The following is a 55,085-nucleotide window of genomic DNA, read 5'->3' as shown; positions in this document are numbered from 1 at the left end:
AACAGGACCGTGAAACGACTCCACGCCGATGATAGTGCGGATTGCCCGTGTGAAAGTAGGTAATCGTCAGGCTCCCCCTTGCTCAAACAAAAACCCCACCCCGAAAAGGTGGGGTTTTTGCGTTGGACTCACGAAAAGCCCCTCCTCACCCGCTCCCCGTCCCACCTCTTCGGATCTTTCCACCCATTCCCCAGCGCACTCCGAAATACTGTATAAATGTACAGTATCAACCGGAGCCGCTTCGTGTTCACGCATGAGCGGACTCTGCATCCGGCAGACGGGAATCCATGGGTGCCGCACTTTCATTACTGGACATCGGACTGACTTCGCGCCTACAGCAGCAGCTATGGCAAGGCGAGCAGTTCACCACCTCGCATTCAGGCGTCGTTCCGAGCGGCTATCGAATGCTTGATCTGGCGTTGCCAGGCGCAGGCTGGCAGCCGGGCACCGTGACCGAAGTGCTGATCGAAGAAAGCGGCGTCGGTGAAATCCGGCTGCTCGCGCGCACGTTGCGGGACTTGACGACGGTTCAAAGCCGCTCCGTTGTCTTCATCGCGCCCCCCTGGATGCCCAATCACGCCGCGTTTCGGGCAATGAACATCGCGCCGAATAAGCTCGTCTGGGTCAAGGCGCCCGACGATCAGGTGCTGTGGGCCGCGGAGCAGTCGCTCAAGCAGGAGGGCATCGGCGCTGTGTTGATCTGGCTCCCCAAGGCGCGCCCCGAAGCCTTGCGGCGATTGCAAGTTGCTGCACAAGAGTCGCAATCGCTGGCGTTCCTGTTTCGTCCATTGAATGCCGCGAAGCAATCATCGGCGGCGCCGCTGCGAATGGTCTGCAAGCCGATGCTGCCCGCAGCCGCACCGACGATGAATCGTCGCGAATGGATGCAAGTCGTCATGCTGGAGATCAGCATCATCAAGCGACGCGGTCCGTTGCTCGAAAAGCCGTTGCATTTGCGCTTGCCGCTGCAGTTGCCCGCGTTGCCCGAGCATTTGCGCCGCGCCAGCCAGCAAAGGAAAGCACGAGAGGTCAAACATGTTGTGGATAGCGGTGACATTGCCGCTTTTATCGCTCGAAGCAGTCAAGCCGCCATCGATGCCATGCGCATCGGCCGGCTCGATTTCGCCTGGAGCGAGGCCGACGCCGAGTGACCGCGCCGACACGCCAGTCGCGCAGGACATCGATCAGCCCTGTTTCGCGCTCGCCGATCATGCGCGCATTCTGCTGCCCGACCTCATCGCGTTCCGGCTGGGGGTGAGGCCCGGCAGCACGCGCTCTCACGCGTTCGCGCTGGCGCCGCGGCTGACGCTGCTCGCGGTCGATGTCAACGCGGAGCAGCGCGCGCTCGAAGCAGTCGCGCTGGCGTTGCTCGCGTTCACGCCGAAGGTCGTGCTCGCGCATGCGAATACGGTGCTGCTGGAAGTCGGTGCGAGCACGCGGCTTTTCGGCGGGCTGCGGCCACTGATCGCCAAAGTGTCGTCGACGGTGAAAGGATGCGGCTTCACGTCGCGAATGGGCTGTGCGCCGACCGCGTGGGGCGCCTGGCTGCTCGCGCATGCGCGCACTCGCCGCGTGACGCGTCGCGTGCGCATCGTGAAGGAGACGACGCTCGTGCGCGTGCTTGACGCGTTGCCGGTGTCCCTCGTTCCGTCGGCGGAATCGCATGGGAACGTGTTCGAACAGATCGGCTGTTCGACGCTCGCCGATTTGCGCCGCCTGCCGCGCAAGGGCGTCGCGCGGCGGTTCGGGCAGGGCATTCTGCAATGGCTCGCGCAGGCTTACGGCCAGGCGCCCGATCCGCGGGAGGCGTTCTGTGCGCCGGCATCGTTCGAGGCGCGGCTGGAATTACAGGCACGCGTGGAAAGCGCCGAAGCGCTGCTTTTCGCAGCGCGCCGGCTCGTGCTGCAACTGGCCGGCTGGCTGAGCGCGCATCACGCCGCGGTGAGCGAGTTCTCGCTGCTGCTGGAGCACGAACTGGCCGCGCGCCACGCGCCGAAAACATCGACGCTCAAGGTCGCCTGGGCCGTGCCGACGCGCGACGCCGATCATGTCCTCTGGCTGCTGCGCGAAAAGCTGAATCAGACGACGCTCGCAGCTCCGGTCATCGAGATGAAGTTATTTGCCGACAAAGTCTGCGAGCACGCGCCGCCGTCCGACACGCTGTTTCCGATGCCCACTTCCGATAACGAATCGATGGCGCAACTGCTCGAACGTCTGAGCGCGCGCCTGGGCGCGGAGAACGTCGTGCAACTGGTTGCGCGCGAGGATCATCGGCCGGAAGCGGCGATGACGGTCGAGCCTTATCAGGCAGTGCGCGAGAGCAAGCCCAAGCGCGCAAAGAAACCGAAGCATGCCGAGAGCGCATCCGACGAAACATCCGAAGAAACCCCCGATGAAGCGCAGGAAGACCAGCCAGAGACCGAAACCGACGAGCCGCTGCAACTTCCCGATCGGGCCGTGCCTTCGCAGCCGCGCCCGTCGTGGATCCTCGAAACGCCGCAAAAGCTGCAGTTGCGCAACGAGCGGCCGTTCTATCGCCGTCCGCTGAAGCTCATCAGCCGGACGGAGCGCATCGAAGCGGGCTGGTGGGACGGCAATGGCGTCCAGCGCGATTACTACGTCGCCTCCGACGATCGCGGCCGCATGTTCTGGCTGTACCGCGAGCGTCTGAGCGGCGCGTGGTTCCTGCACGGATTCTTTGGATGACGCCGATGGACGATCTCAACGACATCATCGGTCTGGCCGACGAGGGCGGAGACTTTTCCGGCGCCGTGTCCGCGTCCACGCTTCTGCCCGGATACGCGGAGCTGCATTGCATCAGCAATTTCTCGTTTCTGCGCGGCGCGTCGCATCCGCAGGAACTGGCCGCTGCGGCGCTCGAGCACGGCTATACCGCGCTCGCGATCACGGACGAATGCTCGCTCGCGGGCGTCGTGCGCGCGCACGCCGCGATCAAGGACATCGAGGCCAAGGTCAAAGCCGCAGTCGAAGCGGCGCGGCTCGCCGGGCAGCCGTTGCCCGACCAATCGACACTCAAGCTAATCATCGGCAGCGAATTGAATCTGACCGATGCCGACGGCCAACCGTTCTGCACGCTCATCGCGCTGGCGACGAACCGCGAAGGCTACGGCAATCTGTCCGAGCTGATCTCGCTCGCGCGCTCGCGTTCGCCGAAGGGCCAGTATCGGCTTGGGCCCGAAGATTTCACCGATCCGGCCGCGTCGTCCAATGTCACGGATGCCGCCGATCTGCGCGGCGACATCGCGCATCTGAAGCATTTGCCCGACTGCCTGCTGATTCTCGTGCCGCAACGCGCGGCCACGCTCGCCGACACGCTCGAACGCGCGCACTGGCTCGCCAGCTTCGCGGCGGGCCGCGCGTGGCTTGCGCTGGAACTCTGGCAGGACGGCAGCGACGACGAGCGCCTCGCTTCGTGCCGCGTCATTTCGGAGGCGAGCGGCCTGCCGCTCGTCGCGGCAAGCGGCGCGCTGATGCACGCGCGCTCGCGCAAACCCTTGCAGGACACGCTGACTGCCGTTCGCCTCGGCCGTCCGCTTGCCGAATGCGGCTATGCGCTCGAAGCAAACGCGGAGCGGCATTTGCGCACGCGCCTGCGTATCGGCGCGCTGTATCCGAAGGCGGCGATCGCGGAAACGCTGAAAGTGGCCGCCCGCTGCACGTTCCGTCTCGACGAGCTTCAGTACGAATATCCCGAAGAGCTCGTGCCGCCGGGCGAAACGCCCGCGAGCTATCTGCGCAAACGCGTGATGGCGGGCGCGAAGGTGCGCTGGCCGAACGGGTTCGATGCCGACACCATCGGTCTCATCGACAAGGAACTCGCGCTCGTCGCCACCCTGGGCTACGAGAAATACTTCCTGACGGTCTACGACATCGTCGCCTTTGCCCGCAGCAAGGGCATTCTGTGCCAGGGGCGCGGCTCGGCGGCGAATTCGATCATCTGCTTCTGTCTTTTCATCACCGAACTCGATCCGGTCAGAATGGGCCTGCTGGTCGAGCGATTCATCTCCCAGGCGCGCAACGAGCCGCCCGATATCGACGTCGATTTCGAGCACCAGCGGCGCGAGGAAGTCATTCAGTACATTTACCGGAAATACGGGCGGCATCGCGCGTCGCTGGCGGCGTCGGTCACGACGTATCACACGCGCAGTGCGCTGAAGGACGTGGGCCGCGCGCTCGGACTGGATGCCTCGCTGATCGAGCGAATCGGCAAGGCGCAGCAGTGGTGGGACGGGCCGTCGGCGGTGGCCGGCTATCTGCGGGAAGCGGGCTTCAGCGAGGACTCGCACATCACGCGGCATCTGATTCGCCTGACGCGCGAACTACGCGGTTTTCCGCGCCACTTGTCGCAGCACGTCGGCGGCTTCGTGATCGCGCGGGAACGGCTGTCGCGGCTCGTGCCGATCGAAAACGCCGCGATGAAAGACCGCTGCGTGATCCAGTGGGACAAGGACGACATCGATCAGCTCAAGCTCCTGAAAGTGGACGTTCTCGCGCTCGGCATGTTGTCGGCGATCCGCCGCGCGCTCGAATTCGTCGCGCTGCGGCGGGGCATCCCGCAATTCGGCCTGTCGCACATTCGCCGCGAGGACAAAGCCGTCTACGAAATGTGTTGCCGCGCGGACACCATCGGCGTCTTTCAGATCGAGTCGCGGGCGCAGCAGAGCATGTTGCCGCGCTTGCGGCCGCAAAAGTATTACGACCTCGTGATCGAAGTGGCGATCGTGCGGCCCGGCCCGATTCAGGGCGGCATGGTGCATCCGTATCTGCGGCGCAAGCAGGGTCTGGAGGAAGAGGATTATCCGAAGGAAGAACTGCGGCCTGTGCTCGGCCGTACGCTCGGCGTGCCGATTTTTCAGGAACAGGTGATGAAGCTCGCGATGGTCGCGGCAGGCTATACGGCTGAGCAGGCCGACCAGCTGCGCCGCGCGATGGCCGCCTGGCGACGCGGCAGCCATCTGGAAGAGTATCAGGCCGATCTCATGAAGAAGATGCTTGCGCGCGGCTACGAGCACGAGTTCGCGGCGCGCGTCTGCAAGCAGATCGAGGGTTTCGGCGAATATGGCTTCCCGGAAAGCCATTCGGCGAGTTTCGCGCTGCTCGTCTATTTCAGCGCGTGGATCAAGCGTTACGAGCCCGCCGCGTTTCTGGCCGGCCTCCTGAATAGTCAGCCGCTCGGCTTTTATTCGCCGTCGCAACTCGTGCAGGACGCGCGGCGGCACGGCGTGGACGTGTTCGCGCCGGATGTTTCGCTGAGCGACTGGGAATCGGTGCTCGAATTGCCGCCGGGCAAGGGCGAGCGCGTCGTTTTCGATGCCGGCAAGGAGCAGCGGCGTCAGCAGTTTTACGGCGCGCCGTTGCCGCATCAGATGTTTCGCAAGACCATGCGGCGCGGCGCGCGCAAGCTCGCCGCGCGTGTCCAGCTGCCGGCGCAGCAATACGGTGCGGGCGGGCCGGGCGTGCGCATCGGCCTGCAACTGATCAAAGGTCTGCCGCAAGCCGCGGCCGAGCGGATCATGATCGCGCGGGCCGAGGCGCCTTTCCTCGATGTCGACGATCTCACGCGCCGCGCCGCCTTGTCGCGCCGGGAACTCGAGGCGCTCGCAGCGGGCAACGCGCTCGCGAGCATCGCGGGGCACAGGCGTCAGGCGTGGTGGGCGGTGACCGCGCAGCAGCGCGCGCCGGAATTGCTGCGCGATGCGCCGATGCCCGAGGCGCCGCTCGCGTTGCCGCAGGCATCGGAGGGCCGCGAAATCGTCGATGACTACGCGAGTCTCGGGCTCACGCTCAATCGTCATCCGCTCGCGCTGTTGCGCGCGCGGCTGGCGCGCCTGCGCTTCCGGACGGCCGCTGATCTGGCGGAACTCAAGACCGGGCGCGTCGTGCGGGCGTGCGGCATCGTGACGGTGCGGCAACGGCCGGGCACGGCGAACGGCACGATCTTCGTCTCGATCGAGGACGAAACCGGCGCGATCAACGTGATCGTCTGGCCGGGGCTCGTCGAGAAGCAGCGCAAGGTGTTGCTCGGCGCGTCGCTCCTCGGCGTGCATGGCGTGTGGCAGAACGAGGGCGACGTGCGGCATCTGGTCGCGCAACGGCTCGAAGATCACACGGCGCTGCTTGGGCGCCTTGCCGCGTCGAGCCGCGACTTTCACTGAATCACAACGACGGCAGCGCCGGATAATTCGCGAGCAGCCGTTCGATCGCCGTATCGAACGGTGTGCGCCGCCCGATGCCGAGCGACTCCAGGCGGCCCGAATCCAGATGGCAATCGCGCGGGCGCGGCGTCGCGTCGGTCGGCTCCCGTTGCGCGACGAGCTTCGCGTCAACCTTCAGCACGCGCGCGATGCGCTCGGCGATATCAAACTTCGTCATCGGTTCGTCGCCGGACCATTGCGTGATGCCGGAAATCGTCGCGCCGCGAGCGTGATGTTCGAGCATGCCGCGGATCACCGCCGCGACGTCCGGTGTGTAGGTCGGGTAACGCGTCGCCCACGCATCCATCGAAGCCGGCGCTTTTGCCGGATCGGCGGAGGCGACGATGGCGGGCGTCAGGCTCGTCACCGCCGATTCGCTCCAGTCGACGACCGGTCCGTAAAGCAGCGGCAGACGCAGCACGCACGATCGCGGATCGGCTTCCAGCAACGCGCGCTCGCCGTCGAGCTTGCTGCGCCCGTAGGCGTTCAGCGGCGCGGGCGTGTCGTCGGGGAAGTAGGGCGCAGACGTGCCGTCGAAAACATAGTCCGTCGAAATCGACAGGACCCACGCGCCGAGCGTGCTCGCTTCGGTAGCGATAACGCGCACGGCGTCCACGTTGAGCGCGCGGGCGAGCGGCGGGTCGTTTTCGCACACATCCGGCCGACGCTCCGCTGCCGCGATCACGACGGCATCTGGCCTTTCTCGGCGCAGAAAGGCGCGCACGGCGTCGTGATCGCGGATATCGAGCGGCACGCTGTTCGCACTCGCGCGCCGGTGCGCGGTACGCACGACGCGCCACGGCGCCACGCTGGCGAGTTCGGCCGATACTGCGCGCCCCAGAAGACCGGACGCGCCGATCAGCGCGACAGTGAACCCCCGACCGCCTGTCATGCGGAAGCCGCGCCTACGACGGTATAGCCGGCATCGTCGATGGCGTCCTTCAGCGCCTGCTCCGTCTGCGTCGATTCGACCGCGACCGTACCGCGCTCCAGATCGACGCGAACCTGCGCCTCTGGGTCGATCTCCTGAATCGACCGCGTGACGGCAGCGACGCAATGCTGGCAACTCATGCCTTGGACTTCGAATTCGGTCATGTCCTTTTCCTCTTGAAATGGGTGGAAGTATCGACATCGTATACCTTGCCATCATGGGAAGGTGTAGAGTCGGCGGAAAGTCGAAGGAGAACAGGATGAACATTGGCGAAGCGGCCCGCGCGTCGGGCGTCACCGCGAAGATGATCCGCTATTACGAGAGCGTCGGCTTGCTCACGCCGGTCGGCCGGACGTCATCGGGATACCGCGTGTATGGCGAACAGGAAGTCCATGCGCTGCGGTTCGTGCGGCAGGCGCGGCGTCTGGGCTTTCTCGTCGAGGATATTCGCAAGCTGCTGGCGCTGTGGCATGACCGGACGCGAGCGAGCGCCGAGGTGAAGGCAATCGCGCTGGAACATGTCGCGGAGCTCGATCGCCGGATCGCGGAGCTGACGGACATGCGCGACACGCTGTCACACCTCGCAAGGCATTGCCAAGGCGACGAGCGCCCGGACTGCCCGATTTTGGACAAATTGGCGCAGTGAGCGCACTAAGACAGTGCATATTTCTCCAGTGTCCTAGACGTATTCCGTGGAATCAGTAACTTACGGAACTGCGCGTCCAGCACCATTCCGAAAATGAATGCACCCCATGCGGGCATTTCACTCACATGACTCAGACGAGTCAGCTATAATCCGGGTTATCCCTAATGCGGGTTATCCCTGACCCGAACCGCCAGGGACCAGCACTAATCCTTGGAGAACACCATGTTTGCAATCCTGCTCGAAAAACTCAGCATCTGGTTTGAAGCCGCCGAACAGCGCCGCCGCGAAGAATACCTGGCTCAATCGTCGGACGTCGTCCAGCTCGAAAAGCGTATCCGTTCGCTCGAAAACAACGGCTATAACATCTGAAGCCCGAGCCCGCGCGCCGCGAAGCGCGCCAGGTGTGAATGAAAAGCCCCGCCATGCGGGGCTTTGTCGTTTCTGCGGCTTTCATTCGAAGCGGCGTCACTTCTGCGCCGGATGCGTCGCAAGCCACTGTTTCATGAATGCGATTTCCTTCTCCTGCGCGGCGACGATGTCCTTCGCCAGCTTGCGCAGCTTCGCGTCCTTGCCGTACTTCAACTCCACCTTCGCCATTTCGACCGCGCCCTCATGGTGCGGAATCATGTGCGCGACGAAATCGCGGTCGGCGTCTCCGGTGTACTGAACGTCTGACATTCTCGACATCATGGATTCATCGGCGGCCTGGAAAGCTGCGTTCGAGGGCGCATCCTCGTTGGCGGGCATGCCATGCTTCATGCCCGACATGCTGTCGTGCGAAGACGCCGCCGTCTGGGCGAAGCCGCTTACGCTGAAGGAAACGGTGATGACGGCGAGTACAGCGCGCAGCAGATTCCGTGTCGACTTCATGATTCTCCCGAAAGAACGGTCAATGTGGATGTGAGCGCCTAGCCTAAAGCTTGCCACCGGGGTAAGGTAAAGCCGTTTCGTCTACCGAATAGAGCGATCGATGACACGCCACCTCTCCAAGACGACGCAGACGCGCCTCGTTGCGGCCTGCGCAGCGTATGCCGTGGCACTTTGCCACGGCGACCTGGCATTCGCCAAACCCGGCGGCGAACCGCTCGTGCTGGATACTCAAACCGGCATTCACAGCGGCGTGAGCGGGACGATCCTGCAAAGCGCGCCCCTCGGCGCGCCGGGCATGGTCCCGATGGCGACGTTACCCGGACTGCCGCCACAGGAGCAGCAGCCGATCGTGGTTTCGCCGTATATTGAATATGGCGGGCAGACGGCAACGCCCGCGACGACCAACCCGAGCCACTCGCGCCGGCGACGGGAAGCCTACCCCTGATGCGACGCGATCAGTCCGCGCGCTGCTCCAGTTTGAATGAAGCGCCCGCATCCTGGCCGAGCGCATCGACCAGATACGGCAACGCCTGCTTCAACTCGCTCGCGAGTTTATAGGGCGGATTCAGGACGAACATGCCACTGCCGAACAAGCCGAGGCCGTCCGCCGGCGGGGCCTTGACGGTGAGGGTCGCATGCAGCCAGCCCGTCGGCTGGATGGCCTTCAGCTGATCGGCGAAACGCTGGGACTCCATGCGAGAGACTTGCGGATACCACACCGCATAGGTCCCGGTGGCAAAGCGCCTGAGCGATTCTTCAAGGCATTCGACCGTCCGCGCATAGTCGCGCTTGTCTTCGTAGGACGGGTCGATCAGCACCAGCGCGCGGCGCGGCGGCGGAGGAAGAATCGCCTTGATGCCTTCGAATCCGTCGCCGTCGTAGATCATCGCGCGGCGGCCGGCGTCGCGGAAGTTGTGACGCAGCACGTCGATCTCCGTGCTGTGCAACTCGAAAAGCCGCATGCGGTCCTGCTCGCGCATCGCGCGCCAAGCCAGATACGGCGAGCCCGGATAAAAGCGCAATGCGCCGTCCGGATTCAACGCCTTCACTTCGTCGACGTAATCGGCGAGCAGCGGCGGCAAGTCGGTGCGATCCCACAATCGCGCAATGCCCGATTCGTACTCCGCGTTTTTCGCCGCGAAGCCTTCCGCTAACGAGTACACGCCTGCGCCGGCATGCGTGTCGATGTACCAGTACGATTTGTCTTTCAGCCCGAGATATCGAAGCATCTGAACGACGATGGCGTGCTTCAGCACATCGGCGTGGTTGCCCGCGTGAAAGGCGTGACGGTAACTGAGCATGACGAGTGGCCCGCAAGAAGCGATGAAAAGCGAAAGCGATCAATTGTAGCGGAGCACGTGCGCGCGGCTATTCGGCTCGGCCGGCCGCTGCCGGCGCGCCGCTACGTTCGTGCACAATAGCCGTTCGCGGTTTCGCGCAATAGCTGGCCAAACGGCCTAGGCGATCCATGCGAGCAAGCGCGAATCCTCCTATGCCGAACGGCCAGCTTGATGGTCGCATGGCTCGCATGTTGTCATTCAGTCTTCCGACAGGAGGTTAGACGGCGGTGGTCATAGGCGCGGCAAGCGGCATCGGCCGCGCCATGGCGTGTCGACAAGGTCGGAGACGTGGCGCAGACCACGTTCGAATGGGCGCCGCTCACCGGGCAATCGTTTGTGGTGAGCCGCGGCCGGAACATGCAATAAGGAACGAGGCCTCATGTCAGAAAGCGACGACAACCCAGCCCTCGGACGGCAACGCAGCCACGAACAAGCGCCGCGCATGAGCTTGCCGCCCTACGAGACCATCGCGCTCGTGCTTCAGGGCGGCGGCGCGCTCGGCGCATATCAGGCCGGCGTCTACCAGGGCTTGCACGAAGCGGATATTCACCCGAACTGGATCGCCGGCATCTCGATCGGCGCGATCAACACCGCGATCATCGCGGGGAATGCGCCGGAGCATCGCGTCGAGCGGTTGCGGGAATTCTGGGAAACCATCTGTCAGCCGGCGTTCGGCTTTCCGCTGCCCGCGTTCGTCGAGCGCGCGTTCTTCAATTCGAGCGACCAGATCCGAAAGGCCTTTACCGCGTTGCAGGCGGTCGATGCGCTCGTCGAAGGGCAGAAGGGGTTCTTCGTGCCCCGCCTTCCGCCGCCGTCGCCGGTGGCATCGAGTTCGCCTGAGACCGCGAGCTATTACGATACGACTCCGCTCAAGGCTACGCTCGAACGCCTTTGCGACTTCGACCGCATCAATTCCCGAGAGACGCGCGTGTCCGTCGGCGCGGTGAACGTGGCAACCGGCAATTTCGCGTACTTCGACAACACGCGGACGAAGTTGCGCGCCGAGCATTTTCTGGCCTCGGGCGCACTGCCGCCGGGCTTTGCCGCCGTCGAGATCGACGGACAGTTCTACTGGGACGGCGGCCTCATGTCGAACACGCCGCTCTACGAGGTCGCGCAGGCCACGCCGCGCCGCGATACGCTAGCGTTCCAAGTCGATCTCTGGAGCGCGCGCGGGCCGGTGCCGGACAATATCGTCGATGTCACGGGCCGCATCAAGGACATACAGTATTCGAGCCGCACGCGGCTCGTCACGGACGAAATGCAGCGCGCCCAGCGGTACCGCAACGTGCTTAAGCACGTCCTCGACCTCGTACCCGAGGCGCTTCGCGACACCGACGAGTGGTGCCGACGCGCCGCCGAACTGGCCTGCGGCAAGCGCTACAACATCATCCACCTGATCTATCGGCAGAAGGAGTACGAGGGCCAGTACAAGGACTATCAGTTCGGCTTCTCGACAATGCGCGAGCACTGGGAGACAGGGCTCGCCGACATCCGCCGCACGCTGGCGCATCGCGACTGGCTCGACATGCCGAACGGCGAGAGCGGCTTCGTCACGCACGACATTCATCGCGAGAAGCGTTGATCCTGCGCGGGAGAGAGCGCCGGTCGCCGCCCGTCCGGGCGCGTTCAGACGAGCCTTTGTATAATCCGAGCGCATTCGAACGCGCGGCTGTCTGCGCGGCGTCCAACACCCATTTTCCCGTTCTGCCCGATGAACTCGATCGCGATCTGCTTCGTCTGTCTCGGCAACATCTGCCGGTCGCCCAGCGCGGAAGCGGTCATGCGCGAACTGGTCGAGCGGGCGAGACTGGCTGACCGGATCGTCATCGATTCCGCGGGCACGGGCGACTGGCACATCGGCCAGCCGCCGGACGAGCGAGCGCAGCGCGCCGCGAAAAAGCGCGGCTACGACCTGTCGACGCTGCGTGGCCGTCAGGTGGCGGCAGAAGATTTCGCCCGCTTCGACCTGTTCATCGTCATGGACGACGCCAACGCTGCCGCGCTCGCCTCGGTCTGTCCGCCGGAGTACCGGGACAAGATCCGGCTGCTGATGGAGTTCGCCACCCGCGACGACACCCGCGTGGTCGTCGATCCGTATTTCGGCGGCGACGAAGGCTTCGAGCGCGTGCTGGACCAGTGCGAGGACGCCTGCGAGGGCTTGTTGAACGCGTTGCGGGCGCAACTGCGGCCGTAGCTCGCGGGCGCTGCCGGCGGCGAAAAGATCGACTAAATCGTTACTTATTCCGCCCGGATACTTGACTAAAACTGTGGGATATTTATACTTGACGAAAATCATCGAGTATTAGCGTTAGCCCCCAATTATGAGACTCACCACGAAAGGCCGTTTCGCCGTCACGGCGATGATCGACCTGGCGCTGCGCCAGGAGCAGGGCCCGGTGACGCTGGCAGGCATCAGTCAGCGCCAGCGCATCTCGCTTTCCTATCTCGAACAGTTGTTCGGCAAGCTGCGCCGGCACGAGATCGTCGAATCGGTGCGCGGTCCGGGCGGCGGGTACAACCTCGCGCGCCGGGCGGAGAACGTCACGGTGGCGGACATCATCATCGCGGTGGACGAGCCGATCGACGCCACCCAGTGCGGCGGCAAGGGCACGTGCGAAGGCACGAAGCAGCACGACGGCCACTGCATGACCCACGAACTCTGGGCGACGCTCAATCAGAAGATGGTCGAGTATCTCGATTCCGTCTCGCTGAAAGATCTGGTCGACCAGCAGCGCGCCCGCGAAGGCTCCGCGGCGGTGCTGCGCGACCGGCGCGCGGAACCGGCGGGCGTCGAGGCGGCGCGCGTCGTGCCCAAGGGTCCGAATTCCATTTTCAATCTGGCTGGCTGAGCCCGCCCGGCCGCCGCGAACCGCAGAACGTACTGCAACGCGGCGCCAGCGACCCAGCCATGCGATTTGACCGATTTTCCCGGAGCGACTGATGAACAACGATATCCCCCACCTGCCCATTTACATGGACTACAGCGCGACGACGCCGATCGATCCGCGCGTGGTGGACAAGATGATTCCGTATCTTCGCGAGCAGTTCGGCAATCCGGCCTCGCGCAGCCACCAGTACGGCTGGGACGCGGAGCGCGCGGTCGAGGAAGCGCGCGAGCAGGTCGCGGCGCTGGTGAACGCTGATCCGCGCGAGATCATCTGGACGTCGGGCGCGACCGAATCGGACAATCTCGCCATCAAGGGCGCGGCGCACTTCTATAAGAGCAAAGGCAAGCACATCATCACGGTGAAGACCGAGCACAAGGCCGTGCTCGACACCTGCCGCGAGCTCGAGCGCGAAGGCTACGAAGTCACGTATCTGGACGTGAAGGAAGATGGTCTGATCGACCTCGACACGTTCAAGGCGGCAATCCGCCCGGACACCATTCTCGTTTCCGTGATGAGCGTGAACAACGAGATCGGCGTGATTCAGGACATCGAGGCGATCGGCGAGATCACGCGTGAGAAGGGCATCATTTTCCACGTCGATGCGGCGCAGGCCACCGGCAAGATTCAGATCGATCTGCAAAAGCTGAAGGTCGACCTCATGTCGTTCTCGGCGCACAAGACGTATGGCCCGAAGGGCATCGGCGCGCTGTATGTGCGTCGCAAGCCGCGCGTGCGCATCGAAGCGCAGATGCACGGCGGCGGCCACGAGCGCGGCATGCGCTCCGGCACGCTCGCGACGCATCAGATCGTCGGCATGGGCGAGGCGTTCCGCATCGCGCGCGAAGAAATGGCGACGGAAAACGAGCGCATTCGCATGCTGCGCGACCGCCTCCTGCACGGCCTGCAGGAAATCGAAGAGGTGTACGTCAACGGCGACATGGAACGCCGCGTGCCGCACAACCTCAATATCAGCTTCAATTTCGTCGAAGGCGAGTCGCTGATCATGGCGGTGAAGGACGTGGCGGTGTCGTCGGGTTCGGCGTGCACGTCGGCCTCGCTCGAGCCGTCGTACGTGCTGCGCGCCCTCGGCCGCAACGACGAACTCGCGCACAGCTCCATCCGCTTCACGGTCGGCCGCTTCACGACCGAGCAGGACGTCGATTACGTCGTCAACCTGCTCAAGAGCAAGATTGCGAAACTGCGCGACCTGTCGCCGCTCTGGGAAATGCACAAGGACGGCATCGACATTTCGAGCATCCAGTGGGCTGCGCACTGAACGAAGCGCACTGCGTCCACGCGAAACGAACATACGGAGAGTTGAATCATGGCTTATAGCGACAAGGTTCTGGACCACTACGAAAACCCGCGCAACGTCGGCTCGTTCGCGAAGGACGACGACGCTGTCGGCACCGGCATGGTCGGCGCGCCGGCATGCGGCGACGTGATGAAGCTGCAGATTCGCGTGGGCGCGGACGGCGTCATCGAGGACGCGAAGTTCAAGACGTACGGCTGCGGTTCGGCCATCGCGTCGAGCTCGCTCGTGACCGAATGGGTGAAGGGCCGCACGCTCGACGAGGCGCTGTCGATCAAGAACACGCAGATCGCCGAAGAACTGGCGCTGCCGCCGGTGAAGATCCACTGCTCGATTCTCGCGGAAGACGCGATCAAGGCAGCGGTCGCCGACTACAAGCAGCGTCACGGCGCGGCGGACCGCCAAGCCGAAGACGCGCAGGCGAAGCAGCACGCAGCGTAAGCCGGCATCACGCAGGTGGCAGGGAAAGGCCGCAGCGCCGCCGCCCCAACGCGGCGGCGCTGCGGGAAGCACGATTTGAGCGCGAGAGACGCGACGACTATGGCAATCACGTTGACGGAGAAGGCGGCACAACACGTGCAGAAGTATTTGACGCGGCGCGGCAAGGGCGTGGGCCTGCGCCTGGGCGTGCGCACGACCGGCTGCTCGGGTCTGGCTTACAAGCTCGAATATGTCGACGAACTGGCGCCCGAAGACATGGTGTTCGAATCGGCGGGCGTGAAAATCGTGATCGATCCAAAGAGTCTCGCGTACCTCGACGGCACCGAGCTCGATTTCGCGCGCGAAGGGCTGAACGAAGGTTTCCGCTTCAACAATCCGAACGCGAAAGACGAATGCGGCTGCGGCGAATCGTTCCGCGTTTGACGCGCGTGACGCCGGCGGTTTCGGCACAAGAGGCGGCGCGGGCCGCCTTTTTCATTCGCGCATCCCGAACTCACTGATAACGCCATGGCAACGCTCACCGACAGCCACTTCGATCTCTTCGGCCTGCCGCCGACTTTCGCCGTTGACCGCGACCGGCTCGACGACGCCTACCGCACCGTGCAGGCGCAAGTGCATCCCGACCGCTTCGCCGCCGCCGGCGACGCGCAGCGCCGGCTCGCGATGCAGTGGGCCACGCGCGCCAACGAGGCGTATCAGACGCTGCGCGATCCGTTAAAGCGCGCGCGCTATATGCTGTCGCTGCGCGGCATCGACGTCGGGGCGGAGAACAACACGGCGATGGAGCCTGCGTTCCTGATGCAGCAGATGGAATGGCGCGAGAATATCGAAGATGCCGCCGCGGCGAAGAACGTCGGTGCGCTCGAATCGCTGCTGACCGAATTGCGCGATGAGGAGCGCGTGCGCTTCGCCAAACTGGAAGCGCTCATCGACAGCAATGCGGATCAGGCGGCGAGCGAAGCGGTGCGTCAGCTGATGTTTATCGAACGCGTCGCGCATGAGATCGGCGCTCAGATCGAGCGGCTGGAAAACGCCTGAAGGCGAGCGCACTCGCACTCGAGCACGACAAGAAAACACAGGCCCAGCGCGCCACACAACCCCACAAGACCAACGATGGCTTTACTGCAAATCTCAGAACCCGGCATGGCGCCCGCGCCGCACCAGCGGCGCGTGGCGGTCGGCATCGATCTCGGCACCACGAACTCGCTCGTGGCCGCCGTGCGCAACAGCGTGCCCGAAGCGTTGCCCGACGAGGACGGCCATGTGCTGCTGCCGTCGGTGGTGCGCTATCTGGAGAAGGGCGGCCGGCGCATCGGCCGTATCGCGAAGGAAGAAGCCGCGACGGATCCGCGCAACACGATCGTGTCGGTGAAGCGCTTCATGGGCCGCGGCAAGAGCGAAGTGGAAGGCGCGGAAAACGCGCCGTACGATTTCGTGGACGCGCCCGGCATGGTGCAGATTCGCACGGTCGACGGCGTGAAGAGCCCGGTCGAAGTGTCGGCGGAAATTCTCGCGACGCTGCGCTACCGCGCGGAAGACACGCTCGGCGAGGATCTCGTCGGCGCGGTCATCACGGTGCCCGCCTATTTCGACGAAGCGCAGCGCCAGGCCACCAAGGACGCGGCGAAGCTCGCGGGCCTCAACGTGCTGCGCCTGCTCAACGAGCCGACGGCCGCGGCCATCGCGTACGGCCTCGACAACGCTTCCGAAGGACTGTACGCCGTCTACGATCTCGGCGGCGGCACCTTCGATCTGTCCATCCTCAAGCTCACGAAGGGCGTCTTCGAAGTGCTCGCGGCGGGCGGCGATTCCGCGCTCGGCGGCGACGACTTCGACCACGCGCTGTATCGCCATGTGCTGACGCAAGCCGGCATTCAGCCGAAGACGCCGGAAGACGTGCGCCTGCTGCTCGATCGCGTGCGCACGGCGAAAGAGGCGCTCTCGTCGGCCAGCGAAACGCGCGTGCAGGCGAGCCTGTCCTCGGGCGACACCATCGACGTGGCCGTGACCGAAGCGCAGTTCGCCGCGCTCACCGAATCGCTCGTCGCGCGCACGCTCGGGCCGACGAAAAAGGCGCTGCGCGACGCGAAGGTGACGCCCGCCGATATCAAGGGCGTCGTGCTGGTCGGCGGCGCGACGCGCATGCCGGTGATCCGCCGCGCGGTGGAAGCGTTCTTCGGCCAGCCGCCGCTCGTCAATCTCGATCCGGATCAGGTCGTCGCGCTGGGCGCGGCGATTCAGGCGGACCTGCTCGCGGGCAATCGGCGCGGCGAGGGCGACGACTGGCTTCTGCTCGACGTGATTCCGCTGTCGCTCGGCGTCGAAACGATGGGCGGTCTCACCGAGAAGATCATCCCGCGCAATTCGACCATTCCGACGGCGCGCGCGCAGGACTTCACGACCTTCAAGGACGGCCAGACGGCGATGGCGATTCACGTCGTCCAAGGCGAGCGCGAGCTCGTCTCCGACTGCCGCTCGCTCGCGCGTTTCGAGTTGCGCGGCATTCCGCCGATGGCGGCGGGCGCGGCGCGCATCCGCGTCACGTATCAGGTGGACGCGGACGGGCTGCTGTCGGTGTTTGCCCGCGAGCAGACGTCGGGCGTGGAGGCGTCGGTGGTGGTGAAGCCGTCGTACGGTCTCGCCGATGACGACGTCGCCCGCATGCTCGAAGAGAGCTTCAAGACGGCCGAGACCGACATGCGCGCCCGTGCGCTGCGCGAGGCGCTCGTCGAAGCGCAGCGCCTGATCGAAGCGACGCAGGCCGCGCTCGCCGCCGACGGCGAATTGCTCGACGAGGCCGAACGCGCGCAGATCGAAACGCTCATCGGCGAACTGGCGGCGCTCTCGCAAGGCGAGTCCGTCGAGCAGATCGACGAGGCGACGAAGGCGCTCGCCGCCGCCACCGACGAATTCGCCGCGCGCCGCATGAACAAGAGCATTCGCCGCGCGCTCGCGGGCCGCAAGCTCGACGACGTCTGATCCACTCAAGCATTCACGGAAAACCATGCCTCAAATCGTTGTGCTGCCTCATGTCGAACTTTGCCCGGACGGCGCGGTGATCGACGCCGACGTCGGCAAGAGCATCTGCGACAATCTGCTGGAACACGGAATCGAGATCGAGCACGCGTGCGAGAAGTCGTGCGCGTGCACGACCTGTCACGTCATCATCCGCGAGGGCTTCAACGCGCTCGAACCGTCCAGCGAGGACGAAGACGATCTGCTCGACAAAGCCTGGGGTCTCGAGCCGACATCGCGGTTATCATGTCAGGCGATGATGCCCGCCGAGGACGATCTGGTGGTCGAGATTCCCCGGTACTCCATCAATCACGCCAAAGAAAATCACTGACAGGAGGCTCGCCCATGAAGTGGACAGATACTCAGGAGATCGCGATGGCCCTGACCGACGCGCACCAGGATGTCGATCCGCAATATGTGCGTTTCACGGACCTGCATCGCTGGGTGACCGAGCTGGAAGGTTTCGACGACGACCCGCAGAAATCGAACGAAAAAATCCTCGAAGCCATTCAGGCGGCGTGGATCGAAGACGCAGACTACTGAGTCCGCCTCTTCACTGATTGCCAAACGACGGCGGCGCTCGCAAGAGCGCCGCCGTTTTTCGTTTGTGCGAAGCGCCGGCCAATCTTGACAGAACTTGACGCTGCGCGCGTTGTTGCGCGCCTATCCGCCCCTTAAAATCCCGCCCTCTGCGTGCTGGCAAACGATGCTGGCCGTCACCATAACGTCCGGACGCCGTCGCTGCTCGCGGGTAAATCCTTTGCATTGCAAACGAATATCACGATGACCGCGCCGCGGCGGCGCGTTCGTCAGCGCCTGCGCGCGTTCAGAAGGCGTTCATTCGAGGAGAAGTACATGGGGAAACTCGGCCTGTCGCGTCGCGGTTTTCTGAAGGCGGGGGCGCTCGCGGGCGTGTCCGTGTTCATCGCGCCATTGGGCAGCCGCGCGTTCGCCGCGCTGTTCGAAGAGCGCATTCTGACGCCCGTTCAATGGCATGCGACGAAGTTCCGCATCGACGGCATCGCGAAAGTGACGGGCGACAAAGTCTTCGCACGCGATATCCGCGCGAAGGACATGCCGCATTGGCCGCAAGAACAGTCGCATGCGCTGATCCTGCGCACGACGCTCGCGGATCGTCTCTACGAAGGCATCGACCTTTCGATTCTCGACGGCGGTCTCGCGCCCGATCGCGTCGTGACGGCGGATGACCTCGCGCGCGACAAGCTCGCGTTTCCCGCCTTCTACGGCGACGACATGCTGCTGCCCGCTGGCAAGACGCCCGCGTATCTTGGTCAGGCGGTCGCCATCCTGATCTATCACGACTTCGCGCGCTTCCGTCTTGCGAAGGACAAGCTCCAGTTCCGCGAAGGCGTCGTCCGCTATGGCGCGACGACCGGTTTCATCGAGCGCGATCCGTGGGCGTCGTTTCGCTTCGTGCGCGTGGGCGGCAAGACGCCGTTCGACGACGACGCGTTCTCCAGCCTGAAAGACTCGCCGCTTTTCCCGCACATGATGAAAAAGCGCGAGCCCGTGTGGGCCGACGCGAACGAGCACGGCAAGCTCGACGAGCAGGGCATGTTTCACGCGCAGGCCATTGCTAACGCGCTGGATCATCCGCCGGGAGAATGGCTTGTCGTGGATCGCGAATACAAGACGCAGTCCGTCGATACCGCCGCGCTCGAACCCGACAACGCGAACTGCTGGTACGACGCGGCAACGCAGTCGCTGCACATGGTCGTGCCGACGCAAGGGCCATACGAAGTCGCGCAGAGCGCACTCGAAATGGCGGCGAAATCGCGCTTCACGGTGAAGAACTTGTTCCTGCATCCGTGCTACACGGTCGGCTACGGCTCGAAGGATCACTTCAACGTGCCGTTCTACGGGCTCGTCGCGGCGATGTACGGCGACGGGCGCCCGGTGCGTCTCGCGTTCGACCGCTTCGAGCAGTTCCAAAGCTCGCTCAAGCGCCACGCGTTCGACATGCGCTATCGCATGGCAGTGGACAGGAAGACCGGCAAGATTCAGGCATTCAAGGGCGAGTTCATCGCGAACGGCGGTGGACGCTGCAATTTCTCACCCTCGGTGGCGATGGTCGGCGCGACCGCCGCGCAATCCATCTACTACATTCCGCAGAGCGACCTGACGGCGGTGGCGATCGCTTCGCGCGCGGTCGATGCCGGCTCGGCGCGCGGCTACGGCACGCTGCAAAGCATGGCGGCGACCGAAATGATGATCGACGACATCGCCGCGCAACTCGGCACCGACCCGATCGACCTGCGTCTTGCGAACGTCATGCGCACCGGCATGAAGAACACGCAGGGCGCGATCCCGGCAGGCGCCGTGCGCGCGGAAGACGTGCTGCGTCAGGCGAAGGCGCATCCGCTGTGGACCGGGCGCGCGCAACGCAAGGCGGAGTACGAAGCCGCGCATCCGGGCATACGCTACGGCGTTGGCTTCGCGTGCGTGCAGAAAGACTTCGGCACCGGCGCGGAGAGCGCGTTCGCCAAGGTCGAGTTCAGCGCGGACGGACGCATCGCGCTGTCGCACTCGGGCGCGGAGATCGGCACGGGATCGTCGACGGCGCAGGCGCTCGTCGTCGCCAAGTGGCTCGGCAAGCCCGCCGCCGAGGTCCACATGGCCGTCACCGACTGGGCGGATCTGCCGGTCGTCACGAGCGGCGATCCGTACCTCATGTCGCAGGCCGAGCAGGACAGACTGAGCGCGAATCCGCGCTGGTCGCCCGCGTACATGTCGCCGGCGAGCGCGACGAATTCTGCGTACTACTTCTCGCACGCGACGCGCGAGGCGGCGCGCGTGCTGTTCCGCCACGGCCTCTGGCCCGCCGCGATGGCAATTTGGGGGCAAGGCATCGGCGGCGGTCAGGCGGCATCGTTCGTCGTGCGAATCGAAGACGCGCGCTGGAGGGACGGCAAACTGTCCGCCGACGGTCTGGAGCCGATTCCGTTCGACGTCCTCGCGAAGAAGGCGCACGAACTCGGGCTCGCGACCGGCGCGGTCGTGCACACGTTCAACCGCTGGCAGTGGAGCGAAGCGCAGTTCGATATCGCAGGCACGGCCGATCAGTTTCCGCTCGACGGCTTGTCGGTTCGCTTCGGCAGCGGTGGGGCCGATAAAGGCAAGACGACCGCCAACGGGTATCACGTGCTCGACCGCAAGCGCGTGACGATTCCGCCCGTGCAGCGCAATAACGCGATGGTCACGTACTACAGCGCGGTAGGCACGCTCGTCGAGCTGGCCGTGAACGAGGCGAGCGGCAAGGTGGAGCTGCTGTCGCATCACTCGATTCTCGAATGCGGCAATCCGATCGCGCCGCAGCTCGTCTCGGGGCAATTGCAGGGCGGCCTCGCGATGGGCATCGGGCACGCGCTGCACGAGTATCTGCCGCTTTACGAAGACGGCCCCGGCAACGGCACGTGGAACTTCAACCGCTACCGGCTGCCGCTCGCGAGCGATGTCGCCGTGTGGAATCAGACCGGCGACGTGCTGCCGCCGCTCAGTGAGACCGATCCGCCGAAGGGCATCGCCGAAGTGGTGATGATTCCGGTGGTCGGGGCCATCGTCAACGCGATCGCGCACGCGATCGGCCATCGCTTCACCGATCTGCCGGTGACGCCGCAGAACATTCAGGAGGTGCTCGCATGACGGCCATCCCATCCGCCGCGGGCGTCGACATGCGCTCGCTTTCGATGACGATCAACGGCAACAAGATCGGCCCAATGCCGGTGCCGTCCGGTTTGCCGATGATCGATTTTCTGCACGAATACGCCGGTCTCACGGGCTCGCGGCTCGGCTGCGGACAGGGCGTGTGCCACGCGTGCGTGGTGATCGTCGATCACGCGGACGGCAGGAGCGAGGAAGTGCGCACGTGCATCAGCGGCGCGCACTTCTTCGACGGCAAGACGGTGCGGACCATCGAAGGGCACGCGAAGCGCAACGAACACGGCGAGGTGGTCGAGCTTTCGCCGGTGCAGCAGAAGTTTCTCGATCATTTCAGCTTCCAGTGCGGCTATTGCACGCCCGGTTTCGTCAACGCGACGACGGTGCTGATCGAGCGGCTCAAGCGCGAGCCGATCGCAAAGGATCAGATCGAAGCGACGATCATGGCCGCGCTCAACGACCACATCTGCCGCTGCACGGGCTATGTGCGCTACTACCAAGCCGTGAAGGACCTCGTGCTTGCCACGCCCGGACTCGTGAAGGACGCCGCATGATGACATCGATCATGACGCGCACCGTGCGCCGCTCGTTCATGCGCGTGCTTCCCGTTGCACTTGCCGCGCTCACGCTGTCCGCATGCCATGGCGAACGCGATGTCGCGCAGAAGACTGCCGCTTCGCCGGAAGTCGTCGCTCGCGGACGCTACCTCGCGCAAGCGGCCGACTGCGCTGCCTGCCACACGGCCGAAGGCGGCGCGCCGTTCGCGGGCGGCGTAAAGCTGGAGTCGCAATTCGGCACGTTCTATGGCAGCAACATCACGCCCGATGCGAAGTACGGCATCGGCAAATGGACGTCCGCCGCGTTCTACGCGGCGCTGCACGACGGCAAGACGCCGAACGGCAAGCTCTATCCCGCGATGCCGTACACGTCGTACCGGCAGATGTCGCGCGAGGACAGCGACGCCATCTACGCTTACCTGATGGCGCAGAAGCCCGCGGCGGTGCCGAACGTGGAAGCAAGTCTGCGCTTCCCGTACAACGTGCGCTTCGCGGTGCGGTTCTGGGACATGCTGTTCCTGAACGACGCGCTGCCCGACGCATCCACGGGACAATCAGCCGACTGGACGCGCGGCCGCTACGTTGCCAACGCGCTCGGGCACTGCGCGGAATGCCACACGCCGCGCGGCGCGTTCGGCCAGCTCGCGGACGCGAAGACGCTCCAGGGCGGCGCGCTCGGACGCATCGCCGCGCCGGATATCACGCCGGCAGCATTGGCGGCGCGCGGCTGGACCGGCGCGGACTTGCAGGCGTACTTCTCGACGGGCGTCGCGCGGCAGGGATCGGCCTTCGGGGAAATGCATCGGGTCGTCTATCTGAGCACGCAGCATCTGACTCGCGACGACGCGCGCGCGCTCGCGACGTATCTGCTCGGCGACGCGCCGCCCCCGCCAGCGCCGGTAAAGCCGCAATCGGCCGGCGCGGCGCAACTCGCAGCCGGCCGCAATCTGTACCTCGATTCGTGCGCCGGCTGTCACGGACGCGAAGGCGAGGGCAAGCCGCACGTCGCCGTCGCGATGAAGGACAACTCGACGCTGCGCCAAGGCGACGCGCGTAATCTGATCGTGTCGATGCTCGACGGCATCGAAGGGCAGCCGTTCGCCGGCGTCGAACGCATGCAGCCGATGCCAGGCTTTGCCGCAACCTACAGCGACGAGCAGATTGCGCAGTTGGCCAACTATCTGCGGGCGACATGGGGCGGCCAGCCCGGCGATGTCACCGCCGACAAGGTGAAGTCGCTGCGCTGATGTGCGAAGGCCACGCATTGCGTGGCCTTCTTCTTTTTGATGCTGTCAAACGCGCATGCCGCGCTCGGCCAGTTGCCGCTGCAACGTCGGCCACATCTTCGACACCGCCTCTTCGCCTGCAAGTATCGCGGCGTTGCGCTGGCTGAAGTCGCTGCTGCTCATCGCGTTCAGATTCGGGCGGATGACCGCGTTCGCGTATTTGTCCAGCTCGTAAGCCTTGATCGACTGGCCCATGATGGTGAACGTCTGCATCAGCACGTCGAACGAACTCTGCGTGAGCGCCGTTTCCGGCCGCGCGGAGATATCGACCGCGATCACGAAATCCGCGCCCATCTTGTGCGCGAACGCGGCGGGCACCGGGCTCACGAGTCCGCCATCGACATATTCGTGGTCGCCGATCTTCACCGGCTCGAAAATGGACGGCACGCTGCACGACGCCCGCACGGCCACGCCGGTATTGCCGCGCTGAAAGAGAATCGGCTGGCCGGTTTTCAGGTCGGTGGCGACGATGCCGAGCGGCTTCGCCATCTTCTCGATCGGCCGGTTGTCGAGCGTCTTGTTCAGGAAGTTCTGCAACGCCACGCCTTGCAGAATGCCGCGCGCGCGAAAGGGCATCGCCCAGTCGCTGATGGAGGCTTCGTCCATGGTCAGCGCGAGCTTGTTCATCGCGATGCCGGTCATGCCGGACGCGTACAGCGCGGCGATCACCGAACCCGCGCTCGTGCCCGCCACCAGATCGACGCGCACGTTCCGCGCTTCCAGCGCCTTGATGACGCCGATATGCGCGAACCCGCGCGCCGCGCCGCCGCCGAGCGCGAGGCCGATTCGCGCGGCGCGTTGCGGCTCCGGCGCCGGCGTAGTTGCGACCGGCGCGCTCTTGCCGCCGAGGCCGCCGCCGCCCGTGCTCGTGCACGCTGCGAGAATGGACGACGCCGCCGCGAGCGAGAATGCGCGGCGGGAAATGAGACGTGACGATGAATTCAAGTGAGACTCCAGCGATGCGGCGAGTGTGCGATTGCATGCGCGTTTCCGGGTGCTTAAGAAACGGCGCGCACATCATAAAACAAAAGGCGCGGGCTCAGGCGCGAGGCGGGCGGCGGGTATAATTTCGGGTCATCGAGCCGGTGCCCGACGCGTGTCCGACGTGCGTGCATCCCGGCCGGCAACCGCTTTCGTGCAAGAGCCAACGGCGCTTTCACGCGCCGCCCATTCGCCTCTTCGCTCTCTCGCTCGGCCGCTTCTTTCGCCGGGCGAGCGCAAACATTCGAGTACATCGAGAAAACAGCAATGACCCAAGTCCGTACCCGCTTTGCCCCGAGCCCGACCGGCTTCATCCATCTCGGCAACATCCGCTCCGCGCTCTATCCGTGGGCGTTCGCGCGCAAGATGAAAGGGACGTTCGTGCTGCGTATCGAGGATACGGACGTCGAGCGTTCGACAGAGGCGTCGGTCGACGCGATTCTCGAAGGCATGGCGTGGCTCGGCCTCGATTTCGACGAAGGCCCGTTCTATCAGATGCAGCGGATGGACCGGTATCGCGAGGTCGTCGGCCAGATGCTGGAGAAGGGCCTGGCGTACCACTGCTACATGTCGACGGAAGAGCTCGACGCGCTGCGCGAGCGTCAGCGCGCCGCCGGCGAAAAGCCGCGCTATGACGGCACGTGGCGTCCGGAACCGGGCAAGACGCTGCCGACGATTCCGGAAGGTGTGAAGCCGGTGGTGCGCTTCCGCAATCCGCTGACGGGCGTGGTCGCATGGGACGACGCGGTAAAGGGGCGAATCGAGATATCGAACGAAGAACTCGACGACCTCGTGATCGCGCGCCCCGACGGCACGCCGACGTACAACTTCTGCGTGGTGGTCGACGATCTCGACATGAAGATCACGCATGTGATCCGGGGCGACGACCACGTGAACAACACGCCGCGCCAGATCAACATCCTGCGCGCGCTCGGCGGCGAAACGCCGGTCTATGCGCATCTGCCGACCGTGCTGAACGAGCAGGGCGAAAAGATGAGCAAGCGTCACGGCGCGATGGCGGTGATGGGTTACCGCGATGCCGGGTACTTGCCGGAGGCGGTGGTCAACTATCTGGCCCGACTCGGCTGGTCGCACGGCGATGCGGAGATTTTCTCGCGCGAGCAGTTCATCGAATGGTTCGACCTGGAGCATCTTGGCAAGTCGCCCGCGCAATACGACCACGACAAGCTCAACTGGTTGAACGCGCACTACATCAAGGAGGCGGACAACGCGCGCCTCGCCGGGCTGACGCGGCCGTTCCTGCTGCAAGCCGGTATCGACGCCGCGGCCATCGACAACGGCGCGCCGCTCGATCAGGTCGTCGGGCTGCTGAAGGATCGCGCGTCGACGGTGAAGGACATCGCCGATAATGCCGCGATGTTTTATCGCGAGCCCACGATCGAAGCCGACGCGTTCGCGCAGCATGTGACCGACGCGGTGCGCCCGGCGATCGCGGACCTGCGCGCGGCGCTCGAGCAAGCCGAGTGGAGCAAGGAGGGCATCTCGGCGGCATTGAAGGCGACGCTCGGCGCGCACAAGCTCAAGATGCCGCAACTCGCGATGCCGGTGCGCCTGCTCGTCGCGGGCACGACGCATACGCCGTCCATCGACATCGTGCTGATGCTGTTCGGCCGGGATGTGGTGCTGCGTCGTCTGGAGCGCGCGGCCGCTTGAGCGCAGACGCGCGCAAGGACGCTGAAGAAGCCCTTGCGCGCGTTCGCGAAGTGATAAGTGAAAAAATTGTCGGTTCTATCACCAGAAGGTATTTACAACTTCAAAAACGGCCTATAGAATCTCGTTTCTGTTCTGCAAGGGGGTATAGCTCAGCTGGGAGAGCGCTTGCATGGCATGCAAGAGGTCAGCGGTTCGATCCCGCTTACCTCCACCAAGAACAGATGAAGTGATTGCGAGTTGTTCTCCGGGTTTCGGAAGTCGCAAAAAATACTTCACAAGTAACGCGAAGTTGTTTAGAATCTCGGTCTTCGCTGATTTGCAGCAGTTAATTAGCGAAGCAAGCGGTAAAGACAGAATCACAAGTTTCTGTCCCCTTCGTCTAGAGGCCTAGGACATCACCCTTTCACGGTGAGTACAGGGGTTCGAATCCCCTAGGGGACGCCAGATTTCAGGCGGCTGCTAGAAAATGCGCTGTCGGTTTCATGAGGTGACTAGAGCCTCGTGGAGCAAGGAAAGAGCTGGAGCGGTAGTTCAGTTGGTTAGAATACCGGCCTGTCACGCCGGGGGTCGCGGGTTCGAGCCCCGTCCGCTCCGCCAACGTTTTGCGAGCAGGAAATACTCCGGCTGATCAGCCGGTTTTTTTTCGCCGCAGGATTGCAGGAAGTTTGCTGTCCCCTTCGTCTAGAGGCCTAGGACATCACCCTTTCACGGTGAGTACAGGGGTTCGAATCCCCTAGGGGACGCCAGAACATCGGCGGCTGCTAGTACCAAGCGCTGCATATTTTTCGAAGACTGGTCTTCGAAAAACGATGAAAAAAAGTTGGAGCGGTAGTTCAGTTGGTTAGAATACCGGCCTGTCACGCCGGGGGTCGCGGGTTCGAGTCCCGTCCGCTCCGCCAGCTTGTTGTGAAAAAATCCAGCCTTCGGGCTGGATTTTTTTTGCCCGTTTTTCGCTTCGCCCGATTCGGTCTTCTCGCCGGAATCGCATTTTCCATTGCCAGCAGGCGCGCGCTGTCTTAGTGTGGAGGCACTGTCCCGTGCCTGCATGCGTGCGATGCTCGACCCGACCGAAGACCTCTCGCTCTACCAACTCCGCCAGGCGACGATGGCCGACTTCGCCTTCGCCGAGGCCCTCACGCACGACAACATGGTCGGTTATTACCGGCGTCACAATCTTGTCTGGCGCGGCGACCTGTTTCTTTCCAGCTGGCGCGAGTCGGAGAACTTCATCCTGCAGGCGGACGGCGTCCCGGTCGGCGTCATGCGCGTGACCGAAGAAAACAACTCCCTGCATATTCGCGACGTGCAGATTGCGCCGGGCTACCGGGGACGCGGCGCGGGCACGTTTCTGCTGAACACGGCGCATCGCTGGGCGCGGGCCCGCGGGCTGGCGGAATGCCAGCTGCGCGTTTTCGTCGACAACCCGGCGGCGCGCCTTTATATGCGGCTCGGATATCGTCCGGCCGGACCCAGGCTGGCCCAACTCGGCGCCATTCGACATATGGTCCGGCGAGTCTGAGCCGACGCAGGGGCGGCATCAGACGTCGTGCGTGTCGTTCTGATCGCGCTCGTCGCTGGCGTCGCGGGCGAAGAACGCGCGCGGACTCTCGCCGAAGGCACGGCGAAACATCGCCGAAAATGCGCTCTGGCTCTGATACCCCAACTCACGCGCGACCTGTGAAAGCGGCCGGCCCTGGCTCAGCAAAGGAATGGCGCGTGCCAGCACCGCCTGCTGCCGCCACTGCGAAAAGCTGACGCCGAGTTCGCGTCTGAACAGGCGTGCGATGGTGCGCGTGCTCGCGCCGGCTTCCGACGACCAGCGTTCGAGATCGGAGTGCGAAGGGTCCGCGAGCACGGCGTCGCAGAGCGCCCGAAGGCGCTTCTCGTTCGGCATCGGCACGGAGAGCGGAAGCGGCTGCGAGCGGATGATCTCGTCCAGTGCGAGCGTGCCGAGCAGGCGCTCGCGCTCACGCGTGATGGACGCCTCATCCAGCGCCGCGATCACCTCGCGCAACAAGGGCGACACTTCCACCACGCGGCACGCGCCGAGCCCGGCCGGCACGACGCTCGCGTCGACGTACAGCGTGCGCAAAAACGCATCTTCCACGATCAGCACTTCGTGCGTGACGTTCGGCGGCACCCAGATGGCGCGAGAGGGCGGCACCATCCACGTCGAATCGGCGGTTGCCACGCGCAGCACGCCCCGCGACGTGTAGGCCACTTGCGCCCACGGATGCGTATGCAGCGCGATCCGCACGCCATAAGGCACCGGGCGCGAGCGCACGCGGATCGGATGGTCGAGCGTCGGCGAGTGCTCGACGGGAATGTCGAGGTGCTCGACCTGCTCGAAAGGCGGGCGTGGATCGGCGAACGTGGGCATGGCGGCTCGTCGGGCGGCCTGATTGGCCGGGATTCGCCGATCTTACAGTCCGTCCGCGCTTTTTTGGGCGGCGATAATGCGCGTCTCGGCGACTAGCGAGGGGAGCGGTTCCTTCGATGCAATATGTTTTCGTGTACGGCACGCTGCGCGCGGGCGAAATCAACGACATCAATCGCGCGGCTGAGCGCAGCGGAATTGCGGCGCCGCATTGGATAGGCACGGCGCATGTGCGTGGACGACTTTTCGATTTCGGCTCGTATCCCGGCCTCGTCCTTGACGAGGAGAGCGGCACACCGGTCAAAGGGGATATTTATCGCATCGACGATGCGCTCGTCGCCGTGCTGGACGAGATCGAGGAAGTGTATCCGGGCGTCGAGGGACTCTTTCGTGCGCACCGGCTGCATGTGGACGTCGAACTGGACGGCGAGGCTACGCATGTCGATTGCCTCGTCTATCCGGTAGCGGCGAGTGCGGTGCAGGGCTTGCCGCGCATCGAGGGCGGCGATTGGGTGGCGCATCGCGCAGCGCGCGGTTGAGCCCATGACGCATTTCGCCGTCATCGCGATCATGAACTGCGATGACGGCGCGGCGCGACCCGCCGAAAAGCAGGCCGGCGACCGAGTGCCTTACTCGGCCGAATGGTGCATCGACTTGCCGTGCGACTTCTTGTGATGCCCCGACTTGTGCGTCGAGCTCGATTGATCCATCTGCATGTTTTGCATGCTGGATTGCTGCGATTGCAGATTCTGAGCGCGCGATTCGATGTCCGCGATCCGTGCGGGATCGGTGCTCATCGTCACGCCTTGTTCGCTCTGCGCGTAGGCCGATGCGACCGCGCTCAGGGACAACAGAACAGCCAGGGACACTTTCTTCATTGTTACCTCCTAGTAGCAGTTGAACCCGGGAATCGCCTGTCCGATCCGGTTGGAAAGACAGATACATCAGAGCAAAATTCGCTCCACGCCTGGCGTTGGCGCGCATCCGTGACGGGATGCCTACGGGATCGAGCCCACGCCTGACTGCGTCCATCATAGGCCGAGATCAGGTCAGCGGTGTGTCGGACGACGATACCGGCCCGGCCATGCCAGCCGGAGCGGAATGATACCGGCGCGCACACTTACTTTCTAGTCCTGATTATTTTGATATACGCCGATTCGGTGCCTCAGTACAGATGCAGCCAGCGCCAGACGTGAAAACGCGCGAGTCCGACTAGTTCATGCAGCGCGAGTTCGCTGTTCTCCAGGCTTCTGTATCGCGGCAACACCGTCAGCCGATTCTCACGCACGTCCGAAACATAGGGCTGCGGCTCGTAGCCGAACGCTTTGAACGCCAGGACTGAACGTCGCATGTGATACGCGGATGTGATGACGATCAAGGCAGTGTCATGAGCGTTGCCTAAGATAGCGGCTACGTTCTGCGCGTTCTGGTACGTGTTAAGGCTTTTGTTCTCGCGCGTCAGGTCGGCCGGTGCGACGCCCTGCGCCACGACATACGGCGCGTAGTTGTCGGCTTCGGCCTGTCCGTGATGCTGGGGATCGCCGCCGCTCAAAATCACGCGGCATGAAGCGCCGGTGGCCCGGCATTGCCGATACACCCGCGCGGCCGCGGCGATGCGCGGCATCGAATCGCTTTTCGGGACCAGTTGGCCGTGACGCCGGTCCGTGCCCCCGCCCATCAGGACGATGGTGGTTCTCGGCGCGAACGAGGGCGGTAGGGTCTCTGCGTAGCCGTGCTGCGCGATCCGCAGGAGCGGCCTTGTCAGCCAACCGCTGCCGAGGCCCCAGGCCAGGAGAAGGGCGAGGATGACAATCGCCGCACGAAGGCGCTTGCAAAACGCAAACAGTGCAAAAAAAAGCAGCAATAAAGTAAATAGAACCAATTTAATTGGAGTAACGTATTGGTTTCAGGGCAATTTGCTCCGTCATCGCGTGGTCAGAGCGCATCGGCGGTTGTCGCAGGAAAGCGCGTGATCAGCGCGCTCTCAACGGGGGCTTTTAATAGAAAGCAGCACCTAGCGCAAGCGGCGGCCAAACATTCAGGCAGCGAACGCTTAAATCGTTCGCTCGCGTGAGATTCGGCGCGCCGCGTTTAGTCGACGTCGCGGACCGTCTTGCGACCGTCACGAGCGTCGTCATGGCTGCACAGGAAGAAAAAACGAGATGACCACGTATTCCAACGAAGCGGTACTCGAAGCACTTCGCCGGGCGCAGTATCGTCAAGTTCCGTGGGCGAAACGCCCCAAGGGTTTCGACCACCTTCGCGCCCTCGGGCTGCTCGAGCTCGCGCGGCAACGCACCGTCGCGCCGGCGCCGGGATTTCATGCGCCCGTGGACATCGCCGTCGTCACCGAGCGCGGGAAACAGGAATTCACGCGGCTCTCGCGCGATGAGCGTTCAATCGACTGGGATTTGCGGCGCACCGAACCGTACATTTTCGGTGGCCACGAAGCGGTGCTCGAAGTCAGATTTTGAGGCGACGCGCCTAGCGCGAGAGCGTGCGAAGTCCGGTCGAAAAAAAGCCCGTGTCCGAGGACACGGGCAGACCGGATTCCACTGTTGCCATGCTGTGCTCATGGCATTGGGTGTGACTGCGGCAGACTCGCCGGGTTCCGCGCGAATCGAGACTCGTCGCCCGAAGGTTCAGTGATGCGGCGAGCGCTCGTCGCGGTCGTTGTCCGGCCGAGCGCGTACGTTGCTCGCAATGTCCCCCCGTAAATCGCCGCGCGGCGCAGGCGGCGTGGCGGCGCGAGCGCGCGCGGCGTCAGGCGACGCGGGCGCCGCCGTTTTCGCCGAAAGGTGCAGATCGGATGCAGGCGGCTGCGCGTGAGCAACGAACGCCACGTCGGCGAGCCCCGCCAAGACGCCACGCACGAGCAGTGTCGAAACCTTCATGAGAGTGTCCTGAAGCCCTGATCGGACCTGTTGGGTCACTCGTCACGCTAAGCCTCGATTCGTCGCGGCGCTGTAAGCAATCGTAAAGAGTTGTATCGCGCAACAAACGGCGCGAGATCGGCAAAGCAACGCCCGAAAACGATCGAAGCCGGCAGAACCGGCTTCGACGTGTAGTGCAGAGCGCTTAGGCCATCTTGGCCGGCGCGCGCCACGATTCGGGATTGGTCCAGAACGCGCCGCGCAGACGATCGCGGCTCGGAGGAGCGGGCGGCTTCACCGCGCTCGAACCGATACGCCCGCGCAGCGACACCTCGCGGCCGTTGCTCGACAGACGCTTCACGATTTCGGCAAGCGTTCCGTCGGCTTGCCATTCGTCGAAGCGCCGGCGGCAGGTCGGAGGCGAGGGATAACGGCCCGGCAGCTTCGACCAGCCTTCGCCCGTCGACAACACCCACAACACGGCGTTGACAACCGATCGCGCTTCGACGCGCGGCCGGCCGCGCCGCTCGCTGCGCGCGGGCTCGGAACAGAACAACGCCTCAACCAGCGCCCACTCGTTATCTCTCAAATCGTCGAACAGCACCATATCTCACCTCAGCGAAGCTAACCCCGGTGCGCTGCCCCGCGCCGCGCACTCTGGTCGAATCCGATGAACGAATCCAGGGAAGGCCGAAGCGGCTGCGGCAAACCAGTTTCCGATACGTCCGCTGTGCTTCGACCTCTGTGCGCAATGAAATGCGAGAACCATGCCATGCACGTCGCGAAATCCGGGAAACCCGCATGGCAGTAGGCTGACGCGATGCCAGCATGGCCCGTATCAGACCCGAATCCGATTGATTAAGAAATCGGGACAATCACCAATCCTGTGCAGGAAGCCCTTCGGGCGTGCGTTTCGGGCGGTTTGCTGCACCGCAGCGAAACGGTCGCGAGCGACTATAATTCCGCATGAGACCATGCTTTTCATGAATCGCCGGAATGAACGCCTCCCTGAACGTCACGTTGCGCCAACTGCGCGTCTTTATCGAAGTGTCGCGGCTGCGTAGCTTCAGCCGCGCCGGCGCCGAGATCGGCCTCACGCAGTCAGCGGTGAGCCGCTCCGTGCGCGAGCTGGAAAGCGAAATCGGACTGAAGCTGATCGACCGGACGACGCGCGAAGTGCAGCTGACCGATGTCGGCGTGGATCTCGTCGGCACCGTGTCGCGCCTGCTCGCCGATCTGGACGAAGCCCTGCGTGAAGCGCGCGATCTGGGGCAGCAGCGTCGCGGCCGGGTGATCGTCGCGGCGAGCCCGACGATCGCGTGCCGCTTGATGCCGCGCGTGATCGCATCCTGCTCGCGGCAGTTTCCGCTCGTCACGCTCAGCCTGCGGGACGACGTTCAGTCGGACGTGCTGCGCAAGGTGAAGTCGGGCGAAGTGGATTTCGGCGTCGTGATCGGCCCATTCTCCGCCGACGATCTGCACGGCGAGGCCGTGATGACCGATTCGTTCTGCCTCGTCGCGCGGCGCGATCATCCTCTCGCGCACGAACGCGCCGCGCCCTGGGAGGCGCTCGCGGGCGAGCGGCTCGTCATGCTGGACTACGCATCGGGCAGCCGGCCGATCATCGATGCCGTCATGCAGCAGCATGGTGTCGAAGCGCAGGTGGTGCAGGAGCTCGGTCATTCGGCGACCGTGTTCGGGCTGGTGGAAGCGGGCGTCGGCGTGAGCGTGCTGCCGTGGCTCGCGCTGCCGTTGCCGGCGGATTCGTCGCTCGTCGCGCTGCCGCTGGAACCGCGCGCCGAACGCACGGTGGAACTGGTGCGGCGGCGCGATCGCTCGCTGTCGCCGGCGGCGCAGTCGGTGTGGTCGCTGATCGCGGGGCTACCGCGACGCGCCGAAGAACTCTGAAGGCCGCGCGCTTTTCAACGCCCTCGCGTTAGACTTCTTCCTTTTCGACGGAGCGGGCGATGAGTGAATCGGAAGGCGCGGTAATCGCTGAACTGAGCGGCTTGACGGCGCAGACGCACACGGGCGGCGCGCCGAACGCGCGCGACGCCGTGCGGGCGTTGCGTCCCTCGCAGATTCGCGAAGTCGCGAACGCCGGATTCGGCGTGCCGGACGTACTGCCGTTCTGGTTCGGCGAATCGGACCGGGTCACGCCCGAATTCATCCGCGATGCGGCGAGCCGCGCGCTCGCCGACGGCGCGACGTTCTACACGCACAATCTCGGCATCGCGCCGCTACGCGAGGCGCTCGGCCGCTACGTCAGCGCGCTGCACGGCGCGACGCCCGCCGATCACATCGCGGTGACGAGCGCGGGCGTGAACGCGCTGATGCTCGCCGCGCAACTCGTCGCGGGCGCGGGCGACCGGGTGGTCGCGGTGACGCCGCTCTGGCCGAATCTCGTCGAGATTCCGAAGATTCTCGGCGCGACGGTCGAAACGGTCTCGCTGACCTACGGCGAGCGGGGATGGACGCTCGACCTCGACCGGCTGCTCGCCGCGCTCACGCCGTCCACGCGCATGCTGATGATCAACTCGCCGAACAATCCAACCGGCTGGACGATGACGCGCGACGAGCAGCGCATCGTGCTCGACCATTGCCGACGCCACGGCATCTGGATCGTGGCGGACGAGGTCTACGAGCGCCTGTATTACGGTCCGGGCGCGAACGTCGCGCCGTCTTTCCTCGATCTCGCGGATCGCGACGAGCGCGTGATCGCGGTCAATTCGTTCTCGAAGGCGTGGCTCATGACCGGCTGGCGGCTCGGCTGGCTGGTCGCGCCCGCGCGCCTGATGGACGATCTCGGCAAGCTCGTCGAATACAACACGTCGTGCGCGCCGTCGTTCGTGCAGCAGGCGGGCATCGTCGCCGTGGAACAGGGCGAGTCGTTCGCGCAGTCGCTCGTCGCGGACCTGCGCGCGAGCCGCGATCATCTGGTGACCGCGCTGCAGAGTATTGAAGGCGTCGACGTGCGCGCCCCCGACGGCGCGATGTACCTGTTCTTCTCGTTGCCGGGTGCGGAGCGCAGCCTCGAACTGTGCAAGGCGCTGGTGAAAGAGGCGGGGCTGGGGCTCGCGCCGGGCAGCGCATTCGGCGCGGAAGGCGAAGGCTTCGTGCGCTGGTGCTACGCCTGCGACCCGGCGCGGCTCGACGTGGGCGTCGAACGCCTGCGGCGCTTCTTGTCGGACCGAGGCGCGAAGTAAAGGCTGAGTGAGTGCGAAGTGAGTCGAGCCGGGCGTAATCGATCACCTTTACGCCCCGGTTCTTTTTGCGTAATATGGCGCTCAGTCACGCGCTTTTGCCTAGGAAAGCGCCACCTCGTCCGGCTGGGATGGCCCGGCGATTCGCTCACCGATCGCCCATTGTCGCCTCTCCCCGGTGCGTGCTCCCAATCAATATGACCGATTACAATCGGGCGAGCGCGTCTTGAAACTCCGCGTCCAGCTTTATCGCGCGCACCGCTTCGGTGACGTTCGAACTCGCTCAGGCTCGTTTTGAACCGGATCATTGACCATTAAGGGTTGACCGAAGCTGCATGAATACCCAAGAGGCGAAAATCGTCCTCGAGACTGCTTTGATCTGCGCGCAGGAACCGCTGCGGGTGAGTGAATTGCGCAAGCTCTTCGCCGAGGACATTTCGGCCGATACGGTGCGCACGCTGCTCGAAGGACTACAGGCTGATTGGTCGGGGCGCGGCGTCGAGCTGGTGGCGCTTGCGTCGGGATGGCGCTTTCAGAGCAAGCCCGCCATGCGGACTTATCTCGACCGGCTCAATCCCGAGAAGCCACCGAAATATTCGCGGGCGGTGCTCGAAACGCTCGCCATTATTGCTTATCGGCAGCCGGTCACGCGCGGCGATATCGAAGAGATTCGCGGCGTGACGGTGAACACGCAGGTGGTGAAGCAACTGGAAGATCGCGGGTGGATCGAGGTCATCGGACATCGCGACGTGCCCGGCCGGCCCGCGCTGTACGCCACGACCAAGCAGTTCCTCGACGACCTCGGCCTGACCGCGCTCGACGAACTGCCGGCGCTGGACAATCCGTCGGCGCAGTTGGAGGCGTCGCTGCTCGCGCAGCATTCGATCGATTTTCCGGACGGCGCGGCGGCGCAGGCGTCTGCTGGCGAAAACGCGGTGGACGACACGACGGCTGTCGCGCATCCGGAGCGTGTGCCCCAGGCCGCGATGCCTGACGTCACCGACACGCCGGACGCTTCGCCGAACGAAGCATCCGAGGCCGGAACGCTTCGTGCGGGCGAAGAGACGGACGGGCCCGTGTTGACCGAGGTCCACCTGATGCCCGCGACCGATGCGTCCGATTCAGAAGAAGCGCCTGCGTTGGCCGACGCAGGCGACGCTGGCACACATCGAGAACACGATGCGACCGACGCCCGCCCATCGAGCGGCGTCGAGCGGAACGACGCCGACCTGAACGACGGCGACTCCGACGAAGAACCGAAGGCGCGCCGCGCCTGACGCAATTGCATGGCCCCTGACTCAACCGGCTCTCGATAAAACATCACGTCGAAGACGACGAGCCGGACCGGTCAGCGGAAATTTTTGACGCGCCCGCCAGGGTGCGCAATTCGACATTTGAGGTTGTTTTGACACACTCCCACGACAGCGATTCGCCCGAATCCGCGCGCCCCGTGCATGGCGCGGACGCCCATGAGTCGGCCGATGCCGGCGAACGCACGCGCACCGACGAAAGCGCAGAAGGCGACGATCGTCCGCGCCGCGGCCTGCGCCGCGGTCCGCGCAGTCTGATCGCACGCCGCCGGGCTGTCGCCAAAACGAAGGGCGCGGATGGCGCGCCGGACGCAGCGACGGAAGCGTCGCCGTCGGAGGGCGCCCCTGCCGAGCAGGCGCGTGCGCCGCGCAAGGAAGCGGGCGCGAAGGCGCCGCGAAAACCGGCGGTTAAGCGCGACTCTAAGCGAGACCCGAAGCGCGACACCGCGGAAGGCCAGCCGAACGCCGCGCGGCAAGGCGGCCGCAAGCGTGGGCGTCGCGACGACGGAGAAGTCGCCGTGGAAGCGTCGGGCGAAGTCCCAGCGGCCGCGCCGCGCGAGGGCGGGCAGCGCAAGAACCCGCCGCAGAAGCGCGAGCGGCAGCCGCGCAACGGCAAGCGCAACGATGCAGGCCCGGCGACGGTCGAGAGCGCGGCTGCCGCCGCCGTCGACGACGTCTTCGCGTACGTCACGTCCCCGGCATTCGACGCGGACAACGGCTCGGGGGGCGTGCGCGCGCCGATGCTGCGCCGTGGCCGCAACGCGCCCCAGCAAAAGCGCGTGCTGGAACCGGACGACGACGCCCCCAAGCTGCACAAGGTGCTGGCCGACGCCGGCATGGGCTCGCGGCGCGACATGGAGGAATTGATCATCGCGGGGCGCGTGTCGGTAAACGGCGAGCCGGCGCACATCGGGCAGCGCATCATGCCGACCGACCAGGTGCGCATCAACGGCAAGCCGCTCAAGCGCAAGCTCGCGAGCAAGCCGCCGCGCATCCTGCTGTATCACAAGCCGACGGGCGAGATCGTCAGTCACGCAGACCCTGAAGGCCGTCCGTCGGTGTTCGACAAGCTCCCGTCGATGAAGACGGCGAAGTGGCTCGCGGTCGGCCGGCTCGACTTCAACACGGAAGGGCTCCTGCTGCTCACGACGTCCGGCGATCTGGCGAACCGGTTCATGCACCCGCGCTATAGCGTCGAGCGTGAATATGCGGTGCGCGTCGTCGGTCAGTTGTCCGAGGCGATGAAGCAGAAGCTGCTCAAGGGCGTCGAGCTCGACGACGGCCCTGCCAACTTCCTGCGCATCCAGGACGGCGGCGGCGAAGGCACGAACCATTGGTATCACGTCGCGCTGGCCGAGGGCCGCAATCGCGAAGTGCGCCGCATGTTCGAGGCGGCGGGGCTCATGGTCAGCCGCCTGATCCGCACGCGCCACGGTCCGATCGCGTTGCCGCGCGGCCTGAAGCGCGGTCGCTGGGAAGAGCTGGAAGACAACCAGGTGCGCAGCCTGATGGCGGCAGTCGGCCTCAAGGCGCCGACGGCCGAGAAGGGCGGACGCAGCGCCGCGCCGCGCGTTCAGCCCGATCCGATGCAAACGTCGATGGGCTTCATCACGCGCGAGCCGGTCTTGAGCTCGCACTTGCGCGCGGCGCAGACGCCGGCGCGCGGCGGCCGCCGCGGCGGCGCGGGCGGGCTTCCCGGCGCGTTCGGCGCGAGCGGGCTGGGCAGCATGGGCGGCTTCGGCGGCAACACGGGCAATACCGGCAACGCCGGCGGCCCGGGTCGACGAGGTGGCCGCGAGCCGAACGGCAACCGCATCGGCAACGAGCCGAACGGCAATCGTGCGAACGGCGGCCGCTCGGGGCAGCGCAATGCGCGCGGACAGGGTCCGCAAGGCATGAGCGGGCCGGCCAAGCGTCCGGCGGGCGGCAATGGCCCGCGCGGCAATCGTCAGGGCGGCGGGCAGCAAGGCGCGGGACAAGGCGCGGGGCAAGGCAAGCCCGGCGCCGGACGCGGCCCACGCAACCGCACGCGCGGACGTTGAACGCGCGTTGACGAGCCGTTTCGGTCGGCCGCGGGTGCGCCTGCGGCCGAACCGCCGAATCGCCTCGCCGAGCCATCGGCATAAAGCAAAAAAGCATGCGAACTGGCACGAAACGGGCCCGATCGCGCGCTTTACGTTTGCGTTTATCCCGAAAAATGGCTAAAATCACAAAGTCGCTGGGCACATAGTTTTTTGCGCTGCCCGGGTGCGACCTCGGTTGAAAAAGATGGGCGTTGCGCCCATTTTTTTTTGGCTTTTTGGTTCGGCATCTCGGGAGCAGGGGTGCGCCCAGTCAAGGCGCTCGCCCGCAGGTGTTTCGCGGCGCGGGCGCGAAACACCTTGGAGTTACTGTGCAACTGACGGAACTGATTGAAACCACGGTCTCGAGCCTGGGCTACGAGCTTGTCGATCTCGAACGTTCGGGAGGCGGCATGCTGCGTATTTATATCGACCAGCCGGCCGGTATCGCCATCGAAGACTGCGAGAAAGTCACGCGTCAGCTTCAGTATGTGCTCGAAGTCGAAAACGTCGATTACGACCGCCTCGAAGTCTCGTCGCCGGGGCTCGACCGCCCGCTCAAGAAGCTGGCCGACTTCGAGCGCTTCGCCGGCAACGAAGCCGTCATCACATTGAAAAAGCCGCTGGACGGGCGCAAGTCGTTCCGCGGCGTTCTGCACGCCCCCGAGGGCGACAAGATCGGTTTGGAATTCGAAGGGAAGGACGGCGCCGCGATGCTCGATTTCACGCTCGCGGACCTCGATAAAGCACGTCTCGTCCCCAAAGTTGACTTTAGGAGCCGCAAACAATGAGTCGCGAAGTTTTGATGCTGGCGGATGCGCTGGCGCGCGAAAAGAACGTCAACAAGGACGTGGTGTACGCAGCTCTGGAGGCTGCGCTTGCTTCGGCAACGAAGAAGCTGTTCGAGGAAGATGTCGATATCCGCGTCGCGATCGACCGTGAAAGCGGCGAGCACGAGACGTTCCGCCGCTGGCGCGTAGTGCCGGACGAGGCCGGCCTTCAGGAGCCCGACCAGGAAATTCTGCTGTTCGAAGCGAAGGAGCAAAAGCCCGACGCGCAAGTGGACGACTACATCGAGGAGCCGATTCCGTCGATCGAATTCGGCCGCATCGGCGCGCAGGCCGCCAAGCAGGTCATTCTGCAGAAGGTGCGCGACGCCGAGCGCGAGCAGATCCTGAACGACTTTCTCGAGCGCGGCGAAAAGATCATGACCGGCTCGGTCAAGCGTCTGGACAAGGGCAATTTCATCGTCGAATCCGGTCGCGTGGAAGCGCTGCTGCGCCGCGACCAGCTGATTCCGAAGGAAAACCTGCGCGTGGGCGACCGCGTGCGCGCGTACATCGCGAAGGTGGACCGCACGGCGCGCGGTCCGCAGATCGAACTGTCGCGCACCGCGCCCGAGTTCCTGATGAAGCTGTTCGAACTCGAAGTGCCGGAAATCGAGCAAGGGCTGCTGGAAATCAAGGCGGCCGCGCGCGATCCCGGCGTGCGTGCGAAAATCGGGGTGATCGCCTACGACAAGCGCATCGATCCGATCGGAACGTGCGTAGGCATCCGCGGTTCGCGTGTGCAGGCCGTGCGCAACGAGCTCGGTGGCGAGAACGTCGACATCGTGCTATGGTCGGAAGACCCCGCGCAGTTCGTGATCGGCGCCCTCGCGCCGGCAGCCGTTCAGTCGATCGTCGTCGATGAAGAAAAGCATTCGATGGACGTCGTCGTGGACGAGAGCGAGCTCGCGGTCGCCATCGGCCGCAGCGGCCAGAACGTTCGACTCGCCAGCGAGCTCACCGGCTGGCAGATCAATATCATGACGCCGGACGAATCGGCGCTGAAGCAGAACGAAGAGCGCGGCAAGTTGCGCAATCTGTTCATGGCGCGTCTGGATGTGGACGAGGAAGTCGCCGACATCCTGATCGACGAAGGCTTCACGAGCCTGGAAGAAATCGCCTATGTGCCGCTCAACGAGATGCTCGAAATCGAAGCGTTCGACGAAGACACCGTGCACGAGCTGCGCAACCGGTCGCGTGACGCGCTGCTCACGATGGCGATTGCCAACGAGGAGAAGGTCGAAGGCGTGGCGCTCGATCTGAAGAGCCTCGAAGGCATGGACAACGAGCTTCTCGCGAAGCTCGCGGAGCATCAGATTCAGACCCGCGACGACCTCGCGGAGCTGGCAGTAGATGAACTGGTCGAGATGACCGGGATGGAAGAGGATAACGCTCGCGCGTTGATCATGAAAGCACGTGAACACTGGTTCCAGTGAGAAATGACCATGGCGCACTGAAATATCGCGGCCAGTTCGGCCGCATGACCCGATCTAACCGCAAGGACTGATCCTTGCATCAAGAGGAATGAATGGCGAGTAACAACGTAGCCCAATTTGCCGCGGAACTCAAAATGCCTGCGGGCGTGCTGCTCGAGCAGTTGCAGGCGGCTGGCGTCCAGAAAGCGAGCGCGAACGACGACCTGTCCGAAACGGACAAGGCGCGTCTGCTCGATCATTTGCGCAAGTCGCACGGGTCCGCCGATGCCGACAAGCGCAAGATCACTCTGACCCGCCGGCATACGTCGGAAATCAAGCAATCCGACGCAACGGGTAAGGCTCGCACCATTCAGGTCGAGGTGCGCAAGAAGCGTGTGTTCGTGAAGCGCGACGAGGCCGGCATCGAGCAGCCGGCAGAGACGCCGAATCATGTCGAAGACGAAGTCGACGAGGCCGAACTCCAGCGCCGCGAGGAAGAAGCGCGCCGCGCCGCGGAGCAACTCGAGCGCGAAGAGCGCGAGTTGAAGGAGCGTCAGGCGCGTCTCGAACAGGAAGAAGCGGAGCGTCGCGCCCGCGAGGAAGCGGCTGAAGCCGAGCGTCGCCGCCAGGAAGCGGAAGCCGAGCGCCGCGCGCAGGCCGCCGCGCAGGCCGCGGAAATTTCGCGCGCCGCACAGGCAGCGCGTCAGGAAGCCCGCGCGCCGGTCGCGGCCGAGGTGAAGGCCGAGGCCAAGCCGCCGAAGCAGGACGATACGGCCCAGCGCGAAGCCGCCGAAAAGGCAGCCGAAGAAAAGGCGGCGAGCGAACGCGCCGCCCAGCGCGAAGCCGCGAAGAAGGCGGAAGACGCCGCGCGCGAAGCTGCCGAGAAGGCGCGTCTCGAACAGGAAGCCATCGCGAAGCGCCGTGCAGCGGCGGAAGCCGAAGCGCGCGCCATTCGCGAGATGATGAACACGCCGCGCAAGGCGCAAGTCAAGGCGCCGGAACCGGCGCCTGCGGCGAAGCCCGCCGAAGCGGCCAAGGCTGCCGAAGCGAAGGGCACGCTGCACAAGCCGGCGAAACCCGAAGGCGCGCAAGCCGCGCGTCCGGCCGCCGCGAAGAAGCCGGCGCCCGGCGCGGCAGCGCCCGCCACGACGGCGCCGACCGGCGACAAGAAGAAAGCCGGCGGCAAGGGCGGCTGGCAGCAGGACGACGCATCGAAGCGCCGCAGCATCAAGACGCGCGGCGACACGAGCGGCGGCGTCGATCGCGGCTGGCGCGGCGGTCCGAAGGGCCGCGGCAAGCATCAGGAACAGACGTCGTTCCAGGCGCCGACCGAGCCGATCGTCCGTGAAGTGCACGTGCCGGAAACCATCTCGGTGGCCGACCTCGCGCACAAGATGTCGGTGAAGGCTTCGGAAGTCATCAAGGTGATGATGAAGCTCGGCCAGATGGTCACGATCAACCAGGTGCTGGACCAGGAAACGGCGATGATCGTCGTCGAGGAACTGGGCCACCGCGCGGTCGCGGCGAAGCTGGACGATCCCGAGGCGCTCCTCATCGAAGGCGAAGCCGCCGAGGAAACGGCAGAGCGTCTGCCGCGTCCGCCGGTCGTTACCGTCATGGGTCACGTCGACCACGGCAAGACCTCGCTCTTGGACTACATCCGTCGCGCGAAAGTGGCGGCGGGCGAAGCGGGCGGCATCACGCAGCATATCGGCGCGTATCACGTCGAGACGCCGCGCGGCGTCATCACCTTCCTGGATACGCCGGGTCACGAGGCCTTCACGGCCATGCGTGCGCGCGGCGCGAAGGCAACGGACATCGTCATTCTGGTGGTGGCGGCCGATGACGGCGTGATGCCGCAGACGAAGGAAGCGATCGCCCACGCGAAGGCGGGCGGCGTGCCTATCGTCGTAGCGATCAACAAGATCGACAAGCCGGAGGCGAACCCGGACCGCGTGAAGCAGGAGCTGGTCGCGGAAGGCGTGGTGCCGGAAGAGTACGGCGGCGATTCGCCGTTCATCGAAGTGTCGGCGAAGACCGGCAAGGGCATCGACGATCTGCTGGAAAACGTGTCGCTGCAGGCCGAAGTGCTGGAATTGACCGCTCCGGTCGACGCCGGCGCGAAGGGTCTCGTGATCGAAGCGAAGCTCGACAAGGGCAAGGGCCCGGTCGCGACCATTCTGGTGCAATCGGGCACGCTGAACCGCGGCGACGTGGTTCTCGCGGGCAGCGCCTACGGCCGCGTGCGCGCCATGCTGGACGAAACCGGCAAGCCGACGAAGTCCGCAGGTCCGTCGATTCCGGTAGAGATTCAAGGTCTGTCGGAAGTGCCGGCGGCGGGCGAAGAAGTCATCGTGTTGCCGGACGAGCGCAAGGCGCGCGAAATCGCGCTGTTCCGTCAAGGCAAGTTCCGCGACGTCAAGCTCGCCAAGCAGCAGGCCGCGAAGCTCGAGAACATGCTGGAGCAGATGGGCGAAGGCGAAGTGCAGAACCTGCCGCTCATCGTGAAGGCGGACGTGCAGGGTTCGCAGGAAGCGCTCGTGCAATCGCTGCAGAAGCTCTCGACCGGCGAAGTGCGCGTGCAGATCGTGCACAGCGCGGTCGGCGCGATCAGCGAGTCGGACGTCAACCTGGCGACGGCGTCGAAGGCGGTCATCATCGGCTTCAACACGCGTGCGGATGCGCAAGCCCGCAAGCTGGCCGAATCGAACGGCATCGACATTCGCTACTACAACATCATCTACGACGCAGTGGATGAAGTGAAGGCGGCGATGTCCGGCATGCTCGCGCCGGAGAAGCGCGAGACGGTGACGGGCACGGTCGAGGTGCGTCAGGTCATTCGCGTGCCGAAGGTCGGTCTGATCGCGGGTTGTATGGTCACGGACGGTTTCGTGAAGCGCACGTCGTCGGTTCGCGTGATCCGCAACAACGTCGTGATCCACACCGGCGAGCTGGATTCGCTGAAGCGCTTCAAGGACGACGTCAAGGAAGTGCGTCAGGGCTTCGAGTGCGGTATCTCGATCAAGAACTTCAACGACATCGTCGAAGGCGATCAGCTGGAAGTCTTCGAAGTGACGGAAGTGGCTCGCACGCTGTAATGCATTAGTACGCCGAGCTCGAGGCGGAGCGGGCCTGACGGCTCGCTCCGCCTTTTTCTTTGGCGCGGCGATAGAGAAGGGAAGGAACCAAGATCATGGCTAAAAGACGTACGTCCACGAATCGCAACGTGCAGATTGCGGACCAGATTCAGCGCGATCTCTCGGAACTGATGCGCGAAGTGAAGGACCCGCGTATCGGCCTCGTGACGATGCAGAGCGTCGAACTGACGCCCGACTACGCGCACGCGAAGGTCTACTTCACGACGCTCACGGGCGATCCCAAGCAGACCGAAGAGGCGCTCAACCACGCAGCCGGTCATCTGCATAACCTGCTGTTCAAGCGCCTGCACATCCATACGGTGCCGACGCTGCATTTCCACTACGACAAGACGATCGAGAAGGCCGTCGAGATGTCGCGCCTGATCGACGAAGCAAATGCGACGCGCGCCAAAGACGACGAAGAAGGTGCGTGAGTGAAAGGCGGTCCGAAGATCCCGCGCCGCGCGCTCGACGGCGTGTTGCTGCTGGACAAGCCGCTCGGTTTGTCGAGCAACGACGCGCTGATCAAGGCCAAGCGCCTTTATCTGGCGAAGAAGGCGGGTCACACGGGCACGCTCGATCCGCTTGCCACGGGCCTTTTGCCGCTGTGCTTCGGCGAGGCGACGAAGTTCTCGCAAGACTTGCTCGAAGCGGACAAGACGTACGAAGCGACGATGCGCCTCGGCATTCGCACGACGACGGGCGATGCCGAAGGCGAGGCCGTAGAAACGCGCGACGTCCTGTGCGACGAAGCGGCCGTCGAAACGGCGATGCAGCGGTTTCTCGGCGAGATCGTTCAGGTGCCGCCGATGTACTCGGCGCTCAAGCGCGACGGCAAACCGCTCTACGAATACGCCCGCGCTGGGCAGACGGTCGAGCGCGAAGGCCGTCACGTGACGATTCACGCGTTGAAAATGATTGCCTGCGCGCTGCCGCTCGTGACGTTTCGCGTGACCTGCAGCAAGGGCACGTACGTGCGGACGCTGGCGGAAGATATCGGCGAGGCGTTGGGCTGCGGCGCGCATCTTACGGCGCTGCGTCGCACCGGAGTCGGCGCGTTGACGCTGGAAGGCGCGGTCACGCTGGATGCGTTGGCCGCTGCGGCCGAGCCGGAGCGCGACGCCTGGCTGCGCCCGGTCGATGCGCTGTTGTCGACGTTCCCGGCCGTCCATCTGCACGACGATGCGACGCGGCGCTTCAGGCACGGTCAGCGGCTGCGGCTGGACGAACTGGGCGAACCGGCATCCGTTTGGCAGGCTGAAGACACGCGAGTGCGCGTCTATGACGATGCGGGAAAGCTGCTCGGCGTCGCGCGAGCAGCGGAGGGCGTGCTGGCCCCTGAGCGGTTGGTGATGAGCGGTCTTGACTGACCGCGCAAGTGCATCCACAAACAAAAAGGAGAGGCCAGCGCCTCTCCTTTTTCATTTCCGCCGATGCATCCAGTTCAATGCGCCGCCGATGCCGCCGCTGCCGAATCGCCGCCGCCCGAGCGCTCGGGACGCGTGATCCAGATCAGCGCGATCAGCGCCACGAAGATGCCCGCCGAGATATAGAACATGTCGTTCACGCCGAGCTGCGCGGCCTGCTGCGTCGCCATGCTGTTGAAGAGCCCGTAAGTCTGCTCCTTCGACATGCCGAGCGCGCTCATCTGCTGCATCGAATTGGCGAAGGTCGGGTTGTACGCGTTCGCCTGTTCGACGAGTTGCGCGTGATGCACGATCGACCGATGCTCCCACGCCGTCGAGAAGATCGACGTGCCGATGCCGCCGCACATGATCCGCACGAAGTTCGACAAGCCGGAAGCCGCCGGAATGCGATGCCCGGGCAAGCCCGACAGCGTGATCGACACGAGCGGAATGAAGAAGCCCGCCATGCCGATGCCCTGAATGAGCGTCGGCAGCGTCAGCGTCCACGTATCGACGCCGGTCGTGTAGCGCGAACGCATCCAGAAGCACAGCGCGAACACGAGGAACGCGGCCGTCGCGATGCGCCGCGGGTCCGTGCGCGGCAGGAACTTGCCCGTGATCGGCGATAGCAGAATGGCGAACACGCCGACCGGCGCCATCACGAGCCCGGCGTTCGTCGCGGTGTAGCCGATGTCCGTTTGCAGCCACAGCGGCAGCAGCACGAGATTGCCGAAGTACAGCCCGTAGCCGATCGACAACGCAATGGTGCCGCCCGTGAAGTTGCGCAGTTGGAAGAGCGACAGGTCGACGACCGGATGCTCCGCCGTCAACTCCCACACGATGAAGAACGCGAACGAAATGACCGCGATCAGCGCCAGCACGACGATGGTGGTCGAGTTGAACCAGTCGAGGTCCTTGCCCTTGTCGAGCATGATCTGCAACGAGCCGACCCAGATCACGAGCAGGCCGAGGCCGACCGTGTCGATGGGCGCCTTGCGAATCGCGGAATCGCGGTCGCGGAAGATGGCGAACGTGGCGAGCGCGGCCGCGATGCCGACCGGGATGTTCACGTAGAAGATCCACGGCCACGAGATGTTGTCCGAGATCCACCCGCCGAGCACCGGCCCCGCGACCGGCGCGATGAGCGTGGTCATCGACCACATCGAGAGCGCCATCGGCGCTTTCTCGCGCGGATAGCTCGCAAGCAGCAGCGTCTGCGACAGCGGGATCATCGGCCCGGCGACCGCGCCTTGAAGCACGCGCGCGGCCAAGAGGAACGGTAGCGTCGGCGCGAGACCGCACAACCACGACGCGAGCACGAACAGGATGATCGAGCCGAGGAACAGGCGCACTTGTCCGAACCGCTGCGTGAGCCAGCCGGTGAGCGGCACCGAGATCGCGTTGGCGACCGCGAACGACGTGATCACCCACGTGCCCTGATCCGACGAGACGCCGAGATCGCCCGAAATCGACGGAATCGAGACGTTCGCGATCGACGTGTCGAGCACGTTCATGAACACCGCGAGCGACACGGCGATCGTCCCGATGACGAGCTTGCCGCCCGAAAGCGGCGGATGGACGACGTTAGCTTGAGACATGTGTTGGTTCCGCGAAGCGGCCGCTTACATCAGCTTGGCGGCCGACGCGGACTTCGTCGCGTTGCCGCGCGAAGCCGCGGGCGAGCCCGTGCCTTGCGTACCCGCGCCGCTGCCGGCGTTCTGCTGGATGATGCGCGCGATTTCCGCGTCCGCCTGAGCGCCGTACTTGTCGAACACGTTCGTCTGATAGACGGTGTTCGGCACGTTGCCCAGCTGGCCGCCTTGCTCGTCCTTGATGGTGACGTCGACGTTCATCGACAGGCCGATACGCAGCGGATGCTGTTCCAGTTCCTTCGGGTCGAGCTCGATACGCACCGGCAGGCGCTGCACGACCTTGATCCAGTTGCCGGTCGCGTTCTGCGCGGGCAGCAGCGAGAACGCCGAACCCGTGCCGGCCGAGAAACCGATCACCTTGCCGTGGAACACGACGCCTGAGCCATAAAGGTCGGCTGTGAGTTCGACCGGCTGGCCGATGCGCATGTGCTTCAGCTGCACTTCCTTGAAGTTCGCGTCGACCCACACGCCGTTGAGCGGCACGATCGCCATCAGCGGATTGCCCGGCGCGACGCGCTGGCCGACCTGCACCGAACGCTTCGCGACATAGCCCGTGACCGGCGCGGGCAGCGTGTTGCGCGCGTAGTTGATGTACGAGTCGCGCACCTTCGCGGCGGCCGCCAGAACGTTCGGATGGTCTGCGATAGTCGTGTTCGCCGTCAGCGACCGGTTCGAGGCCAGTTCCTGCTGCGCAGCGTCGAGCGCGGCCTGCGCGCTGCGCACGGCGTCGCGTGCGTGCGAGATTTCTTCCTGCGACACCGCGCCCGTTTGCGCCACCGTCAGGCGGCGGCGCAGGTCGTCCTGCGCACGCGACAAGTCCGACTTGCGCAGCGCGACTTGCGCTTCGTACTGGTTGTTATTGACGAAGAACGTGCGAACCTGCCGCACCGTCTGCGCGAGATTCGCTTCCGCCTGATCGAGCGCGACTTTCGAATCCGCCGGATCGAGCGCGACGAGCGGATCGCCGACCTTCACGGTCTGCGTGTCGTCGGCGTTCACGGACACTACGGTGCCCACCACTTGCGGCGTGATCTGCACGACGTTGCCGTTGACGTACGCGTCGTCCGTCGACTCGTGGAAGCGGGCGACGAGGAAGTAGTACAGGCCGTATGCGATGGCGGCGATGAGAATGACGAGGACGATCAGCGTCATCAGCATGCGGCGCTTGCCACTGCTCTGCTTCGGCGCAGGCGCGTTGGCCGCGGTTTGTTGAGGGTCGCTCATGAAGGGCTCCGAAAAATCCGTGTTGGTCTTGATGCGTGTTCTTTTGAGTCGCTCAGTTCGACGGCGTGGCTTGAACTGCGGCCTGCCGTTGCCCGCTGCCGTCGATGGCGAGATTCGTGCTCGTGGCGTCGAAACCGCCGCCGAGCGAACGAATCAGCGCGATTTGCAGATCCGAGCGCTTCAGGCGCAAGTTCGTCACCGTCTGCTCGTTCGCGAGGCGGTTTTCGTCCGCCGTGAGCACTTGCAGTTGCGGCGAGAGGCCGGCCTTGTAGCGGATCACCGCCAGCTGATAGGCGCTCGTCGCTGCGGCGAGCGCGCGTTGCGCGTCGGCCATCTGCCTGTCGAGCGAGCGGATCGCGGCGATGTTGGTCGCCACGTCGTTCAGCGCGTTCACGAGCGTCTGATTGTAGTTGGCGACGACGTTGTCGAAATCGGCGTAACGGCCTTTCAACTGCGCGCGCAACGCGCCCGCGTCGAAGATCGGCAGGTGAATGGCCGGTCCCGCCTGAATCTGCCGGCTGCTCGCCATCAGGAAGCGGCTCCAGCCGAACGCGTCGAAACCGAAGCTCGCCGCGAGATTGATGTCGGGGAAGAACTCGGCCTTCGCTTCCGCGATGTCATGCGTGGCCGCTTCGACCTGCCAGCGCGCCGCGACGATGTCCGGGCGGCGCGAGATGAGGTCGGCCGGCACGTTGTCCGGCAGCGTCACGTTGACGTTCGGATCAATCACCGGATTGGCGATCTGCAAGCCGCGGTCCGGACCTTTGCCAAGCAGCGCGGCCAACTGATACCGCACCGACTGGATCTGCCCGTCGAGTTCGCTCAGGTTCGTCTGGCTCGTCGCGACATTGCCTTCGGCGGTGCGGCGTTCGACGTTCGTATCCAGGCCTGCGCTCACGCGTCCGCTCGTGATCCGGCCGACGTCCTCGCGATTGGCGATCTCTCGCTGCGTGACGTCGCGCAGCGCGTAGAGCAGGGCGAGCTGGTTATACGTGCGCGCCACGGACGCGGCGAGCGTCACGCGCGCCTGTTGCATGTCGGCCTCGGCGGCCTTCTGCTGCGACACGGCCATGTTCAGGCGCGAGCGGTTCTTTCCCCACAGGTCCAGGTCCCACGACGCGCTGGCAAGCACGTTGTTCTCGCTGAACCACGTGCCGCCGTAGGGCGGCGGAAACAGGGCGTTGCCCGAATAGAGCTCGCGCGTCCATGAATACTGCGCGTTCACGTGCGGATAGAGCGTCGAGCGCGAGCTTTCGATATACGACGATGCCTTCGCGATGCGCGCCTGCGCCTGCGCGATGCTCGGATTGTCCGCGACGGCTTCGTCGATCAGTTGCGGCAGTTGCGGGTCGCCGAACTGCTTCGCCCAGTCGAGGCTCGGCCACTGGCCGCCTTGCCCCGGCACGCTCTCAGTCGACTGCAAGGCGTCGGGCGTGGTGATCTGCTTGTCGCTCGAGATGCCCGCGTAATTCGCGCAGCCGGCGACCGCAAGCGCGGCCACGGCGGCCGCGACGGCGCTTTTCGCGCCGCGCAGCGCGCTTTTCGGCCTGCACGCGGACAAGGAAAGGTGTTTCATCGCTCGTCTCTTGAGATGAGTGTTAAAGATGGACGTTGCAACCAATTCTTGGATGGTCAAGCTGGATTCCCCGGTCCATTTGCTTGTCAGCGCAATGGCATACCAGGCTTATCATTGCCGCCTGCGGGACACGCGGCAGGATCGCACGTGTTGGCGAGAATGCGGCGAAGCATGCTCTTCAGGAAGCCGACTTCCTCGGGCGTGAAGCCCGCGAGCAACGCGTCCAGCACGCGCGTGAAGATGGCCGGCACCTTCTCGGCCATCGCGCGGCCGTCGGCCGTCAGCGCGAGACGCACGACGCGCCGGTCTTCCTCGCTGCGTACGCGCGAAAGCAGGCCGCGCTTTTCCAGCCGGTCGATCAGGCGCGTGACCGCGCTCGCGTCGATGCCGTATTCCCGCGCAATATCCGCCGCCGTCAGGCACTTGCCCACCGCCAGCATGAACACGATGCTCGCCTGCGTGCTCGTGATGCCGAGTTCGGACGTGGTGTGCTGCGTCACCATGTTCGACAGCGTCGAGCGCACGCGGCTCAGCAAATAGCCGACGCTTTCGCTCAACACGTAGTTGTCGATCGCCGTGGGTTTCGGAGCGTCGCTCATGGAAAATTTTGTGCGAGTGCAATAGTTGACTAGGCAGGATTATAGGGGCGTCGATCCGCCGCTGCAACGGTCTTTTCTGAGAATGCTTAACAATCGGCGGCGCAAGGCAGCGCCGTATGGATGCACTTCGATGCTGAAACGTGAGCGTGCTATAATTTACGGTTCTCACCGCGCCGGGCCCGAAGAGTCATTCCGAGCAGTCATCAAGCAGTCACGCCAAGCAAAAGCTCGATGTGACTCTGTGACGCTTATCCGAGGGTCTGCCGAGCCATCAGCCATTGAGCGTTTTGCTTGGCGGCCCCGCTCCGACGGCGCACAACCAAGATACCTCTTATGACTCGCGCCCTCCGCAATATCGCCATCATTGCCCACGTCGACCACGGCAAGACCACGCTCGTCGACCAGTTGCTCCGTCAGTCGGGCACGTTCCGGGAAAATCAACAAGTCGCCGAGCGCGTCATGGACTCGAACGACATCGAAAAGGAACGCGGCATCACGATTCTCGCGAAGAACTGCGCGGTCGAATACGAAGGCACGCACATCAATATCGTCGACACGCCGGGACACGCCGACTTCGGCGGCGAAGTGGAGCGCGTGCTGTCGATGGTCGATTCCGTGCTGCTGCTCGTCGATGCCGTCGAAGGCCCGATGCCGCAAACGCGCTTCGTCACGAAGAAGGCGCTGGCGCTCGGTCTCAAGCCGATCGTCGTGATCAACAAGGTGGACCGTCCGGGCGCGCGTATCGACTGGGTGATCAACCAGACTTTCGATCTGTTCGACAAGCTCGGCGCCACGGAAGAACAGCTCGACTTCCCGGTCGTCTACGCGTCCGGCCTGAACGGCTACGCGAGCCTCGATCCGGACACGCGCGAAGGCACCATGCGTCCGCTGTTCGAAGCGATCCTCGAACACGTGCCGGTGCGCCCGGCCGATCCGGACGGCCCGCTGCAACTCCAGATCACTTCGCTCGACTACAACACGTATGTCGGCCGTATCGGCGTGGGCCGCATCGCACGCGGGCGCATTCGCCCCGGCATGCAGGTCGCGGTGCGCTCGGGTCCCGACGGCGCGATCCTGAATCGCAAGATCAATCAGGTGCTGTCGTTCCACGGCTTGGAGCGCGTGCAAGTCGAGGAAGCGCAGGCAGGCGATATCGTGCTGATCAACGGCATCGAGGAAATCGGCATCGGCGTGACGATCTGCTCGCCCGAGAATCCCGAGGCGTTGCCGATGATCACCGTCGACGAACCCACGCTCACGATGAACTTCCTCGTGAACTCGTCGCCGCTCGCGGGCAAGGAAGGCAAGTTCGTGACGAGCCGCCAGATTCGCGACCGTCTCACGAAGGAACTGAACCACAACGTCGCGCTGCGCGTGAAAGACACCGGCGACGAAACGACGTTCGAAGTCTCGGGCCGCGGCGAACTGCATCTGACGATTCTCGTCGAGAACATGCGCCGCGAAGGCTACGAGCTTGCCGTGTCGCGTCCGCGCGTCGTGCTGCAGGAAATCGACGGCGTGAAGTGCGAGCCGTATGAAAACCTGACGGTCGATATCGAAGACCAGCATCAGGGTGGCGTGATGGAAGAGCTCGGCCGCCGCAAGGGCGAAATGCTCGACATGACGTCCGACGGCCGCGGCCGCACGCGCCTCGAATACAAGATTTCGGCGCGCGGGCTGATCGGTTTCCAGAGCGAGTTCCTGACGCTCACGCGCGGCACGGGCCTGATGAGCCATACGTTCGATTCGTATGCGCCCGTCAAGGAAGGCTCGGTCGGCGAGCGCCGCAACGGCGTGCTGATCTCGCAGGACGACGGCGCGGCTGTCGCCTACGCGCTGTGGAAGCTGCAGGATCGCGGCCGCATGTTCGTGTCGCCGGGCGATGCGCTCTATGAAGGCATGATCATCGGCATTCACAGCCGCGACAACGACCTCGTCGTCAATCCGATCAAGGGCAAGCAACTGACCAACGTGCGCGCGTCGGGCACCGACGAAGCCGTGCGCCTCGTGCCGCCGATCCAGCTTTCGCTGGAGTACGCGGTCGAATTCATCGACGACGACGAACTCGTCGAAGTGACGCCGCAGTCGATTCGTCTGCGCAAGCGTCACCTGAAGGAACACGAGCGCCGTCGCGCGAGCCGCGAATCGGCGGAGTAAATCGCCTGCTACATTGCAGTCCAAAAGCCGCCTTCGGGCGGCTTTTTGCATTCGATGCTTGGCCGCATGCATTAAAGAATCGTCAATCGAAGCCGACAATCACGCATGGCCAGCGCTCTTGCATCGACCGCAAATGCCCGCACATGCCCGTTGCAGAAGGGCGAATGCCAGCGCAACGGTGCGACGTCCGGTCATATGACGAATGCATCTGTGCTATGCTATTCGGATTAGCTGTCGCTTTTTAGGTCCTTCCAAGCAGACTTGATTCGCGCAATCCGCTAAACGGTCAGGCCGTGTCGCGGAAGGTTTTGTAACCCGCACTTCCTCGAGAAACTCGAAGAAAGGTGAGCGTAAAATGATGAAGCAATTCCAGTCGAACTCTTATTTGTTCGGCGGTAATGCTCCGTACGTCGAAGAGTTGTACGAGGCATATCTCGATAATCCCGCGTCAGTGCCCGAGACCTGGCGAGCCTATTTCGACGCGTTGCAGAACGTACCCGCGTCGGACGGCACGAACCACAACGACGTGGCCCACGGCCCGATTGTCGAGTCGTTTGCCCAGCGCGCGAAGTCCAACGGCTTCGTTCAGCGCGAAGGCGCCACCGAAGATCTCGCTACCGCGCGAAAGCAAGTCTACGTTCAGTCCCTCATCGGCGCGTATCGCTTCCTCGGCTCGCAATGGGCCAATCTCGATCCGCTCAAGCGCCGCGAGCGTCCGCATATTCCCGAACTCGAGCCTGCGTTCTACGACTTCACCGAAGCCGACATGGACCAGACGTACAGCGCCACGAACCTGTATTTCGGTTTCGAGCGCGCGACGCTGCGCGAGATCGTCAAGGCATTGCGTGACACGTACTGCGGCACGATCGGCGCCGAGTACATGTACATCAGCGATCCGGAACAGAAGCGCTGGTGGAAGGAGCGTCTCGAGTCCATCCGCTCGACGCCGAACTTCTCGAACGACAAGAAAAAGCACATCCTGAACCGCCTGACGGCCGCCGAAGGCCTCGAGCGTTTCCTGCACACCAAGTACGTCGGCCAGAAGCGTTTCTCGCTGGAAGGCGGCGAGAGCTTCATCGCGTCGATGGACGAAGTCGTGCGTCACGCGGGCAAGAACGGCGTGCAGGAAATCGTCATCGGCATGGCGCACCGTGGCCGTCTGAACGTGCTGGTCAACACGCTCGGCAAGATGCCGGCGGACCTCTTCGCCGAATTCGAAGGCAAGCACGTGGACGACCTGCCGGCCGGCGACGTGAAGTACCACAAGGGTTTCTCGTCGGACGTGTCGACCGAAGGCGGCCCGGTTCACCTGTCGCTCGCGTTCAACCCGTCGCACCTGGAAATCGTCAACCCGGTGGTCGAGGGTTCGGCGAAGGCGCGCATGGATCGCCGCGGCGACGAAGAAGGCCTGCAAGTCCTGCCGGTGCAGATTCACGGCGACGCGGCCTTCGCGGGCCAGGGCGTCGTGATGGAAACGCTGAACCTCGCGCAAACGCGCGGCTACGGCACGCACGGCACGCTGCATATCGTCATCAACAACCAGATCGGTTTCACGACGTCGGACCCGCGCGATTCGCGCTCGACGCTGTACTGCTCGGACGTCGTCAAGATGATCGAAGCGCCGGTGCTGCACGTGAACGGCGACGATCCCGAAGCAGTCGTGCTCGCCACGCAGCTCGCGATCGACTTCCGCATGAAGTTCCACAAGGACGTGGTGGTGGACATCGTCTGCTTCCGCAAGCTCGGCCACAACGAGCAGGACACGCCGGCGGTCACGCAGCCGCTGATGTACAAGACCATCGCGAAGCATCCGGGCACGCGCGCGCTGTACGCCGAGAAACTCGTGCAGCAAGGCGTGATCACGGCCGAAGACGCCGACAACTTCGTGAAGGCGTACCGTCAGGCGATGGACGAAGGCCATCACACCATTGACCCGGTGCTCTCGAACTACAAGAGCAAGTACGCGGTCGACTGGGTGCCGTTCCTGAACCGCAAGTGGACGGACGCCGCCGACACCGCCGTGCCGCTCGCCGAACTGAAGCGCCTTGCTGAGCGCATCACGACGATTCCGGAGAACTTCAAGCTGCATCCGCTCGTCGAGCGCGTGATCAACGATCGCCGCGCGATGGGTCGTGGCGAAGCGAAGCTCGACTGGGGCATGGGCGAGCATCTCGCGTTCGCGTCGCTGGTGGCATCGGGCTATGCCGTGCGTCTGACGGGCCAGGACTCGGGCCGCGGCACGTTCACGCACCGCCACGCGGTGCTGCACGACCAGAACCGTGAGCGCTGGAACGACGGCACGTATATTCCGCTGCAGAACATCGCCGACAACCAGGCGAAGTTCACGGTCATCGACTCGGTGCTGTCGGAAGAAGCGGTGCTCGGCTTCGAGTACGGCTATTCGACCGCCGAACCGAACACGTTCGTCGCGTGGGAAGCGCAGTTCGGCGACTTCGTGAACGGCGCGCAAGTGGTGATCGACCAGTTCATCTCGTCGGGCGAAGTGAAGTGGGGCCGCGTCTCCGGTCTCACGATGATGCTGCCGCACGGCTACGAAGGCCAGGGTCCGGAGCACTCGTCGGCGCGCATCGAGCGTTTCCTGCAACTGTGCGCGGACCACAACATGCAAGTGGTTCAGCCGACGACGCCGGCGCAGATCTTCCATCTGCTGCGCCGTCAGATGATCCGCCTGTTCCGCAAGCCGCTGATCATCGCCACGCCGAAGTCGCTGCTGCGTCACAAGGAAGCGGTGTCGGACCTGTCGGAACTGGCGAAGGGCTCGTTCCAGCCGGTGATCGGCGAAGTGGACGAAAGCATCGACGCGAAGAAGGTCAAGCGCGTGATCTGCTGCTCGGGCCGCGTGTACTACGACCTCGTCGCGCATCGCCGCGAAGCGAAGGCGAACGACATCGCCATCGTGCGTATCGAGCAGTTGTATCCGTTCGCGCACAAGCAGTTCGACGCGGAACTCAAGAAGTACGAAAACGCGACCGAAGTGGTCTGGGTGCAGGACGAGCCGCAGAACCAGGGTGCCTGGTTCTACATCGAGCACCATCTGCGTGAAGGCATGAAGGAAGGGATGAAGCTGGCCTACAGCGGCCGTCCCGCTTCCGCCTCGCCCGCGGTCGGCTACTACGCGAAGCACTACGAGCAGCAGAAGGCGCTGGTTGAAGGCGCGTTCGGCCGCCTGAAGGGTGCGCAGACCATCGCGAAGTAATCGTTGCCTGATCGGACCGGCGTGCGGGAAGCGCGCCGGTTCCGACGCTCGTACACACAGAACGCATTAGGACAATACAGAAATGGCTATCGTAGAAGTCAAGGTTCCCCAGCTTTCCGAGTCGGTCTCGGAAGCAACCATGCTGCAATGGAAGAAAAAGCCGGGCGAGGCAGTCGCCCAGGACGAAATCCTGATCGAAATCGAAACCGACAAGG

Annotated in this window: 49 protein-coding genes and 5 tRNA genes (1 of these 54 running past the window's edge); 40 read left to right on the top strand and 14 right to left on the bottom strand. The window is 64.4% G+C overall.

The window, feature by feature from the left end; all coding sequences use genetic code 11:
- The first annotated feature begins 287 nt into the window (after nt 1–287).
- Genes imuA through NCR35_RS09800 form a run of 3 tightly spaced genes read left to right on the top strand, consistent with a single transcriptional unit; the run spans nt 288 to nt 6,176 of the window.
- A complete protein-coding gene (gene imuA / locus NCR35_RS09810) occupies nt 288–1,151 on the top strand; it encodes a translesion DNA synthesis-associated protein ImuA (protein ID WP_250534207.1) in 864 nt (287 codons plus the stop codon).
- Nucleotides 1,096–2,706, top strand: a complete 1,611-nt coding sequence (locus NCR35_RS09805) for a Y-family DNA polymerase (RefSeq protein ID WP_250534206.1) — start codon at nt 1,096–1,098, stop codon at nt 2,704–2,706. Before imuA ends, NCR35_RS09805 begins: the two co-directional genes overlap by 56 nt.
- A gap of 5 nt (nt 2,707–2,711) precedes the next feature.
- Nucleotides 2,712–6,176 carry an error-prone DNA polymerase gene (locus NCR35_RS09800; protein WP_250534205.1) on the top strand — a complete coding sequence of 1,155 codons (3,465 nt, stop codon included), beginning with the start codon at nt 2,712–2,714 and terminating at the stop codon, nt 6,174–6,176.
- 1 nt (nt 6,177) lies between these two features.
- Here NCR35_RS09800 and NCR35_RS09795 read toward each other — a convergent pair whose 3' ends face one another.
- Nucleotides 6,178–7,107 (bottom strand): dTDP-4-dehydrorhamnose reductase family protein, encoded by a 930-nt coding sequence (locus NCR35_RS09795; RefSeq protein WP_250534204.1) that lies wholly within the window; start codon nt 7,105–7,107, stop codon nt 6,178–6,180.
- Nucleotides 7,104–7,310 carry a heavy-metal-associated domain-containing protein gene (locus tag NCR35_RS09790; RefSeq protein ID WP_175940532.1) on the bottom strand — a complete coding sequence of 69 codons (207 nt, stop codon included), beginning with the start codon at nt 7,308–7,310 and terminating at the stop codon, nt 7,104–7,106. Before NCR35_RS09790 ends, NCR35_RS09795 begins: the two co-directional genes overlap by 4 nt.
- Before the next feature lie 95 nt (nt 7,311–7,405).
- Here NCR35_RS09790 and cueR point away from each other — a divergent pair, with 95 nt between their 5' ends.
- The gene (gene cueR / locus NCR35_RS09785; RefSeq protein ID WP_244846661.1) at nt 7,406–7,792 is read left to right on the top strand and encodes a Cu(I)-responsive transcriptional regulator; all 387 of its coding nucleotides are present in this window, start codon (nt 7,406–7,408) and stop codon (nt 7,790–7,792) included.
- 222 nt (nt 7,793–8,014) lie between these two features.
- The gene (locus NCR35_RS09780) at nt 8,015–8,161 is read left to right on the top strand and encodes a DUF3563 family protein (protein WP_175940530.1); all 147 of its coding nucleotides are present in this window, start codon (nt 8,015–8,017) and stop codon (nt 8,159–8,161) included.
- A gap of 96 nt (nt 8,162–8,257) precedes the next feature.
- Here the strand turns inward: NCR35_RS09780 and copM are convergent, their stop codons facing one another.
- Nucleotides 8,258–8,662, bottom strand: a complete 405-nt coding sequence (gene copM, locus NCR35_RS09775) for a CopM family metallochaperone (RefSeq protein WP_244846660.1) — start codon at nt 8,660–8,662, stop codon at nt 8,258–8,260.
- A 100-nt stretch (nt 8,663–8,762) separates the two neighbouring features.
- Here copM and NCR35_RS09770 point away from each other — a divergent pair, with 100 nt between their 5' ends.
- Nucleotides 8,763–9,107 (top strand): hypothetical protein, encoded by a 345-nt coding sequence (locus NCR35_RS09770; RefSeq protein WP_250534203.1) that lies wholly within the window; start codon nt 8,763–8,765, stop codon nt 9,105–9,107.
- 10 nt (nt 9,108–9,117) lie between these two features.
- On the opposite strand, the gene NCR35_RS09765 is transcribed toward NCR35_RS09770, so the two are convergent.
- The gene (locus NCR35_RS09765) at nt 9,118–9,963 is read right to left on the bottom strand and encodes a 23S rRNA (adenine(2030)-N(6))-methyltransferase RlmJ (protein ID WP_250534202.1); all 846 of its coding nucleotides are present in this window, start codon (nt 9,961–9,963) and stop codon (nt 9,118–9,120) included.
- A 481-nt stretch (nt 9,964–10,444) separates the two neighbouring features.
- On the opposite strand from NCR35_RS09765, the gene NCR35_RS09760 reads away from it, so the two are divergent.
- The 13 genes from NCR35_RS09760 (at nt 10,445) to NCR35_RS09700 (ending at nt 23,143) form a co-directional block, all read left to right on the top strand.
- Nucleotides 10,445–11,587, top strand: coding sequence for a DUF3734 domain-containing protein (locus NCR35_RS09760; protein WP_250534215.1), 1,143 nt, complete (start codon nt 10,445–10,447; stop codon nt 11,585–11,587).
- A gap of 129 nt (nt 11,588–11,716) precedes the next feature.
- Nucleotides 11,717–12,199, top strand: a complete 483-nt coding sequence (locus NCR35_RS09755; protein WP_250534201.1) for a low molecular weight protein-tyrosine-phosphatase — start codon at nt 11,717–11,719, stop codon at nt 12,197–12,199.
- 127 nt (nt 12,200–12,326) lie between these two features.
- A complete protein-coding gene (iscR, locus tag NCR35_RS09750; RefSeq protein ID WP_040050918.1) occupies nt 12,327–12,854 on the top strand; it encodes a Fe-S cluster assembly transcriptional regulator IscR in 528 nt (175 codons plus the stop codon).
- A 91-nt stretch (nt 12,855–12,945) separates the two neighbouring features.
- Nucleotides 12,946–14,169: an IscS subfamily cysteine desulfurase gene (locus NCR35_RS09745; protein ID WP_206466554.1), complete on the top strand. Its 1,224-nt coding sequence runs from the start codon at nt 12,946–12,948 to the stop codon at nt 14,167–14,169.
- Nucleotides 14,170–14,217: 48 nt separating this feature from the next.
- The gene (gene iscU / locus NCR35_RS09740; protein WP_250534200.1) at nt 14,218–14,646 is read left to right on the top strand and encodes a Fe-S cluster assembly scaffold IscU; all 429 of its coding nucleotides are present in this window, start codon (nt 14,218–14,220) and stop codon (nt 14,644–14,646) included.
- Nucleotides 14,647–14,745: 99 nt separating this feature from the next.
- Nucleotides 14,746–15,069: an iron-sulfur cluster assembly protein IscA gene (gene iscA, locus NCR35_RS09735; protein WP_175940523.1), complete on the top strand. Its 324-nt coding sequence runs from the start codon at nt 14,746–14,748 to the stop codon at nt 15,067–15,069.
- Nucleotides 15,070–15,153: 84 nt separating this feature from the next.
- Nucleotides 15,154–15,684, top strand: coding sequence for a Fe-S protein assembly co-chaperone HscB (gene hscB / locus NCR35_RS09730; RefSeq protein ID WP_244846649.1), 531 nt, complete (start codon nt 15,154–15,156; stop codon nt 15,682–15,684).
- A 75-nt stretch (nt 15,685–15,759) separates the two neighbouring features.
- A complete protein-coding gene (gene hscA / locus NCR35_RS09725; protein ID WP_250534199.1) occupies nt 15,760–17,625 on the top strand; it encodes a Fe-S protein assembly chaperone HscA in 1,866 nt (621 codons plus the stop codon).
- Nucleotides 17,626–17,650: 25 nt separating this feature from the next.
- Complete coding sequence (fdx, locus tag NCR35_RS09720; protein ID WP_206466551.1) at nt 17,651–17,992, top strand: ISC system 2Fe-2S type ferredoxin; 342 nt, start codon at nt 17,651–17,653, stop codon at nt 17,990–17,992.
- Between the two features lie 14 nt (nt 17,993–18,006).
- A complete protein-coding gene (gene iscX, locus NCR35_RS09715) occupies nt 18,007–18,204 on the top strand; it encodes a Fe-S cluster assembly protein IscX (RefSeq protein ID WP_175940519.1) in 198 nt (65 codons plus the stop codon).
- A gap of 312 nt (nt 18,205–18,516) precedes the next feature.
- Nucleotides 18,517–21,324 (top strand): xanthine dehydrogenase family protein molybdopterin-binding subunit, encoded by a 2,808-nt coding sequence (locus tag NCR35_RS09710; protein WP_250534198.1) that lies wholly within the window; start codon nt 18,517–18,519, stop codon nt 21,322–21,324.
- The gene (locus tag NCR35_RS09705; protein WP_250534197.1) at nt 21,321–21,893 is read left to right on the top strand and encodes a (2Fe-2S)-binding protein; all 573 of its coding nucleotides are present in this window, start codon (nt 21,321–21,323) and stop codon (nt 21,891–21,893) included. Before NCR35_RS09710 ends, NCR35_RS09705 begins: the two co-directional genes overlap by 4 nt.
- Nucleotides 21,890–23,143, top strand: coding sequence for a c-type cytochrome (locus NCR35_RS09700; RefSeq protein WP_502801665.1), 1,254 nt, complete (start codon nt 21,890–21,892; stop codon nt 23,141–23,143). The genes NCR35_RS09705 and NCR35_RS09700 overlap by 4 nt, the downstream gene beginning before the upstream one ends.
- Before the next feature lie 45 nt (nt 23,144–23,188).
- Here the strand turns inward: NCR35_RS09700 and NCR35_RS09695 are convergent, their stop codons facing one another.
- Nucleotides 23,189–24,127: a patatin-like phospholipase family protein gene (locus NCR35_RS09695; protein WP_250534196.1), complete on the bottom strand. Its 939-nt coding sequence runs from the start codon at nt 24,125–24,127 to the stop codon at nt 23,189–23,191.
- Nucleotides 24,128–24,430: 303 nt separating this feature from the next.
- Here NCR35_RS09695 and gltX point away from each other — a divergent pair, with 303 nt between their 5' ends.
- The 7 genes from gltX to NCR35_RS09660 all read left to right on the top strand — a co-directional run bounded on the left by gltX (nt 24,431) and on the right by NCR35_RS09660 (nt 27,356).
- Nucleotides 24,431–25,837, top strand: coding sequence for a glutamate--tRNA ligase (gltX, locus tag NCR35_RS09690; RefSeq protein ID WP_250534195.1), 1,407 nt, complete (start codon nt 24,431–24,433; stop codon nt 25,835–25,837).
- Between the two features lie 138 nt (nt 25,838–25,975).
- Nucleotides 25,976–26,051, top strand: a tRNA-Ala gene (locus NCR35_RS09685).
- A 154-nt stretch (nt 26,052–26,205) separates the two neighbouring features.
- Nucleotides 26,206–26,281, top strand: a tRNA-Glu gene (locus NCR35_RS09680).
- Between the two features lie 76 nt (nt 26,282–26,357).
- A tRNA-Asp gene (locus NCR35_RS09675) sits at nt 26,358–26,434 on the top strand.
- 73 nt (nt 26,435–26,507) lie between these two features.
- Nucleotides 26,508–26,583 (top strand) — tRNA-Glu (locus NCR35_RS09670).
- 76 nt (nt 26,584–26,659) lie between these two features.
- Nucleotides 26,660–26,736, top strand: a tRNA-Asp gene (locus tag NCR35_RS09665).
- A 155-nt stretch (nt 26,737–26,891) separates the two neighbouring features.
- The gene (locus NCR35_RS09660) at nt 26,892–27,356 is read left to right on the top strand and encodes a GNAT family N-acetyltransferase (protein WP_244846637.1); all 465 of its coding nucleotides are present in this window, start codon (nt 26,892–26,894) and stop codon (nt 27,354–27,356) included.
- Between the two features lie 18 nt (nt 27,357–27,374).
- On the opposite strand, the gene NCR35_RS09655 is transcribed toward NCR35_RS09660, so the two are convergent.
- Nucleotides 27,375–28,217, bottom strand: coding sequence for an AraC family transcriptional regulator (locus tag NCR35_RS09655; RefSeq protein ID WP_250534194.1), 843 nt, complete (start codon nt 28,215–28,217; stop codon nt 27,375–27,377).
- 116 nt (nt 28,218–28,333) lie between these two features.
- Between NCR35_RS09655 and NCR35_RS09650 the strand changes: the two genes are divergently transcribed.
- The gene (locus tag NCR35_RS09650; RefSeq protein ID WP_250534193.1) at nt 28,334–28,753 is read left to right on the top strand and encodes a gamma-glutamylcyclotransferase family protein; all 420 of its coding nucleotides are present in this window, start codon (nt 28,334–28,336) and stop codon (nt 28,751–28,753) included.
- A gap of 90 nt (nt 28,754–28,843) precedes the next feature.
- Here NCR35_RS09650 and NCR35_RS09645 read toward each other — a convergent pair whose 3' ends face one another.
- Both NCR35_RS09645 and NCR35_RS09640 read right to left on the bottom strand, forming a co-directional pair.
- Nucleotides 28,844–29,092 (bottom strand): hypothetical protein, encoded by a 249-nt coding sequence (locus NCR35_RS09645; RefSeq protein WP_244846628.1) that lies wholly within the window; start codon nt 29,090–29,092, stop codon nt 28,844–28,846.
- 287 nt (nt 29,093–29,379) lie between these two features.
- Nucleotides 29,380–29,892 (bottom strand): YdcF family protein, encoded by a 513-nt coding sequence (locus NCR35_RS09640; protein WP_250534192.1) that lies wholly within the window; start codon nt 29,890–29,892, stop codon nt 29,380–29,382.
- A gap of 484 nt (nt 29,893–30,376) precedes the next feature.
- On the opposite strand from NCR35_RS09640, the gene NCR35_RS09635 reads away from it, so the two are divergent.
- The gene (locus tag NCR35_RS09635; RefSeq protein ID WP_244846623.1) at nt 30,377–30,688 is read left to right on the top strand and encodes a hypothetical protein; all 312 of its coding nucleotides are present in this window, start codon (nt 30,377–30,379) and stop codon (nt 30,686–30,688) included.
- A gap of 168 nt (nt 30,689–30,856) precedes the next feature.
- On the opposite strand, the gene NCR35_RS09630 is transcribed toward NCR35_RS09635, so the two are convergent.
- Nucleotides 30,857–31,108, bottom strand: coding sequence for a hypothetical protein (locus NCR35_RS09630; protein ID WP_244846621.1), 252 nt, complete (start codon nt 31,106–31,108; stop codon nt 30,857–30,859).
- 184 nt (nt 31,109–31,292) lie between these two features.
- A complete protein-coding gene (locus tag NCR35_RS09625) occupies nt 31,293–31,694 on the bottom strand; it encodes a transposase (protein WP_035969202.1) in 402 nt (133 codons plus the stop codon).
- Between the two features lie 401 nt (nt 31,695–32,095).
- On the opposite strand from NCR35_RS09625, the gene NCR35_RS09620 reads away from it, so the two are divergent.
- From NCR35_RS09620 to truB, 9 genes are all read left to right on the top strand, one after another.
- Entirely contained in the window at nt 32,096–32,995 is a 900-nt protein-coding gene (locus NCR35_RS09620; protein ID WP_250534213.1) for a LysR family transcriptional regulator, read from the top strand.
- 59 nt (nt 32,996–33,054) lie between these two features.
- Nucleotides 33,055–34,293 carry a pyridoxal phosphate-dependent aminotransferase gene (locus tag NCR35_RS09615; protein WP_250534191.1) on the top strand — a complete coding sequence of 413 codons (1,239 nt, stop codon included), beginning with the start codon at nt 33,055–33,057 and terminating at the stop codon, nt 34,291–34,293.
- 332 nt (nt 34,294–34,625) lie between these two features.
- On the top strand, nt 34,626–35,567 hold the full coding sequence (gene scpB / locus NCR35_RS09610) for an SMC-Scp complex subunit ScpB (RefSeq protein WP_250534190.1): 942 nt from the start codon (nt 34,626–34,628) through the stop codon (nt 35,565–35,567).
- Nucleotides 35,568–35,695: 128 nt separating this feature from the next.
- Nucleotides 35,696–37,642, top strand: a complete 1,947-nt coding sequence (gene rluB, locus NCR35_RS09605) for a 23S rRNA pseudouridine(2605) synthase RluB (protein ID WP_250534189.1) — start codon at nt 35,696–35,698, stop codon at nt 37,640–37,642.
- Nucleotides 37,643–37,992: 350 nt separating this feature from the next.
- A complete protein-coding gene (gene rimP / locus NCR35_RS09600) occupies nt 37,993–38,451 on the top strand; it encodes a ribosome maturation factor RimP (RefSeq protein WP_175940666.1) in 459 nt (152 codons plus the stop codon).
- Nucleotides 38,448–39,923 (top strand): transcription termination factor NusA, encoded by a 1,476-nt coding sequence (gene nusA / locus NCR35_RS09595; RefSeq protein WP_175940503.1) that lies wholly within the window; start codon nt 38,448–38,450, stop codon nt 39,921–39,923. The genes rimP and nusA overlap by 4 nt, the downstream gene beginning before the upstream one ends.
- Before the next feature lie 92 nt (nt 39,924–40,015).
- A complete protein-coding gene (gene infB / locus NCR35_RS09590) occupies nt 40,016–43,000 on the top strand; it encodes a translation initiation factor IF-2 (protein WP_250534188.1) in 2,985 nt (994 codons plus the stop codon).
- Nucleotides 43,001–43,095: 95 nt separating this feature from the next.
- Nucleotides 43,096–43,473: a 30S ribosome-binding factor RbfA gene (gene rbfA / locus NCR35_RS09585; RefSeq protein WP_175940501.1), complete on the top strand. Its 378-nt coding sequence runs from the start codon at nt 43,096–43,098 to the stop codon at nt 43,471–43,473.
- The gene (gene truB, locus NCR35_RS09580) at nt 43,474–44,409 is read left to right on the top strand and encodes a tRNA pseudouridine(55) synthase TruB (RefSeq protein ID WP_250534187.1); all 936 of its coding nucleotides are present in this window, start codon (nt 43,474–43,476) and stop codon (nt 44,407–44,409) included. It abuts the gene before it with no gap.
- A gap of 74 nt (nt 44,410–44,483) precedes the next feature.
- Here the strand turns inward: truB and NCR35_RS09575 are convergent, their stop codons facing one another.
- From NCR35_RS09575 to NCR35_RS09560, 4 genes are all read right to left on the bottom strand, one after another.
- A complete protein-coding gene (locus tag NCR35_RS09575) occupies nt 44,484–46,043 on the bottom strand; it encodes a DHA2 family efflux MFS transporter permease subunit (RefSeq protein WP_250534186.1) in 1,560 nt (519 codons plus the stop codon).
- 24 nt (nt 46,044–46,067) lie between these two features.
- On the bottom strand, nt 46,068–47,321 hold the full coding sequence (locus tag NCR35_RS09570) for an HlyD family secretion protein (RefSeq protein WP_250534185.1): 1,254 nt from the start codon (nt 47,319–47,321) through the stop codon (nt 46,068–46,070).
- Nucleotides 47,322–47,373: 52 nt separating this feature from the next.
- Nucleotides 47,374–48,897 (bottom strand): efflux transporter outer membrane subunit, encoded by a 1,524-nt coding sequence (locus NCR35_RS09565; RefSeq protein ID WP_250534184.1) that lies wholly within the window; start codon nt 48,895–48,897, stop codon nt 47,374–47,376.
- A gap of 86 nt (nt 48,898–48,983) precedes the next feature.
- Complete coding sequence (locus NCR35_RS09560) at nt 48,984–49,496, bottom strand: MarR family winged helix-turn-helix transcriptional regulator (protein WP_250534183.1); 513 nt, start codon at nt 49,494–49,496, stop codon at nt 48,984–48,986.
- A gap of 333 nt (nt 49,497–49,829) precedes the next feature.
- Here NCR35_RS09560 and typA point away from each other — a divergent pair, with 333 nt between their 5' ends.
- The 3 genes from typA to odhB form a co-directional block, all read left to right on the top strand.
- Nucleotides 49,830–51,653 carry a translational GTPase TypA gene (gene typA / locus NCR35_RS09555; protein WP_175940495.1) on the top strand — a complete coding sequence of 608 codons (1,824 nt, stop codon included), beginning with the start codon at nt 49,830–49,832 and terminating at the stop codon, nt 51,651–51,653.
- A 355-nt stretch (nt 51,654–52,008) separates the two neighbouring features.
- On the top strand, nt 52,009–54,870 hold the full coding sequence (locus NCR35_RS09550) for a 2-oxoglutarate dehydrogenase E1 component (RefSeq protein WP_250534182.1): 2,862 nt from the start codon (nt 52,009–52,011) through the stop codon (nt 54,868–54,870).
- 82 nt (nt 54,871–54,952) lie between these two features.
- Nucleotides 54,953–55,085 carry the 5' end (the start) of a 2-oxoglutarate dehydrogenase complex dihydrolipoyllysine-residue succinyltransferase gene (odhB, locus tag NCR35_RS09545; RefSeq protein ID WP_244846596.1) on the top strand. The gene runs 1,181 nt beyond the window's last position, so 133 of the gene's 1,314 nt are visible here — the first part of the coding sequence; the start codon lies at nt 54,953–54,955; its stop codon lies off the right edge, out of view.

The sequence above is a fragment of the Caballeronia sp. AZ10_KS36 genome (assembly GCF_023631105.1).
Lineage (GTDB): Bacteria > Pseudomonadota > Gammaproteobacteria > Burkholderiales > Burkholderiaceae > Caballeronia.
The sequence above is the reverse complement of the archived record's forward strand: the minus strand, read 5'-3'. Positions and strand labels throughout refer to the sequence as shown.

Bases quoted from the DNA above. Each gene is read 5' to 3' on its own strand.
- iscA (WP_175940523.1), top strand. From the start codon at position 14,746: ATGGCAATCACGTTGACGGAGAAGGCGGCACAACACGTGCAGAAGTAT.
- infB (WP_250534188.1), top strand. From the start codon at position 40,016: ATGGCGAGTAACAACGTAGCCCAATTTGCCGCGGAACTCAAAATGCCT.
- NCR35_RS09755 (WP_250534201.1), top strand. From the start codon at position 11,717: ATGAACTCGATCGCGATCTGCTTCGTCTGTCTCGGCAACATCTGCCGG.
- NCR35_RS09570 (WP_250534185.1), bottom strand. From the start codon at position 47,321: ATGAGCGACCCTCAACAAACCGCGGCCAACGCGCCTGCGCCGAAGCAG.
- scpB (WP_250534190.1), top strand. From the start codon at position 34,626: ATGAATACCCAAGAGGCGAAAATCGTCCTCGAGACTGCTTTGATCTGC.
- NCR35_RS09645 (WP_244846628.1), bottom strand. From the start codon at position 29,092: ATGAAGAAAGTGTCCCTGGCTGTTCTGTTGTCCCTGAGCGCGGTCGCA.
- nusA (WP_175940503.1), top strand. From the start codon at position 38,448: ATGAGTCGCGAAGTTTTGATGCTGGCGGATGCGCTGGCGCGCGAAAAG.
- NCR35_RS09650 (WP_250534193.1), top strand. From the start codon at position 28,334: ATGCAATATGTTTTCGTGTACGGCACGCTGCGCGCGGGCGAAATCAAC.
- hscA (WP_250534199.1), top strand. From the start codon at position 15,760: ATGGCTTTACTGCAAATCTCAGAACCCGGCATGGCGCCCGCGCCGCAC.
- gltX (WP_250534195.1), top strand. From the start codon at position 24,431: ATGACCCAAGTCCGTACCCGCTTTGCCCCGAGCCCGACCGGCTTCATC.
- NCR35_RS09615 (WP_250534191.1), top strand. From the start codon at position 33,055: ATGAGTGAATCGGAAGGCGCGGTAATCGCTGAACTGAGCGGCTTGACG.
- NCR35_RS09745 (WP_206466554.1), top strand. From the start codon at position 12,946: ATGAACAACGATATCCCCCACCTGCCCATTTACATGGACTACAGCGCG.
- typA (WP_175940495.1), top strand. From the start codon at position 49,830: ATGACTCGCGCCCTCCGCAATATCGCCATCATTGCCCACGTCGACCAC.
- NCR35_RS09760 (WP_250534215.1), top strand. From the start codon at position 10,445: ATGAGCTTGCCGCCCTACGAGACCATCGCGCTCGTGCTTCAGGGCGGC.
- NCR35_RS09770 (WP_250534203.1), top strand. From the start codon at position 8,763: ATGACACGCCACCTCTCCAAGACGACGCAGACGCGCCTCGTTGCGGCC.
- iscU (WP_250534200.1), top strand. From the start codon at position 14,218: ATGGCTTATAGCGACAAGGTTCTGGACCACTACGAAAACCCGCGCAAC.
- NCR35_RS09790 (WP_175940532.1), bottom strand. From the start codon at position 7,310: ATGACCGAATTCGAAGTCCAAGGCATGAGTTGCCAGCATTGCGTCGCT.
- NCR35_RS09630 (WP_244846621.1), bottom strand. From the start codon at position 31,108: ATGAAGGTTTCGACACTGCTCGTGCGTGGCGTCTTGGCGGGGCTCGCC.
- NCR35_RS09795 (WP_250534204.1), bottom strand. From the start codon at position 7,107: ATGACAGGCGGTCGGGGGTTCACTGTCGCGCTGATCGGCGCGTCCGGT.
- NCR35_RS09710 (WP_250534198.1), top strand. From the start codon at position 18,517: ATGGGGAAACTCGGCCTGTCGCGTCGCGGTTTTCTGAAGGCGGGGGCG.
- NCR35_RS09780 (WP_175940530.1), top strand. From the start codon at position 8,015: ATGTTTGCAATCCTGCTCGAAAAACTCAGCATCTGGTTTGAAGCCGCC.
- copM (WP_244846660.1), bottom strand. From the start codon at position 8,662: ATGAAGTCGACACGGAATCTGCTGCGCGCTGTACTCGCCGTCATCACC.
- NCR35_RS09765 (WP_250534202.1), bottom strand. From the start codon at position 9,963: ATGCTCAGTTACCGTCACGCCTTTCACGCGGGCAACCACGCCGATGTG.
- NCR35_RS09625 (WP_035969202.1), bottom strand. From the start codon at position 31,694: ATGGTGCTGTTCGACGATTTGAGAGATAACGAGTGGGCGCTGGTTGAG.
- fdx (WP_206466551.1), top strand. From the start codon at position 17,651: ATGCCTCAAATCGTTGTGCTGCCTCATGTCGAACTTTGCCCGGACGGC.
- NCR35_RS09575 (WP_250534186.1), bottom strand. From the start codon at position 46,043: ATGTCTCAAGCTAACGTCGTCCATCCGCCGCTTTCGGGCGGCAAGCTC.
- imuA (WP_250534207.1), top strand. From the start codon at position 288: ATGGGTGCCGCACTTTCATTACTGGACATCGGACTGACTTCGCGCCTA.
- rbfA (WP_175940501.1), top strand. From the start codon at position 43,096: ATGGCTAAAAGACGTACGTCCACGAATCGCAACGTGCAGATTGCGGAC.
- cueR (WP_244846661.1), top strand. From the start codon at position 7,406: ATGAACATTGGCGAAGCGGCCCGCGCGTCGGGCGTCACCGCGAAGATG.
- NCR35_RS09635 (WP_244846623.1), top strand. From the start codon at position 30,377: ATGACCACGTATTCCAACGAAGCGGTACTCGAAGCACTTCGCCGGGCG.
- NCR35_RS09550 (WP_250534182.1), top strand. From the start codon at position 52,009: ATGATGAAGCAATTCCAGTCGAACTCTTATTTGTTCGGCGGTAATGCT.
- NCR35_RS09705 (WP_250534197.1), top strand. From the start codon at position 21,321: ATGACGGCCATCCCATCCGCCGCGGGCGTCGACATGCGCTCGCTTTCG.
- NCR35_RS09805 (WP_250534206.1), top strand. From the start codon at position 1,096: ATGCCATGCGCATCGGCCGGCTCGATTTCGCCTGGAGCGAGGCCGACG.
- NCR35_RS09700 (WP_502801665.1), top strand. From the start codon at position 21,890: ATGATGACATCGATCATGACGCGCACCGTGCGCCGCTCGTTCATGCGC.
- NCR35_RS09660 (WP_244846637.1), top strand. From the start codon at position 26,892: ATGCTCGACCCGACCGAAGACCTCTCGCTCTACCAACTCCGCCAGGCG.
- NCR35_RS09800 (WP_250534205.1), top strand. From the start codon at position 2,712: ATGGACGATCTCAACGACATCATCGGTCTGGCCGACGAGGGCGGAGAC.
- NCR35_RS09565 (WP_250534184.1), bottom strand. From the start codon at position 48,897: ATGAAACACCTTTCCTTGTCCGCGTGCAGGCCGAAAAGCGCGCTGCGC.
- hscB (WP_244846649.1), top strand. From the start codon at position 15,154: ATGGCAACGCTCACCGACAGCCACTTCGATCTCTTCGGCCTGCCGCCG.
- NCR35_RS09640 (WP_250534192.1), bottom strand. From the start codon at position 29,892: ATGGGCGGGGGCACGGACCGGCGTCACGGCCAACTGGTCCCGAAAAGC.
- iscR (WP_040050918.1), top strand. From the start codon at position 12,327: ATGAGACTCACCACGAAAGGCCGTTTCGCCGTCACGGCGATGATCGAC.
- iscX (WP_175940519.1), top strand. From the start codon at position 18,007: ATGAAGTGGACAGATACTCAGGAGATCGCGATGGCCCTGACCGACGCG.
- NCR35_RS09655 (WP_250534194.1), bottom strand. From the start codon at position 28,217: ATGCCCACGTTCGCCGATCCACGCCCGCCTTTCGAGCAGGTCGAGCAC.
- NCR35_RS09560 (WP_250534183.1), bottom strand. From the start codon at position 49,496: ATGAGCGACGCTCCGAAACCCACGGCGATCGACAACTACGTGTTGAGC.